The sequence below is a fragment of the Mesorhizobium sp. M0587 genome, assembly GCF_040320945.1.
GTDB lineage: Bacteria > Pseudomonadota > Alphaproteobacteria > Rhizobiales > Rhizobiaceae > Mesorhizobium.
On record NZ_JAMYQP010000022.1, the window covers coordinates 52,614 to 102,908 of the forward strand.

Genomic DNA, 50,295 nt, shown 5'->3' on the forward strand with positions numbered 1-50,295 from the left:
CGATGATCTCGACCGGCAGGTCGAGATCCCGGCAGAGTTGCCTGACGACGCAAAGCTGCTGGTAGTCTTTCTCGCCAAAGACCGCGCAGTCCGGCGTCGCCTGCAGGAAGAGCTTGGCCACCACCGTGGCGACCCCGTCGAAAAAGCTGGGGCGGAAGTCCGATTCGAGCCCGGCGGAAGGGCCGCCCACCGAGATCCGGGTGGCAAAGCCGGCGGGATACATCTCGCCTACCGTCGGCGTGAAGGCGAGGTCGGCCTTGGCCGTCGCCAGCTGGTCGAGATCCCTGGCGAGCCGGCGCGGGTACTTGTCGAGGTCTTCCGTTGGCGCGAATTGCGTCGGGTTGACGAAGATCGACACGACGCAGCGATCCGCGCTTTCGAGTGCGATCCTGACCAGCGACAGATGCCCGTCATGCAACGCGCCCATGGTCGGCACCATGGCGACGCGGAGGCCCTCGCGGCGCCAGCCGCGGACCTGCGTCCGAAGAGAGGCGACGCTATCGACGACGATCGGCCGGCTCATGCGTCATCCCTGCTGTTTGCGGCCGAAAAGACATGGCTGGGGCCAGGAAACGTCCGGCTTCGCACCTCCGATGCGTAACGTTCTGCGGCATGCGCGATCACGCTGCGCAGGTCGGCATATTCCTTGACGAATTTCGGCACACGGTCGACGGTCAAGCCCACCATGTCGTCGATGACCAGGATCTGGCCATCACAGTCGCCGCTGGCGCCGATGCCGATGGTTGGAATGGCGATGCGGCGGGTGATCTCGGCCGCGACCGCCTCGATGGTGCCTTCGATGACCACCGAGAACGCGCCGGCTTGTTCCACGGCGAGCGCATCGGCCAGAAGGGCCGCCACGTTCTCGTCCGTGCGGCCCTTGATCTTGTAGCCACCATCCTTCTCCACCGATTGCGGCAGCAGGCCGATATGTCCCATGACCGGAATGCCGGCCTCGGCGATCGCCGCGATCTGCCGCGCCATGTCGACGCCGCCCTCGATCTTGACCGCCTGGCAGCCGGTTTCGCCCATGATGCGCCGCGCCGAGGCAACGGCCTGCGTCGCCGAATCCTCATAGGTCCCGGCCGGCATGTCGACGACGACGCAGGCCCTGGCCGAGCCGCGCATCACCGCTTTCCCGTGCGCGATCATCATCTCGATCGAGGCGCCCAGCGTCGTCTCATGGCCGTGCAGGACCATGGCGACGCTGTCGCCGACCAGAAGCAGGTCGACATGCGGATCGAGCAAGCGGGCGACGGGATAGGTGTAGGCCGTGAGGCAGACCAGTGGCGTGCCGCCCTTGCGGCGGCGAATCAGATCGGCGCCGATGCGAATGTCGGTGGTCGGCAATTCCGTGGCCAATCGTCACCTCCGTCGGCCCGCAACCAAGTGGGGTGGACATGCTGAGCGGGCGCGCAGAGCTTTAGAAAGACCGCCAGGGGTTGGCAAGCACGCATCCTGCCACCCGGAAAGATCACAGGCTTGTGTCGAATTCCCGGCAAGCCATTTCAGCGCTTCCTCCGGCAAGACCCTTGCCTTCCCCGAGGCCTGACGCCATAAGCAGGAAACGGGCGCTGCCGGCGCGAGGGTTCTGAGATGAAGACTTTCCTTACGCAGTTTTTCACCTGGTGGAACAGCCAGACGCTGGGAACGCGCCTGCACACCTGGCGCCATGGCAAGAAGGTCGGCCAGGACGAGATGGGTAACGTCTACTACGAGGGCGGCGTCGATTCGGAAGGCCGTACGCGCCGCTGGGTCATCTACAGCAACTATTCGGAAGCTTCGGCCATCCCGCCCGGCTGGCACGGCTGGATCCACCACCGTGTCGATGCCGCGCCGCCAAGCGACGACTACCGGCCGCGCGACTGGCAGAAGCCGCACCAGCCAAATCTGACCGGCACGCCGGCAGCGTACCGCCCGAAGGGCTCGGTGTTGACCAATCAGCACCGCCCGCAGGTCACGGGCGATTACGACGCCTGGACGCCTGGGTCATAACGGCAAGGTGGGTGCCGGTCCTTTATCGCCACAATTGGTGTTTAGCTGCTTGCTGATCAGAAAACGGCGACTAGCCTTGGTCAATAGAATCACCCGGGCACGAACCACCGGTACCTTTGCATGAGCTTTTTCAGCCTGACATCGATGGGCGGCCTGACGTTGGCCGCCAGCCTTGCAGTCGGCACCGCGGCCTTTGCCGCTTCGCCGGAACCCGCCGCACCGGCACCGGCGGCACCCGGGGGATCGGAGCGCATCACCAATCCGGTTGCCGAGTTTGCCGGCATCGACAAGATCACCGGCCGCATCATCACCTTCGACGTCTATATCGACGAGACGGTGCAGTTCGGCGCTTTGCAGGTGACGCCGCGCGTCTGTTATTCGCGGCCGCAGAACGAGGAGCCGAAGACCGATTCCTTCGTCGAGGTCGACGAGATCACGCTCGACCGCAAGATCCGCCGCATCTTCACCGGCTGGATGTTCGCCGAAAGCCCTGGTCTCAACGCTGTCGAACATGCCGTCTATGACGTCTGGCTGAAAGAGTGCAAGCAGAAGTCCGACGTACCGGCGCCCGACGCCGCCAAGGCCGATGCTTCGAAGCCGGCCGCGGCCACGCCGGACGTTGCACAGCCCGATGCCACGGAACCGGATACCACCGGCGCCAACTGATCCCTGGAACCGCCATGGCCACCACGCGTCGAACATGCCGTCTATGACGTCTGGCTGAAAGAGTGCAAGCAGAAGTCCGACGTACCGGCGCCCGGCGCCGCCAAGGGTGACGCGACCAAAGCCGATGCTTCGAAACCGGCCGCGGCCACGCCGGACGTTGCACAGCCCGATGCCGCGGAACCGGATACGACCGACGCCAACTGATCTCCTGGAACCGCCATGGCCACCACGCGTTGGGGCCGGTGACGGCCGCGCATGGATGCGCCGGGAGGACAATCCGATGTCGGACAGCAAACGGATCACGGCCAACGAGGCGGAGTTGCTGGAAATCGAAAAAGGGTTCTGGACGGGTGACGCGGCCTACTACGCGGCCAATGCGGATACCGAATGCCTGGTGGCATTTCCGCAGCTGGCAAAAGCGATGGACAATGCCGATCTCGCCAGGACGGCGGCCCATCCCAACCGCTGGCGCGATCTCGACATCGAGCTCAAGGGAATAATCGAGCCGGGCAGCGACATCATCATGCTGACCTACGAGGCGCATGCGACGCGCGAGAATGGCGAGCCCTACGCGGCGCTTGTCAGCACCGGCTATGTTCATCGCGCTAATGGCTGGAAGATGATGTTCCATGCGCAGACGCCGATCGAGACCGCGGCCCGCAAGTGAGGCTGATCTCTAGGGGAAAAAAACCGCTTCACCCTTCAGCGCCTCGGCCAGCATCTTCTCATATTTGCCGCGCGGCACGTCGACGGCACCGAAGCGCTTGAGGTGCTCGGTGGTGAACTGTGTATCGAGCAGCGCGAAGCTGCGTGCCTTCAAGCGCTCGACGAGATGCACGAGGCAGATCTTCGACGCGTCCGTTTCGCGCGAAAACATGCTTTCGCCGAAAAATACCCGCCCCAACGATACGCCGTAGAGGCCGCCGACCAGCCGGTCCTGGCGCCAGGCTTCCACCGAATGGCAGTGGCCGATACGATGCAACTGCACATAGGCCTCCCGGATCGGCGCGTTGATCCAGGTCGAGCGCCGCTCTTCCCGCCGCTCCGCGCAAGCGTCGATCGTCGCCTCGAAATCGAAATCGAAACGGATGTCGAACAGGTTCCTGCGGATTGTCTTCTTCAGGCTTTTCGGCGTGTGAAAACCGTCGAGCGGAATGATGCCGCGCGTCTCCGGCCGCACCCAGAACACCTCTGGGTCACCGGCACTTTCGGCCATCGGGAACACGCCCGAGGCATAGGCCTTGAGCAAGAGGTCGGTGGGAATGCGATAGCCGGGCGCGTAGGGACGGGTCATCGCGCCTCCACGCTATTCGCCTTTGGCCAGGTATTTTTCCAGCCAGTGGATGTCGTAGTCGCCATTGGCGATGTCGGCATTGCCGACGAGATCGCGAAACAGCGGCAGCGTCGTCTTGATGCCGTCAACGACGAATTCGTCCAGCGCCCGGCGCAGCCGCATCATGCATTCGACGCGGTTGCGCCCATGCACGATGAGCTTGCCGATCAGGCTATCGTAGTAGGGCGGGATCTTATAGCCGGAATAGACCCCGGAATCGACACGGATGCCCAGACCGCCCGGCGTGTGGAAATGGCTGATCGTGCCGGGCGAGGGGGTGAAGGTGCGTGGATCCTCGGCATTGATGCGGCATTCGATGGCGTGGCCGTTGAACTTGATGTCTTCCTGCTTCACCGAAAGACCGCCGCCCGAGGCGACGCGGATTTGCTCGTGCACGAGGTCGATGCCGGTGATTGCTTCCGTCACCGGATGCTCGACCTGCAGGCGCGTGTTCATCTCGATGAAATAGAACTCGCCATTCTCGTACAGGAACTCGATCGTGCCGGCGCCGGAATAGCCGAGATCGGCAATGGCCTTGGCGCAGATGCCGCCGATGCGGGACCGCTCCTCGGCGTTGAGCGCCGGCGAATTGGCCTCTTCCCAGACCTTCTGGTGGCGCCGCTGCAGAGAACAGTCGCGCTCGCCGAAATGCACGCCGCGGCCAAAGCCGTCGCCGAACACCTGCACCTCGATATGGCGCGGCTTTTGAAGGTATTTCTCGATGTAAACGGCGTCGTCGCCGAAGGCGGCACCGGCTTCCGTGCGTGCCGTCTGCAGGGCGACTTCGAGGTCGGCTTCGGTGAGCGCCACCTTCATACCGCGTCCGCCGCCGCCGGCCGATGCCTTGATGATCACGGGATAGCCGATCTCGGCGGCGATACGCTTGGCTTCCTTTTCCTCGGTCACGGCACCGTCCGAGCCCGGCACCACCGGAATGCCGAGGCGCTTGGCCGTGCGCTTGGCCTCGATCTTGTCGCCCATGACGCGGATATGGTCGCCGGTCGGGCCGATGAAGGTGATGTTGTGCGCGGCCAGGATGTCGGCGAACTTGGCGTTTTCCGACAGGAAGCCGTAGCCCGGATGCACGGCGTCGGCGCCGGTGATTTCGCAGGCCGCGACGATCTGGTGGATGTTGAGATAGCTGTCGCGCGACGGCGGCGGCCCGATGCAGACGCTCTCGTCGGCGAGCCGCACATGCATGGCGTCCGCATCGGCGGTCGAATGAACCACCACCGTCTGGATGCCGAGTTCCTTGCAGGCTCGTAGCACCCGAAGCGCGATTTCGCCGCGATTGGCGATGAGGATCTTCTGGAACATCCGGTCGCTCTATTCGATCACGACGAGCGGCATGCCGTACTCGACCGGCTGCGCGTCCTCGAACAGGATCGCCGTCACCGTGCCGGCGCGCGGCGAGGGGATCTGGTTCATCGTCTTCATCGCCTCGATGATCAGCAGCGTCTGGCCTTCCTTGACCTTCTGGCCGACTTCGATGAATGCCTTGGCGTCCGGCGACGGCGCAAGGTAGGCGGTGCCGACCATCGGCGAGGCTACCGCGTTCTTCGAGACATCCACCGCTGCCGGGGCTGCGGCGACGGCAGGTTGGGCTGCTGCCGGCGCATAGGCGGCCTGCGGTGCCGCGATCGCGTGAACAGCCGGCGCCTGCCGCGACACGCGTACCTTCAGGTCGCCCAGTTCCACCTCGATCTCTGTGAGATTGGTGTCGTTCAGTATGCCCGCCAGATCGCGGATCAGCTGTTGGTCAACACCGGTCTTCTTTATCGACATTTTGGAGCCTTCTGTTTGTTGGCCGGTCATAGGCGTGCGGCCAACGCCTGCAGCGCCAGCGTGTAGCCGAGCGGCCCAAAACCACAGATCATGCCGATAGCGACCGGCGCGACCATGGAGACGTGGCGGAACGGTTCCCGGGCATGGATGTTGGAAAGATGAACTTCGGCGACCGGCAGCGGGGCGACGGCGCGGATGGCGTCATGGATGGCGATCGACGTATGGCTGTAGGCGCCCGGATTGATGACGATGCCGGCAGCCTTGTCGCCGGCCTCGTGGATCCAGTCGACAAGATCGCCCTCGTGGTTCGACTGGCGGAAATCGATCTCGAGCCCAAGCGCCGCGCCTGCCTGCTTGCAATCGTCGGCGATGGCGGCAAGCGTCTTGCCGCCATAGATGCCCGGCTCGCGCTTGCCGAGCGCGTTGAGATTGGGACCGTTCAGGACGAAAACCGTTTTCAAAAAATCAGAACCTTTCCCGGCGCCGACATCAAGCCGGCGCGCTGGGCCCTCTATAATGGGCATAGTCGCCCGCGGAAAGAGCGCAAGTGCGTTCTTTCACTGTCCACAACAGGCGGAAATGCGCCTGTGAAGGAAAGTCGCGGCTGATCAAAGCGCGGCTTTCGCCGCCTCGATCTTTTCGGCCAGCACCTCCTGCCCGAGCGCCCCGAACACCACGTCGTTGCCGACGACATAGGACGGCGTTCCGGTGATCGCTAGCTTGTTGGCAAGATCGAAGGTCTTGGAGAAGGCCTCGGAGATCGACGGATCCTTCATCTTCTCGCGCAGTGTCGTCTCGTCGGCGCCGAGCGAAAGCGCGACCTTGATCGCCGCCGCTTCGGTGGCGCGTCCCTGGCCGCCGAGCAAGGCATTGTGGAACTCGCCGTATTTTTCCGGCTTCATCATGTGGAACGCCATCGAAACGACGCTCGCCTTCTGCGAATCCGGTCCCAGGATCGGGAATTCCTTGAGCACGAAGCGCAGATCCGGATCCGACTTGGTCAGCGCGCGCATGTCTTCGATGGCGCGTTTGCAGAAGCCGCAATTGTAGTCGTAGAACTCGACGATGGTGACCTTGCCGTTCGGATTGCCGACGACGCCGTCGAAAGCGGAGTTGAAGATCTGCTCCTTGGCGTCCTTGATGACGCCCAGATGAGCGATGCGCTGCTCTTCCTTCTGCTTGGCCTCGAGCGCGTCCTGGACTTCGAGCAGCACTTCGGGGTTCTTCAGCAGATAGTCGCGGATGATCCCCTCGACTTCGCTGCGGTCGATCTTGGTGTCGGCCGCAGCCAGCTGGACGGGCTGCGCCGTGTCTGCCTTTGCGGTCTGCGGATTGCCGGCCACGAAACCGAAAGCCAGCATGGCAAGGGCTACAGCGATCCCCGTGGTGCCCAACAGCAGTGCCTTTTTCATCGTTTCGTTCCTTTTGCCTGTTTTCTTGCGTGTTTTCTGGCCCGGTAAGTCTGGCTTTGTCTCGGCGGGCGGCCGGAAGGTTCACTTAGGTCTTGCCTGACGGCTTGTAGTTTATGATGTCCTGGGCGCGAATCCAGCGCGGTTCGCCGCGTTTCATCTGCTGCTGCGCCCGCATGGCAAAGATTTTCGCATCCTTGTAGCTGCCGGAATAGAAATGAGCCTCGGCAGTGGCAAGCTCGGCACCGGGTATGTCGCCCAACTCGCCATAGGCCTGCGCCAGATAGCGGTATCCGACGGAATTTTCCTTGTCGCGTCCCAACCCGTTGTTGATCTGCACGATGGCTTTCTTCAGCGATTCGGGCGTACCGATCGCCATCAGCGCCTGGCCAAGGGAAACCGGCAGCAAGCCTGATCGCGCGGGATCGAGGCTGACCGCCTTGGCATAGGCGTCGGCGGCATCCTTGGGCTTGTTGGCCTTCATCAAAATATCGCCGCGCAATTCCTGGAAATAGGCGTTTCTGGGCTGCGCCTTGATCAGCGCGTTTGTCTTGGCCAGCGCGGCGGCGATATTGCCGTAAAGATAGGTCGACTGGGCGTCGCCATACTGCGCGGCGAGGCTGCCCTGCATCTTTCGCATCAGCCGCGACGCGGCGGCCTGGCCTTCCATATAGACGGCGATCTTGACCCGCACCATGTCATGACGTTGCTGCAGCGCCGGCGGATCGACCTTGTCGACGTCCGGGCTCTGTTTCACCAGTACTTCGAGGTTGGCGATGCGGTCCTGCGGCATCGGGTGGCTGATCCGGTAAGGATCGACCTGCGCTCCCGACAGCGACAGCGCGCTCTGGAAACGGTGGAACGTCTTCAGCATGCCCATGCCGGACTGGCCCGTGGCGTTGAGATATGTGATCGCGGAGCGATCGGCGGTCATCTCTTCGGTGCGCTGATAGGCCAGGATGCTGCGCTGCGCCATCTCGCCGCCGCCGGCCGCCACGCCCATGCCGGCGCCGGCAAGGCCGCGGCTGTTGGTGGTCGCACCGGCGACCATTGCCCCGGCGCCGAGCAAGGTGGCGATGATCGCCATCGTCTTGGCGCGTTCGAGCTGGTCGCGCAGTTTCTGCTGGTGGCCGCCGGCGATATGTCCGGCTTCGTGCGCGATGACGCCGATGATCTCATTGGGCGTCTCGGCCGTCATCAATGCCCCGGTGTTGATGAACAGCCGGCGTCCGGTGACGAAGGCGTTGAAGCTGGAATCGTTGACCAGCACGATGTCGATGCCGTCATTCGCCAGTCCGGCGGCCTTGAAGATCGGCCGTGCGTAGTCGCGCACCAGGGCCTCGATCTCGGCATCGCGTATTACCGGCACGCTCTGGGCGAAGGCGGTCACGGAACTTGCCACCGCGACGGCAAGGCCAAGCGAAAGCGTCGCGAAAACGCGCGCTATCCCGGCAATTGTCGATCTGGGTCGGCTCAACATGATGTGTCCACTGGTAGACGAGCGGGCGAAAGATGAAAAGTCGGCACCGGAAACTTCCTCAAACTTGTGATCCTCACATCAATCGGGCATTTGTGCGGCGCATGCGTCAGTGGCTGGCGCGGTCAATCGTCAGGAACGGGGTAAAATGGTCGTTTCGCTCTCACGTCGTGGCAATGTCGAGCCATTCCACGCCATGGATGTGCTGGCCGAGGCCAACCGGCTGAAGGCCGCGGGCGCGCCGGTGATTTCCATGGCGGTCGGCCAGCCGTCCGATCCGGCGCCCGCCCGGGTCCGCGCCGCGGCGGCCAAGGCCTTGCAGGACGGGCGCATAGGCTACACCGACGCGCTCGGCCTGGCTGGCTTGCGCCAGGCCATCGCCGGACATTACGCGGATCAATATGCGATCGATGTGCCATCCAGCCGGATCGCGGTGACCACCGGGTCGTCGGCCGCCTTCAACCTCGCCTTTCTGGCGATGTTCGATCCTGGCGACCGCGTCGCCATCGCCGCGCCCGGTTACCCCGCCTATCGCAACATCATGGCAGCGCTCGGCATCGATGTCGTCGAGATCGAGCTCGGCGACGCGGCTTACCTGCATGCCGGCCATCTGGAGACCGCGCATCGCGAGAAGCCGTTGAAGGGCGTCCTGTTCGCAAGCCCGGCCAACCCGACCGGTGCGGTGATACCGGCCGACGAACTGGCGGCGCTGGTGAAAACGGCGGAAGCGCTCGGTATCGCGGTGATCTCGGACGAGATCTATCATCGCTTGGCCTATGATGCCCCCGATACCACGGCACTCGCCTTCGGCGAGAGCGTGACGGTGATCAATTCCTTCTCGAAATACTATTGCATGACCGGATGGCGCATCGGCTGGATGGTGCTGCCCGAAGAGCTGGTGCGTCCGGTCGAGCGCATCGCCCAAAGCCTCTACATCTCGCCGCCGGAGCTGTCGCAGATCGCCGCGATCGAGGCCTTCAAGGCGACCGAGGAATTGGAAGCGGTGAAAGGCCGCTACGCATGGAATCGCAAGCTGTTGATGAAACGCCTGCCGGAACTCGGCTTTCCGATGGCGGCGCCCATGGATGGCGCATTCTATGCCTTCTGCGATGTCACCAGGCATACCAATGACAGCATGGCCTTCGCGCGAAAGATGCTGGCGCAGGCGCATGTCGCGGCGACGCCCGGCCGTGATTTCGACACCCAGGCCGGCCATCGCACGATGCGGTTCTCCTATGCCGGCAGCCACGACGAGATGGTCGAGGCGGTAGCGCGCATCGAACGCTGGTTAAGGTAGCGCCATGCCGGAGCTCGAGCAGGCGCTGGCCGAAGTCGCGGCCGAAATGGCCGAACGCACGGATCGCGGCGAGGTCGCTTCCTACATTCCGCAACTGGGCAAGGTCGATCCGAGGAAATTCGGCATCGCCGCCGTCACCAATGATGGCCGCGTGCTGGTGGCCGGCGACGCCGACCAGGCGTTTTCGATCCAGAGCATCTCGAAAGTGTTCACCTTGACGCTGGCGCTCGGCAATGTCGGCGACGCGCTATGGAACAGGGTCGGACGCGAGCCGTCGGGAAATCCATTCAACTCGATCGTGCAGCTCGAGCACGAGAACGGCATTCCGCGCAATCCGTTCATCAATGCCGGCGCCATCGTCATTTCCGATATCCTGCTTGCTGGCCATCAGCCGCGCGAGGCGATCGGCGAGATCCTGCGCTTCATCCAGTTCCTGGCCGACGACGAAACGATCATCATCGACCGCGATGTCGCGGCCTCCGAACGCGCCACCGGCTACCGCAATTTCGCGCTCGCCAACTACATGAAGTCCTTCGGCAATCTTCATCATGCGCCGGAGTTGGCGCTGGGCGTCTATTTCCACCACTGCGCCATAGCCATGAGCTGCCGGCAACTGGCGCTCGCCGGTCGCTTTCTCGCCAATGGCGGCAAGAACCCGGCGACCGGGCATTCCGTTGTGTCGACCGAGCGCGCGCGCCGCATCGGTGCGATGATGCTGACTTGCGGCCATTATGACGGCTCCGGCGACTTCGCCTTCCGCGTCGGCATTCCCGGCAAGAGCGGCGTCGGCGGCGGCATACTGGGCATCGTGCCGGGGGTGGCTTCGCTTGCCGTCTGGTCGCCTGGTCTCAACGCCAACGGCAATTCCAGGCTGGGTTCGATCGCGTTGGAAAAGCTGGCCAGGATGATGAATTGGTCGATCTTCGCGCCGTAGCGTTTCATGCTCTGGGCCAGATATGAAAATCCCGCGCCGGTCGATGCTGGCGCGGGAATTCTTTCGTCAAATAATCAGAACAAGGGGCTGAAAAGCTTAGAAAAAGCCCTTCCGTTGCCACCAGCCTGCGCGCTTCGGCTTTTCTTCGGCCTTGGTTTCCGCTTCTTCGGCTACTGTCGAAGACACCACCGGCACGACCGGCGCCTCGGCGGCCGCCGGCTTGCGCCGTGACGGACGGGCCTTCGGCGTCACTTCGACGACCGCGGCCGCTGCTTCGTCCCCAGCTGTCGCCGGAGCTTCGACGGATGCCTGCTTTGCGGCCTCGGCAACCGTCGCCTCGGCGACAGCTTCGGCAGTTGCCTTCTTTGGCTTGGCTGCACGACGCGGCTTCTTCGGCTTCTCGGTGCTCGGCACCTCGTCGCTGGCCGGAGTTGCCGGCTCTTCCATCGGGGCGGCGACTATCGGCTCGACCGATTCAGGCTCGCTTACGGAAGCATCGGCCGCGGAAGGCTCGGTCGCTTCGGCAGCGCCTGCCTCGGTTTCGCCTTCGGTTTCACCATCTTCGCGGCGGTTGCGCTTGCCGCCGCGCTTGCCGCGCCGGCGCTTCTTGCCCTGGCCTTCGTCCGAAGCCTCAGCCGTTTCAGAAGTTTCGGCAACACCAAGAGGAGCCTCGTCCGCTTCCGTGTCGCTATCGCCGGCCGAATCGGAGAACGCATCGGCGGGCGCGGAGACGGAAGTCCCGTCCATGGGCGCGCCATGCTCGCGGTCGCGATCCTTGCCGCCGCGCCGTCTACGCCGCTTGCGGCGCTTGCGGTCGCGGCCTTCGCCTTCTTCGCCGCTGGCAGGCCGCGACTGCTGTTGCTGCGGCTGCTGGCGTGGCTGTTCGGCTTGTGCCGGAGCATCTTCGTCTTCCGCCTCGACGACGATCTCGTCCTCGGGCTCTTCCGGCTCGACATAGGCCGGGAAGCTGCGTGCCTCGACAAAGCCTTCCGGCTTTTCAGCCAGCGCGCCGCGGAAGATCGCGTAGTGCTGCGCACCGACCGCATCGTCGGCCTCGACAGTGATCGTGAGCCCAAAGCGGCTTTCGAGTTCCACCAGCGTGCCGCGCTTGTGGTTGAGCACGTACAGCGCGGTCGCCGCCGGTGTCCGCACGGTGATGTGGCTGCGCGAATCCTTGAGCAGGAATTCCTCGATCGCTCGTACCACCATCAGCGCGACCGACGAATCGGAGCGCACATGGCCGGTGCCGCCGCAATGCGGGCAGGGCTTCATGGTTGATTCCAGCACGCTGGCGCGGATGCGCTGGCGCGACATTTCCATCAGGCCGAAATGCGAGATGCGGCCGACCTGGATGCGGGCACGATCGTTCTTGAGGTGGTCCTTCAGCCGCTTCTCGACGGAGCGGTTGTTGCGGTTCTCCTCCATGTCGATGAAGTCGATGACGATCAGGCCGGCGAGATCGCGCAACCGGAGCTGGCGTGCCACTTCCTCGGCCGCTTCCAGATTGGTGTGGAGCGCGGTGTCCTCGATCGAGTGCTCCTTGGTCGAGCGGCCCGAATTGACGTCGATGGCGACCAGCGCCTCGGTCTGGTTGATGATGATGTAGCCGCCGCTTTTCAGCGTCACCTGCGGCTGCAGCATGCGGTCGAGCTGCGCCTCGATGCCATTGCGCACGAAGATCGGCGTCGTGTCGCGGAACGGCTGGACCACCTTGGCATGGCTCGGCATCAGCATGCGCATGAAGTCCTTGGCCTCGCGATAGCCTTCCTCGCCGGAGACCAGGATCTCGTCGATATCCTTGTTGTAGAGGTCGCGCACCGATCGCTTGATCAGGCTGCCTTCCTCATAGACCAGGGCAGGGGCAGTGGACTGCAAGGTGAGACTGCGGACGTTTTCCCAAAGCCGCATCAAATATTCGTAATCGCGCTTGATCTCGGCCTTGGTGCGGCTCTCGCCGGCGGTGCGCAGGATGACGCCCATGCCTTGCGGCACTTCGAGATCGGCGACGACCTCCTTGAGGCGCTTGCGGTCCACCGCGCTGGTGATCTTGCGCGAAATGCCGCCGCCACGCGCCGTATTCGGCATCAGCACGGAATAACGGCCGGCAAGCGACAGATAGGTGGTGAGTGCCGCGCCCTTGTTGCCGCGCTCTTCCTTGACGACCTGCACCAGCAGGATCTGCCGGCGCTTGATCACTTCCTGGATCTTGTACTGGCGGCGCACCGGCTTGCGGCGATTGCGCACCTCTTCCAGCGCATCCTCGGCGCCGACCGATTCGACCTCGTGATCGTCCGGATGCGAGGATTGCACCTCTTCCAGCATGCCGCGATCATTGTCGCTGGACGTCGCTTCACCGGCCTGTTCCGCCTGCGGGGCGGCTTCGGAAATCACATCGGCATCGACCGAGGCGGCAATCGACGTCGGACCGCCTTCACGGGTTTCGCTCTCGTCGGTGGAACCTTCGTCATTTCCGGATGCATCGGCATGTTCCGAAGCGTCGGCCGCGTGCTCGATGGTCTCGGCGGCGAGAGGCGTGTTTTCGGCATCGGCATCATTGTCGTTGCCTTCGCCAGCAGCTTCGCTTGCCTCGCCGTCTTCGGCTGTGCCCGCGTCGCGCCGGTTTTCGCCGCGCTCGCGGCCTTTGCCGCCGCGCCGGCGTCCGCGCCGTCCCCGGTCACGGCTCTGGCGATCGTCGCCTTCGCCGTCCTCGTCCTCCTCGTCTTCGGCCTCCTGCGCTTCCGCGCGCAGCAATGCCTGACGGTCGGCGACCGGAATCTGGTAGTAATCGGGGTGTATTTCACTGAAGGCGAGAAAACCGTGACGGTTGCCGCCATATTCGACAAAAGCTGCCTGAAGGGAGGGTTCGACGCGCGTTACGCGGGCGAGGTAGATATTTCCTTTGAGCTGCTTCTTGTCCTGGGATTCAAAGTCGAATTCTTCGATACGGTTACCGCGTACGACGACAACGCGTGTTTCCTCCGGGTGGGAGGCGTCTATCAGCATTTTGTTGGGCATTATTTCGTTTCCCCCCGGCAGCCGTCAGCCGCAGCTGGCGGGGCAAAGCCCGCTGCTGTGTGTCTGGATGAGTGTGGGTGCCGGATAATTGAATGTCCGCCGGACGCTGCCTGCGCGTCATGGCGGTGCCGCCCGCAGCCATATTGGCGCGGTTTGATGCGGACCTTTCCATGATTGCGCTTGAAGCCATCGTCACCAGCAGAACCTTTGAACCAAAGCCCGGGCGAACCGGACCAGCTTGTTTGCTCATACAGAGCCGGCGCGGGAACAAACCCGGCCGTTTTCCTCACGCAGGCGATTCCCCCGCCACGGGAGCACACCTGCGAAATTCGTCGAGATCACCTGAAGCCTTCTCGCCTGAAGCGAGAGGAGCCGCCTTTCGTCTAACCCTGTAGCAGGAAGCTGCGGAGGAGGGCGGTTCCAGGATTGCAGTGATCCACTATCGCTTTTATGATTTGGCGGGGTGGAAGGCAACCCCGATTTCCGATGCCGGCAAAAAGCAGTTCCCTAGCGTAAGCACAGGTCCGGCCCTTGCATGAAAAGGCTTGGTTAACCTTCTCTGGATACCAATCGTTAATCGAGTTCGCGGCCTAACCGGCACTTCGACGAAACGACGGGGCGCCTGGCGCCCAACCGGGAGCGACTGGAAGAGAGATGGGACTGGCAGGCTTCACAGACAAGGGATGTCGTGTCGGCGGCCGGATTCTCGGTCCCTTCTGTCTCCTGCTGCTGGTTGCGCTCTCCTTCGCCTTTTTCTCGCCGGCCAATGCCGCCGATGCACCGCTCGTGGCAAAAGGCTACAAAATGGCGGGCGATGCGACCAAGATGCGCATCGTCATGGAGTTCGATCGCGAGCCGGACATCAAGTGGTTCCTGCTGCGCGGTCCCAATCGTCTTGTGATCGATCTTGCGAATACGCGGTTCGCCATCGGCGCCAAGGACCTGAAGCCGCGCGGCCTGGTCAAGAGCGTGCGCCTGGGTGATCTCGCCGAGGGCGTTTCGCGGCTGATTCTCACCGGCAAGGGGCCGTTTGCCGTCGCCAAGCTCGATGTGCTCAAGAATGAGGACGGAACCGGCTACCGCATTGCAATCGACATCTCGGCGGCCTCCGAGCGCGAGTTCGACGCCGCCCTTGCCAATCAGGCGCTGACCACGGGATCGACGGTTTCGGCCGACAAGGGCGAGCGGGTCGGCACCGGGCCGGTCTCCAATCCGGGCCACCGCTTCACCGTCGTCATCGATCCCGGCCATGGCGGCGTCGACGGCGGCGCCGAGGGCCTGAACGGCACCATCGAAAAGAACGTCACGCTCGGCTTCGCCACCGAGCTGCGCGACAAGCTCTCGGCCGTCGGCAAATACGATGTCTTCATGACGCGCACCTCCGATGAGTATTTGCGGCTGGACGACCGCGTGCGCATTGCCCGCCAGCATGAGGCAGACCTGCTCATTTCGATCCATGCCGACACCATCAGCGTCAAGGGCATCCGCGGCGCGACCGTCTACACCGTCTCCGACAAGGCTTCGGATCCCGAGGCGCAGGCGCTTGCCGACCGTGAAAACCTCTCCGACCAATTCGCCGGCATGGTGATCAAGGACGATAACAAGGAAGTGACCGACATCCTGATCGACCTGATCCGCCGCGAGACGCACACCTTCTCGATGAGTTTCGCCCACACTTTGGTCGGCCAACTGTCGACCAGCGTCGGCCTCATCAACAATCCGCAGCGCTCCGCGGGGTTCAAGGTGCTGAAAGCCCCTGACGTGCCGTCCGTGCTGGTCGAACTCGGCTATCTCTCGAATGCCAAGGACGAGGCGCAGCTGCTCGACGCCGATTGGCGCGGCAAGGCCGCACAAAGCATCACCAATGCCGTCGCCCTGTTTGCTTCGGCCCGTGCTGAAACGAGAACCGGAGGCTGACACGCCTGGCGGCGGCTGCAACCAGAGGCAGCGTTGCGCAACGACAACATCCGATGCTTTTATTTCCGGCTCGCGACCGCGAAACCCGGCCTTGCCGTATTTTGTCCACATGGCCACGACATGGGTTTTCGATTACGGATTGGGACCGGCTCGAAAGCTTGCGTGGAAGGCGGCTTCGTTTAGGAAATTCCCGAACCAAGGACTGGAGCGGGTATGATTCGTCTCATCGGCTATTTCTTCGGCATCGGCACGACGCTGGCCCTTCTGGTCGCGGCGGGCGTTGCGATTTACATCGGCCATCTGTCGAAGGACCTGCCCGACTACGAGGTGCTGGCCAAATACGAACCGCCGGTGACGACCCGCATTCACGCCTCGGACGGTTCGCTGATGGCCGAATATGCCCGTGAGCGGCGCCTGTACCTGCCGATCCAGGCTATCCCGGACCGCGTCAAGGCTGCCTTCCTGTCCGCGGAGGACAAGAACTTCTACAACCACCCCGGTATCGACGTGACCGGTCTTGGCCGCGCCGTCATCGTCAACCTGCAGAATTTAGGCTCGGGCAGGCGCCAGGTCGGCGCCTCGACCATCACCCAGCAGGTGGCAAAGAACTTTCTTTTGACCTCGGACCAGACTTACGAGCGCAAGATCAGGGAGATGATCCTGGCCTTCCGCATCGAGCAGGCCTATTCCAAGGATCGCATCCTCGAACTCTACCTCAATGAAATCTTCTTCGGCTTCGGCGCCTATGGCGTCGCCGGCGCCGCGCTAACCTATTTCGACAAATCGGTGAACGAGCTGACCGTGGCCGAGGCCGCGTACCTCGCCTCCTTGCCGAAGGGGCCGAACAACTACCATCCCTTCAAGCACGCGGACCGTGCCTTGGAGCGCCGCAACTGGGTTATCGACCAGATGGTCGATAATGGCTACGTCACGCGCGAGGAAGGCAACAACGCGAAGGCCGAACCGCTGGGCGTAACGCCGCGCCGCAACGGCAGCTATCTTTTCGCCGGCGAGTACTTCACCGAGGAAGTGCGTCGCCAGATCATCTCCCGTTACGGCGAGAACGCGCTTTACGAAGGCGGCCTGTCGGTTCGCACCACGCTTGATCCAAAGGTCCAGCTCATCGCCCGCAAGGCGATGCAGAACGGGCTGCTGAAATACGACACGCTGCGCGGCTATCGCGGACCGGTGACGTCAATCGACGTGTCCGGCGACTGGGGCGTTGCGCTGGGCAGCGTAAAGAGACTGGAAGACGTTCCCGAATGGTCGCTCGCCGTCGTGCTCGACTCGTCGGCGTCCGGTCTGTCGATCGGCCTGCAGCCGACACGCCAGATATCGGGCGACATCGTCAAGGAGCGTGTCGAAGGCACCGTCAGCAAGGAGGACATGGGCTTCGCCATGCGCCATGTGGTCGACGGCAAGACCGTCAAGGCCAAATCCCCGGCCGACGTGCTGAAACCCGGCGACGTCGTCTTCGTGCAGAAGAACGAAGGCTCCGACACTGCCTACAGCCTGCGCCAGGTTCCTGAGGTGGAAGGCGGCCTGATCGCCATGGATCCGCATACCGGCCGGGTGCTGGCCATGGTCGGCGGTTTTTCCTACGCCCAGTCCGAATTCAACCGCGCCACGCAGGCGATGCGCCAGCCTGGTTCTTCGTTCAAGCCGATCGTCTATTCGGCCGCGCTCGACAACGGCTATACGCCGGCTTCGGTGATCATGGATGGACCGATCACCATCCAGAGCGGCAACACGACCTGGACGCCGAAGAACTATGACGGCACGGTCGCCGGTCCGGCAACGCTGCGCTCCGGCATCGAGAAGTCGCGCAACCTGATGACGGTGCGGCTTGCCAATGACATGGGCATGAAGCTGGTCGTCGAATATGCCGAGCGTTTCGGCGTCTACGACCATCTGGCGCCATACCTGCCGATGGCGCTGGGCTCCGGCGAGACCACCGTCATGCGCATGGTTTCGGCCTATTCGATCATGGCCAATGGCGGAAAATCGATCAAGCCATCGCTGATCGACCGTATCCAGGATCGCTACGGGAAGACGGTGTTCAAGCAGGACGAGCGCGGCTGCGAAGGCTGCAACGCGCCTGAATGGAAGAACCAACCGGAACCGGAACTGGTCGACAATTCCGAGCAGGTGCTCGATCCGATGACCGCCTACCAGATCACCTCGATGATGGAAGGCGTCGTTCAGCGCGGCACTGGCGCCACCATCGGCGAACTCGGCCGCCACATCGCCGGCAAGACCGGCACCACCAATGATGAAAAGGACGCCTGGTTCATCGGCTACACGCCGAACCTCGTTGTCGGTCTCTACATGGGCTACGACACGCCGCGCGGCCTTGGCCATGGCGCCACTGGCGGCGGTCTCGCCGCCCCGATCTTCAAGGACTTCATGCGCGTGGCGCTGGACGGCACACCCAATGTCGACTTCAAGGTGCCGGACGGCATGAGTCTGATCGCCATCAATCGCAAGACCGGCATGCGTGCCAATTCCGGCGATGCCGGCACCATCATCGAGGCTTTCAAGCCGGGCACCGGTCCCGCCGACAGCTATTGGGTGATCGGCATGGGCGCCGATGGTTCCAATGCCTCCGGCGGCGCATTGTCGCCGCAAGCCAATCAGGCCATCCAGGACGGCGGCGGCGGCCTTTACTGACGCGTCCATATGCCAGCATCGGCCGGCCTCGCGCCGGCCATTTCGCTTTACACGCGGCGGCGCCGTCCCTATGTATCGCGCCGACCCAGGCGTCACTTCAGCAACAGGACAAAACACTAGGCCATGCGCGCGGAAACGCAGAATATTGTCGACGAGATCAGGCAGGCGATAACCCTGCTGAGGAGGCATCTTTGACTGGGATCAGGCCATAAAGCGGCTTGAATACCTGAATGTGCGAGCCGAGGACTCCAGCCTCTGGAACGAACCGCTGGAGGCGCAGAAACTGATGCGCGAGCGCCAGGGGCTCGAGGAAGGCATCGCGGCGGTCAAAGGCCTGACCCAGGCGCTGGAAGACAATATCGGCCTGATCGAACTCGGCGAAGAAGAAGGCGACCAAAGCGTGATCGCCGAGGCCGAAGCGGCGATCCGGTCGATGCAGGGCGAAGCGAAGGCCCGCCAGATCGAGACCTTGCTGTCGGGCGAGGCCGACGCCAACGACACCTATCTCGAAGTCCATGCCGGCGCCGGCGGCACCGAAAGCCAGGACTGGGCCTCGATGCTGCTGCGCATGTACACGCGTTGGGCCGAGCGCCGCCGCTTCAAGGTCGAGGTGCTGGAAGTGCATGACGGCGAAGAAGCCGGGATCAAATCCGCCACGCTGCTGATCAAGGGGCACAATGCCTATGGCTGGACGAAGACGGAATCGGGTGTTCACCGCCTGGTGCGCATTTCGCCTTACGACAGCAATGCGCGCCGGCACACGTCCTTCGCCAGCGTCTGGGTCTATCCGGTCATCGACGACACGATCGACATCGACGTTTCCGAATCCGACGTCCGCATCGACACCTATCGCTCGTCGGGGTCGGGCGGCCAGCACGTCAACACCACCGATTCGGCCGTGCGCATCACCCATATCGCCACCGGCATCGCGGTCGCCTGCCAGGCCGAGCGTTCGCAGCACAAGAACAAGGCCAAGGCCTGGGAGATGCTGCGCTCGCGCCTTTACGAGGAAGAGCTGAAGAAGCGCGAAGCCATCGCTAACGCGACCGAGGCATCGAAGAGCGACATCGGCTGGGGCCACCAGATCCGCTCCTACGTGTTGCAGCCCTATCAGCTGGTGAAGGATCTGCGCACCGGCGTCGAAAGCACCAGCCCGTCGAGCGTGCTGGACGGCGACCTCGACGACTTCATGGAAGCCTCGTTGTCGCAACGCATCGAAGGCGGCGCCGGCGAAGCGGTGGCGGACCTCGATTAAGACATGTTGATAATCCAGGTGAAGCCGGCCTGCCACTTTGGCTGGCCGCTTGGCCGGCTGACTGTTCGGCGCGACTCTTGCACCGACTCATAAATCGGCTCACCATCCTCCGCGGGAGGCGACAAAAGCATTTATGGCCGGTCGCGGCATATCTGCAAGCCGACGATCCGGCCGCTGGGAAGACACGTTCCGGGAACGGGCAAGCGAAACGCTTGAAACTCGTTTGAAAGGAACGTTCCCATGTCTGCCGCCAGTTCCAGATCGGCCTTCGCCGTTCAATCGGTTGGCCAGCTTCTTCGTCCTCTGTTCGCGGCCTGTGCGATCGCCTGCCTGACGGCGCCGGCCCTGGCGCATGACGCCAAGCCGACCGCGGCGAAGCCGCAAGGCTGGAGTTATCCGTTCGCCTGCTGCGCCAACTACGACTGCCGCGAGCTGTCGCAGACCTCGATCAGCCAGCGCCCGGAAGGTTATGTCATCAAGGGTACCGGCGAGGTGGTGGCTTACAGCGACAGACGGATCAAGGACTCTCCCGACGGTGAATTCCATTGGTGCGCGCACCAGGCCGGGCTCGATGCCGGCAAGACCATCTGCCTGTTCGTGCCGCCATCGTCCTATTGAGGCATGTCGCCCAAAGGCTTTGAGGCGACTTGCAGGGAAACATCGACTTAAGCGCGTCACATCGCTGCGTTTGGCGCGCCGCGCATCCGCTGGCCTGCTGTCCGCGGGCAAGAGGCTGCTGACGGACGGTTGTCAGCATCGCCTGTTTATGGTGCCTTGCCGCACGGGCGGTGGACAATGGAGAGGCGATGTTCATGACCATCAAGGGAAGCTGCCACTGCAAGGCGACGGCGTTCGAGGTTTCGCAGGCGCCGCAGACGGTGACACAATGCACCTGTTCGTTCTGCTCGAAACGCGGCTCGCTATGGGCCTATTACACCCCGTCGCAGTTCAAGCTCGTCACCCCGCTGAAAAACGTTTCGTTCTATCAATGGGGATCGAAAACGGTAAAGCACGGCTTCTGCGCCAACTGCGGCTGCGGCACGTTCACCGAAACACCGGACTGGTCGACCGGCGAGCCGGATTTCGACAATCCCAAGATCAGCGTCAATTCGCGCCTGTTCGACGATTTCGATCTCGACAAGATCGAAGTGGTGGTCATCGACGGCAAGAATCTCTGGTAGCCCCGCCGGGCGTCCAGCTGAACAATTGGCTTCGGGAAAAGCCGTGATAAGCGGTTTTCCCGTTCCGCTTTTCGCCGCAATTCATGGTACAAGTCGCCGGAAGGGCTGATTTGGCGCCATCGCAATGGCGTGACTTGGAGAGGGACCATCCTATGAAGAAGACCGTGCTCGTCGTCGTGGCGACGGCTTTGCTCGTGACCGCCTGCACCACCACCGACCCCTATACCGGTGACCAGAAGATCTCCAACACGGCCGCGGGTGCCGGTCTTGGTGCCCTGGCGGGTGCCAGCCTTGGCCTGCTTGCCGGCGGCAATGACCGCCGCAACGCGCTGATCGGGGCCGGCATCGGCGCGCTGGCCGGCGGCGCCATCGGCGCCACGATGGACCAGAACGAGGCGGAACTGCGCCGGCAGCTCGAAGGCACCGGTGTCAGCGTCACCCGCACCGGCGACCAGATCATCCTCAACATGCCGTCCGACATCACCTTCAATGTCGATCAGGACGCGGTGAAGCCCGGCTTCTACCAGGTGCTGAATTCGGTCGCTCTGGTGCTGAAGAAATTCAAGCAGACGACCGTCGACGTCTTCGGCCACACCGATTCGACCGGCGGCGAGCAGCACAATTTCGACCTGTCGCAGCGTCGCGCGCTGGCGGTCGCCAATTACCTGTCCGGCCAGGGCGTCGATCAGCGCCGCTTCGCCGTTACCGGTTTCGGCAAGACGCGGCCGATCGCGTCCAATGCCACGGCCGAGGGCCGCGCCCAGAACCGCCGCGTCGAAATCCAGCTGTCGCCGCTCACCTGATCCGTTCGGCAAGCGAATGCAAAACGGCCCCACACGGGGCCGTTTCTGTTTTGAGCGAAAGCTTTTTCAGATTGGCGTATCGGAGAATTAGCTACTTCTAAATAATAGCTTTCCCGCTGCCATGGAAAGGAATAGCGTCGTTACTGTTTCAGAGGAGATGAGGCGGTACAACTGGCCGCGCAATCAGCATTTTTCCGCCTCGGTCCTGCACGGCCAGATCAGAAAATCTGGGAGGAATGCATGACAAGAACAGCCAGCCTTGGGCGCTGCGGCGCCCTCGCTTTGACAAGCCTTGTAGGCGCATGGTTGGGCGTCGCCACGGCTTGGGCCGAGGACGCCAACAAGGCCGACATCGATGCCTTGAAAAAGTCGCTCGCCAAATATGAGGACTATACCGCCGCCGTCCGCGATCTCTATCTGTCGACAGTCGGCTGCGTCTACTACAGCGGCGAAAAGATATCGGGCGCGATGGACTATCCGAAAGGCGCCATGGGTATCCATTTCGTCAACGTCCCAAGTGTCGGCCAAAAACTCGATCCGACGCACCCCAATGTGCTCATCTACGAACCGACGAAAAAGGGCCTGACGCTGGTCGGGGCGGAATGGCTGGTGCCGCTGACGCCGGACATCAAAGAGCCGCCCAAGCTGTTCGGCCAAACCTTCATGGGCCCGATGGAGGGGCATTATCCGCTCATCCCGAGGGAGTTCGTCCACTACGATCTTCACGCTTGGCTGACGGACAATCCGAACGGCACGTTCAGTCCGACGAACCCGAATGTGAAATGCAACAAGGCCGAGTTTCCGATGCTGGAGAAACCGACCAAGATGATGCCCGGGCCGATGTAACAGCCTGCCGGCATCACGCTTTCGCGATGGCCGCGCGTCCAAAAGGATGCGCGGCGCTGTCGTATCAGCCCTTGCCGCCGATCTTCATGAAGGCCGGCATGTCGTCGCCGAAGCCGACAGTGCTGTCGTTGTCTTCCTGGCGGTGGCGGGCAGGGCGGTTGCTCTCGCGCTGCGGCCTGGTATCGCCGCGTTCCGGTGCGCGATCCGCCGAAGTCTTGCGCTCGATGTTCTCCGAGCGGATCGCCTCCTTGCGCGCGCGCCGCTCGACGACATCCGTCTCGCCCGATTCAGGTTGGTCGTCCTGTTTTGCGACGGCCGGGGCCGCGTCCTCGCTGGCACGGCGTTCGCCGCCTCGCTTGCGCTCGCCTCTGTCCTTGCGGTCGTCGTCCCTGCGGCCGGCGCGGCGCGGCGCGCCCTTGCCACGGCGCGGAGCATCGTCCTCGCCTTCGCTGGCGACCACGGTCGACAGGTCACCGTCATGCCATTCGATCTTGGTGCCGATCAGCCGCTCGATGGCGTCGATGTACTTGGTGTCGGATTTGGTCGCGATGGTGAAGGATTTGCCCGAGCGTCCGGCGCGGCCGGTACGGCCGATGCGGTGGACATAGTCCTCGGCATGGATCGGCACGTCATAGTTGAAGACGTGACTGACGTCTGGAATGTCCAAGCCGCGGGCGGCGACGTCGGAGGCGACCAGATAGCGAAGCTTGCCGTCGCGGAAATTGGCCAGCATCTGCATGCGCGCGCGCTGGTCCATGTCGCCATGCAGCGCACCGGCGTCGAAGTCATATTTCAACAGCGAGCGGAACAGCTCCGAGACTTCGACCTTGCGGTTGCAGAAGATGATGGCGTTCTTCAACTCCGCGTCTTCCGCCTTGATCAGATTGCGCAGCGTCTCGCGCTTGTCCCATGGCTTGGAGCCGGACTTGACCAGCCGCTGGATAATGTTGGTGGCTGCGGATGCGGCCTTCGAGACCTCGACGCGCACCGGCGCATGAAGGAATTTCTCGGTCAGCTTGGTGATTTCCGGCGGCATCGTGGCCGAGAAGAACAGCGTCTGCCGGGTGAACGGGATCATCTCGCAGATGCGTTCGATATCGGGGATGAAGCCCATGTCGAGCATGCGGTCGGCCTCGTCGATGACGAGGATTTCGACGCCGTTGAGCAGCAGCTTGCCGCGCTCGCGGTGGTCGAGCAGGCGGCCCGGCGTCGCGATCAGCACATCGGCGCCGCGTTCCAGCTTTTTGTCCTGTTCGTCGAACGACACGCCGCCGATCAGGAGCGCGATGTTGAGCTTGTGGTTCTTGCCGTATTTGACGAAATTCTCCTCGACCTGCGCCGCGAGTTCACGCGTCGGCTCGAGAATGAGGGTGCGCGGCATGCGGGCACGGGCGCGGCCCTTTTCCAGCCTCGTCAGCATCGGCAGGACGAACGAGGCCGTCTTGCCCGTGCCGGTCTGGGCGATGCCCAGCACATCCTTGCCGAGCAAGGCATGCGGGATGGCGCCAGCCTGGATCGGCGTCGGCTCGGTGTAGCCGGCATCGGTGACTGCGGAAAGGACCTTCGGCGACAGGCCTAGATCCGAAAAGGTCAACGCTTCTTGAGCGATCGTGGTGTCTGAGGACAAGTTTTGCTGTCTTTGGCTGTTCGGGGAAGCGCAACGTCATTCGTCGCGGCAAGCGCCACGCGCCTGCAAGATTGGCATTGCAACTAGGCGCAAGCCCGCGATTTGTCAACAGAAACGGGCGGGATTGGTGCGATTGTGAAGTCGTAACCTTAATCGCGATGCTTAATCCGGCCACTTGTTCGCGTGCCGGCTCAATAACGGAATTGTTCGGCCAGGATGCGTTCATTCCAGGAGTGGTTGGGATCGAACAGCAAGGTTGCCGTTGCTGTCGGCGATTCCCGCACCGTTACCGACGCCACGGCCTTGACTTCGGTGTGGTCGGCGGCGGCGTTCACGGGGCGCTTTTCCGCCTCCAGAATGTCGAAGCGCACGGTCGCCTTGTTCGAGAGCAGCGCGCCCCGCCAGCGGCGCGGGCGAAACGGACTGACCGGCGTCAGCGCCAGCAGCGGCGCGTCGAGGGGCAGGATCGGGCCGTGCGCGGAGAGATTGTAGGCGGTGGACCCGGCCGGCGTCGCGATCATCACGCCATCGCAGTTCAGCTCCTCGAGCCGTATCTGGTCGTCGATGCTGATGCGGATCTTGGCCGTCTGGTAGGATTGCCGCCATAGCGCGACTTCGTTGATTGCCAGCGCCGAAATCGTTTCGCCCTCCGAGGTGATGGCCGTCATCTCCAGCGGGCGGATCGTTTCAGCGACGGCCGCCGCTATGCGCTCGGCGAGGCCACCGGACCGGTATTCATTCATCAGGAACCCGATGGTGCCACGGTTCATGCCGTAGACCTTCTTTGCCGTTCCCATCGTGTCGCGCAAGGTCTGCAGCAGGAAGCCATCGCCGCCCAGCGCGACGACGACTTCGGCGTCGGCGACCGAACGCTGGCCATAGCGCGCAGAAAGGCTCTCCAGCGCCGCGTTGGCGTCTGCCGTGCCCGACGAGACGAAGGCGATGCTGCTGGCTGCTTTGCTCATGGCTCTCCGATGTCGGCCGATTGGCGGCGGCAGTGCTGGCCGCGCCGCCGGGGTAGCATGGGGCAGGCACATCTGCAAAGGGAGCCGCCGTCGCGGCCGACAAGTCGGGTCGCCACGGCGCTGCCCGGGCCGGCAGGTCGCGCTTCATGTCAAGGCACAGCCGAATGTGATGGTTAAGACCGGCCTTAAACTCTCGTAAAGCCGTATCGATCATGTTAGCCGGCATGGGTGGCGTGGGGCGCCCGCAGCACCGCTCTCCTTCGGGACGCGAAAAGCACGCTGTGGCCTTTTTGATGTGCGCGCATGATCCTTCGATTGCCGATCTTGATGTCAAGAGACATGCGCCAGCCGCACGGGGCCGACATATTGCCGGTAACACGTCTGATCATCGTTCTCGTCATGTTGGGAAGCTTCGCGCTCGTCTTCGCCGAACTGGTGCGCCAGTCCGAGGAAATGAGCGTCAGGCCGCAGCCCACGGCGTCACGCTGCGGCGATGCCGCCGGCACGCCTTGCCCGCAAAGGGCGCTGTAAGCCGCTAAATGCGCTGATGTCCGCGAGACGAGCATCGCAATGATGCTTGGCGTCCCCGGGCCCGCGGGTTCCTCCTCCAGCAGGGCGCAAGACGAGTTTGGTCGTTGCAATCGCGGCTCCTCGCGCATAGATGAACAGGCTTGGCGGCATGTGACTGGCCGGGTTTGGGAGGGGAGTTCGCATGCCACGCAGCGTCTTGGTTTCCGGGGGCTGCGGCTTCATTGGCTCACACCTCGTCGACCGCCTGCTGCGGCGCGATGATCTGGAAGAGCTAGTCGTCGTCGACAATCTATGGACCGGGTTGCGCGACAACATCGCCCATGTCGCCGACGCGCGTTTCAGCCTGCACATCGCCGACGCCGAAACCTTCACGGCCGGCCGGCATTTCGACGAGATCATACATCTGGCATCGCCGGCTTCGCCGGTTTGGTACATGCGTGAGCCGGCCCGCACGATCAGGGCCAACATAGGAGGCGCGCTCAACCTCCTGTCGCTGCTCAGGCCCGGCGGCCGTTTCTGCTTCGCCTCGACCTCGGAAGTTTATGGCGATCCCCTGGTGTCACCACAGCCGGAGAGCTATCGGGGGTCCGTGGACTGTACCGGGCCTAGGGCCTCATACGACGAAAGCAAGCGCTGCACCGAGGCGCTGCTGTTCGAGCAGCAGCGCGTTAGCGGGCTCGATGTTCGCGTCGTCAGGCTGTTCAACACCTATGGGCCGCGGACCCGTATCGACGACGGCCGCGCCGTCTCGAATTTTGTCAGCCAGGTGCTGACCACGGGAATCCTGACCGTCTACGGCGACGGTTTGCAATCGCGCAGCTGGGGCTATGTCGACGACATCGTCGATGGATTGGAACGTTTCTTCTGGCGCGACAGCATCTCGCACCGGGGCCCTCTGAATATCGGTAACAATCGCGAGGTGTCGGTTCTCGAGACCGCCAAATTCGTCTGTTCGCTTGTCCCGGGTAGTCGCATCGAGCATCATGCGCCTGTCCCGCAGGATCCGACGAACCGGTGCCCGGACCTGACCTTCGCAAGGCAGGTACTTCCCGGCTGGGAGGCGAGGACCAGCTATCAGGAGGGGATCGAACGCACCTTCGATTGGTTTCGGCGGCAGGTTGCGATTGCCGGTAGATCGGCGGCGATCGCTTGACGCAAGGAAATAGGCAATCTCCGGGTTCGAATCGTCACGCCGGTTGTGAAAGAAGATCGGGCTTGCCCGCGAAGCAGGGCCCAAGCACGGTTTCGAAGGCCTTCAAGGCCGCGCCGATCGCCTGGTGCATGTCCAGATACCGGTAGGTGCCCAGCCGGCCGCCGAGATGCAGGTTCTTTTCGCTGGCCGCCCGCTCGACATAACGGCGGTAGACCGCCTGATCCCGTCGCGTGTCGATGGGGTAATAGGGTTCGTCGAGGCGGCCCGCAAAACGTGAATACTCGCGGCCGATGAGCGTCTTGTCGCTTTTGTGCTGGCGCTCCGGGTTGAAATGCCGGAATTCGACCACGCGGGTATAGGGTACCGCTTCATCGGCGTAGTTCATGATCGCCGTGCCCTGATGGTCCGGCGTGTTCATGACCTCGAGGTCGATATCGATGGTTCGCCAGCCGAGTTCACCCTCGCAATAATCGAAATAGCGGTCGATCGGACCGGTATAGACGACCGGCAGATTTTTTGGCAGCAGGGCTTTTATGTCGAAGAAATCGACCCCGAGCCGGGTTTCGATGAGTTCATGCGCGAGCATCTTTTCGAAGATCGCCGTGTAGCCGTCGACAGGCTGGCCCTGGAAACGATCGTTGAAATAGCCGTCCTCGAACGTATAGCGGACCGGCAGCCGCGCGATTATCTGCGCCGGCAGTTCGCGTGGGTCAGTCTGCCACTGCTTGGCGGTGTAGCCCTTGATGAAGGCATCATAAAGCGGGCGCCCGACCAGGGAGATCGCCTTCTCCTCGAGATTGGCTGGCGCAAGCTCGCCAAGCTCCGCCGCCTGCTCTGCGATCATGCCGCGAGCCTCGTCCGGGCTCAGCCGCCTGCCGAAGAACTGGCAGATGGTGGCGAGGTTGATCGGCAGCGGATAGACCTTTTCGCGATAGGTCGAAAACGCGCGATGGCGATAGGCCGTGAACCCGGTGAAGCGCTGCAGATAATTCCAGACCTCTTCGTTGGAGGTATGGAACAAATGCGGCCCGTAGCGATGGACCTCGACACCGGTGACGGGATCCGGTTCGGTGTAGGCATTGCCGCCGATATGCCGGCGCCGGTCGATCACCAGCACGCGCCGGCCGAGCTGCGTGGCGATGCGCTCGGCGAGCGTCGCGCCGTAAAAACCCGCGCCGACGATGAGAATGTCGGCCCGGGCCAGCAGATTCGTGTCCATTCGGCCGTATCCATCCAGCGTTCAAGGTTTTTGTCTTATTCGCTGCCGTCAGTCATGATTCAAGTGAAAAGCGATATGCGTTTGAAAATATCAGGCAGGGTGGATGAAGATATTTTTTCGGACGGTATAATGCCTTTGCCTTAGCCTAGACGAATCTCCGAAATTCGACCATTAAGCTTGCCCACTATCGTTGACCAATCGGCTGAACAGAACGCGGCCATCGCAGGGTTGTACATCCATGAAACTTGTTGTTGTGACGCCGGCTGGGCGCGAGAAATACCTTCGACTGCTTAGCCACCACGTTCTGAAAAGCCCGGACGTGCACGAGTGGCACCTATGGGATAATTGCCGCAACGAAGCCGATCGCGCTTATCTGCAGCGACTGGCCGCTTCCGACCCTCGCTGCAAAATCAAGAGACTCTCCCATGCCAATGGCGGGTTCAATGTCATCGGGGACTTCTACCGTTTCTGCGATGACCCGGAAGCATTTTACCTGCGCCTCGACGACGACGTGGTTTTCGTCGAGGACGGCTTCTTTCCAAAATTCATGGCGAGAGTCATGGCGGAGAGGGGGTCGGCAATCTGGTATGCGCCCTTGATCATCAACAACGCGATCTGCAACTCGCTGATCAAGCAGCTTTCCAAGGTTCTCGTGGACGGTCCGCTTACCTGCCAGGCGTCGTGTGAATTCTCCTGGGCTCATGCCAGCTTTCCACAGGCGCTTCATCCGGTCTTTATCGAAGCCGTCCGAACCAGGCGGCTGGCTGACTTCCGCGTACCGGACCGGGAGATCAGGCTGTCGCGCTTTTCAATCAACGCAATCGGCTTTTTCGGATCGGATATCGTCAATCTGGGAGAGGATTTTCATCCGCCATCAGGCGATGAGGAAGAATGGCTGTCAACGACATTGCCCGCAAAGCTGGATCGTCCTGGCAAGATCTTCGGCGACCTCGTCGTCGCGCATTTCAGCTTCTATACACAGGAACGCCAATTGCTGCGGACCAATATCCTCGACGGCTACTATGAGGTCGCAGGTCTGGTCCCCCCTGTATACGAGAAGCCGCCGATCCGCTTGAGGGACCGGCTGAAGCAATGGAGGAGGGGCCGCAGGGCATCGACGCCACCCCGCTACACGATCTCGCTCCCAGCGGCCATTTCCGGCTGATACCCGGGCTCCGGTCCTTGCCGCGAGCCTGACGCTCGCTGCGCCACCACCCGCGGAGAGAAGACGGCTGCCATGCGGCCGGTCAGCGCCACATGCGCCGGACCGTGACGCGGCGGCGGCCAGCACCCGCGCCCCCAACCCTTGCACGAAGCCGCCTCATGGGCGGTCGAACTGCCGGCAGAAAGATATTGACTGTATATTTAGTCATAGTTACTCCTGTCGATGAGGACCAAAGTTGGCCAGCCGGCTTCCGCCGGTGAATGGCCACGAAACGACAGGGGAATATCTTGACCGGCATCCGGCCGGGCTTCGGCGCACCGTGAAGTCGAAGCGATCTCGACGGCCTTCCTCGTGCTGTCGGTATCGTCACGGCCGTCTGTTCGTCTGCAGGAAACGGACCAAGGCGGCGACGCCGCCGGTCCCAACAATGGGAGCACTAGCATGAACTGCAAACTGATCGCGGCGACCCTCGGGCTGTCGCTGCTCGCGGCTACGGGCGTCGCCCGAGCCGATGGCGAACTCAACATCTACAATTGGGGCAACTATACCAACCCGGACCTGATCAAGAAGTTCGAGGAGACCTACAAGGTCAAGGTCACCGTCACCGACTACGACTCCAATGACACCGCGCTGGCCAAGGTCCGCCAGGGTGCTTCCGGCTATGATATCGTCGTACCCTCGGCCAGCGTCATGCCGATCTGGATCAGCGAAGGCCTGCTGCTGGAGACCGACCCCAACACAATGGAGAATTTCAAGAACGTCGATCCGAGATGGGTCGACGTCCCCTTCGATCCGGGCCGCAAATACACTGTTCCATGGCAATGGGGGACGACCGGCATTTCGGTGAACAAGTCGGTCTATGCCGGCGACCCGAACACCTCCGCGATTTTCCTCGACCCGCCGCCGGAGCTCGTCGGCAAGATCAATGTCGTCCCCGAAATGGGAGACATCATGTTCCTCGCGATCGCCTATGAGGGCGGCAAATATTGCACCGACGACAAGGCAGTGCTGAAGAAGGTGCACGACAAGCTTACCGAGGCGAAGGCGAAATGGCTTTCGCTCGACTACGCGGCCGTCGACGGCCTCGGCAGGGGCGATATCGCCGCCGGCGTCAACTGGAACGGCATATCCCTGCGCGAGCGGCTGGAGAACGACAAGATCGTCTACGGATATCCAAAAGAGGGCTTTCCGATCTGGATGGATAACGTCGCCGTCCTCAAGGATGCCAAGAACGTCGAGAACGCCAAGCTTTTCCAGAATTTCATCATGGACCCGAAGAACGGCGCGCTGATCTCGGCCTTCGCGCGTTATTCGAACGGCATCAAGGGATCGGAAGCCTTCATGCCCGAGGACATGAAGAATGCGCCCGAGGTGAATATTCCGGCCGAGTATCTTGCCAAGGGCCAGTTGATGCAGGCCTGTCCACCGGACGTGCAGGCGCTCTACACGAAGATCTGGACCGATCTCCAGAAATAGGCTGATCCCTCCTTCTCCGCGCCGCGGCACGCGGCGCGGCCGTCTCCCATCCGACACATGCCAGAGGCGATCCAGCGATCGCAGGAGATTTCTCATGTCCGATCTCGACCTTTGCTACATGCCCGCCAGCGAGGCGTTGCGGCTGTTCAAGGCGAAGAAACTCTCGCCGGTCGAACTGATGCGGGCCACCATCCGCCGTGCCGAAGCCACCAGGTCGACCATCAACTGCTTCACCTTCACGCATTTCGAAGAGGCGATGGGGCTCGCTGCAAAGGCGGAGGCGAAATACGCCAAAGGCGCCAGGACCGGGGCGCTGGAGGGGCTGCCGATCGGCATCAAGGACGAGAGCTACATCAAGGGCAAGCCGACCTCGCACGGCTCGCTGCTGTCGAAGGATGCCATCGGAGGCCACACCTCGACGATGAACGAGCGCATCATCAAGTCCGGAGGCATCGTCCATGCTCGCACGGCAACGCCCGAATTCAGCTGCGCCGGCTACACCTGGTCGAGGCGATGGGGCGTCACGCGCAATCCCTGGAACCCGGACTTCACGCCGGGCGGTTCTTCGGGCGGATCGGCGGCGACGCTGGCTTCCGGCACATCGTCGATCGCTACCGGTTCGGATATCGCCGGTTCGATCCGCATTCCTGCCTCGGCTTGCGGTCTGGTCGGCTTCAAGCCGCCTTACGGCCGCAATCCCGACGAACCGCCGTTCAACCTCGACTTCTATTGCCACACCGGGCCGCTGGCGCGAAACGTCAGGGATGCGATCCTGCTCCAGAACGTCATGGCGGGACCGAGCCCGCTGGACATCGCCACGCTGCGCCCAAAACTGCGCCTGCCGCTCGACTACAAGCCGATCAAGGGCTGGAGGATTGCTTTCTCGATGGACCTCGGCTCTTTCGAGGTGGATGCCGACGTGCGCAGGAACACGCTTGCCGCCTGCGATGTGTTCCGCTCGCTTGGCGCCACGGTCGACGAGGTCGACCTGGGCTGGGGCGACGAAGTGCTCAAGGCCGGCATGGCTTATCTGGATCATCTCTTCGGCGCCTCGCTGTCGCAACTGCTCAAGCAGCACGGCAAGGACATGACCAGCTATGCCCGGCAATTCGCCGAGGACGGGCAGAAGTCCAAGGCCACGGATTTTGTCGCGACGCTGGAGGTGGCGGCCAGGATGTACCAGACGTTGGGGCCGCTGCTTGAGACGTACAATGTGTTGATCTGCCCGACGAATGCGATTGCCGCCGTGCCGGCGGAGTTCGACCAGACCAGGGACACGGTCGAGATCAACGGAAAGCGGGTCAACCCTTCGCTGGGCTGGGTGATGACGACCCCGTTCAACATGCTGAGCCGTTGCCCGGTTCTGTCCGTGCCTTCGGGGAGGGCGACGAACGGCGTGCCGACGGGTATCCAGATCGTCGGCCGTACCTACTGCGACGCCGACGTCTTCCGGGCCGGTCTGGCCTATGAAACGGCTCAGGGGCAATGGTATGGGAATGCCGGGACACGCCCGTCGCCCTGACCAATTTTGGGGATGAGCAGGCGTGCATATGCCAAGCAACTTGTGCGGCGGGATTTCCGCCGCGGGGTCCGAAAGGCCTGACGAAAATGGCGCAACGCAAGGCAGGGGCGGAGAAACGCGGGTCCGTGGCGACCAAGGGCAGGGCTTCGGCAAACGATGCCGCTCCCAGGGATCGTCGCAGGGAGCGCGGCGAAGCGAGCGTGCAGCGGATCATCGACGCCACCATCGAGCTCATCGCGGAGGAGGGACTGGCAAGCGTCACCATGCAGCGCATCGCCGAGCATGTCGGCTCGTCCAACGCGCTGGTCGTCTTTCATTTTCGCAGCAAGGAGAACCTTTTCCGGGCCGTGTTGCAGTATCTCAGCGATCAATATGACGAGCTGTGGGCCACCCTGGTTCGGGCGCCGGGCCTGTCGCCGGTCGAAAGGCTGCTGGGCGCGGTCGACTGCGCGCAGCGCTTCGCGCGGCAGCACCCGCAATGGGTTTCGGTTTTTGTCGTGTTCTCCAGCGATCGCAAGAGCATGCAGATCTACAATGAAATCGGTCTGCCCGGCGATCTCGCCTACACCGCCGAAGCGCGCGAACTGCTCACCGAGATCGCGCGCAGCGGCGGCTATGCCGACGTCGATCTATACACTCTGTCCGAAAGCCTGAACTATCTGGTCCATGGCGCCTGGTATTGGGACCACCTGAACCCTCCCGGCCGCGAATCCAACGTATTGCGCAAGACCATGCTGCTCCTGCTGCATCAGGCATTTCCGCGGCATTTCGAATTGATGCGCTAATTCGCCGTCAGCGCAGATGGCAGCCGGCCCGGCGTTTGTGCGCCAGGTACTCGTCGACAAGCTGGCGATAGCGCACCTTGCCGAAGCTCGGGAAATGACCGCCATGCACGACCGAGACATCGAGGTCGCGCATGGCGAGCAGCGTAGCCATGTAGTCCGGGATGTCCGAGTGGTAGACGTCGTCGATCAGCGGGCCGTCATAGATGATATCGCCGGATAGCAGCACGCCGGTTTTCTTCTCGTAGAGCGCAATGCCGCCGGGCGAATGGCCAGGCGTATGGATGACCTCGAAAGCACGGTCGCCGAGATCGACGACGTCGCCATGCGCGAGCAGGCGGTCGGCCGGCGCCGCCAGGATTTTGTAGCGTGCCGTGTCCCATCCCTGCGGCATGCCGTCGAACATCTCTTCGTTGGCATAGCGGTCCGCGACCGTCCATTCGTTGCGCGGATCGGCGAGGATTTCCGCCTCGGCGGCATGTACGCAGCGGTCGGGAAATTCGTGGTGGCAGCCGATATGGTCGAAATGCGTGTGGCTGGCGACGCAGGTCAGTTTGCGTTCGCTCACCAGGGACACGTGACGTTTGAGGCTGAAATGGCCGAGGCCGGTATCGAACAGAAGATCGCGATCGCGGCCGCGCACGTGCCACATGTTGCAGCGGAAGAACGGTTTAATCCATAGCTCATGGATCAAGGTCACGCCATCGCCCATGCGGATGGTTTCGTACCAGTCTGTAGCCTCGATGATCGGCAGGATGCCCATTTCAATCCGTCAACAGGATGATCTGGTCGGTATCGCACGAAATCGCGACAGTGTCGCCCGGCTGGACGGTGGCCGCGGCCGCGAGCTTGGCGATGAATTGCAGCGAGGGATCTTCGACGGAAACCGCGAGCACGCGCTTGAAGCTGCCCTGGAAAACGACGTCGCTCACCTCAGCCGTGCCGAGCTTGGCGCTGCCGGCGTCCGCGCCGAGAACAAGGTGCTCCGGCCGTATCGCCAGCGCAACGGCCGAACCGAGCGGCAACGCGCTGGGCAGCGACACCGATCCGGCCGGCGTCGCGACAATGCTTGTCTTGTCCCTGGCCTGCGTGACCGTGCCGGCAAGAATGGTGCTTTCGCCCATGAAGGTGGCGGAAAAGCGCGTCGCCGGTCTTGCATAGACACGCTCGGGCGGCCCTTCGTCCTCGATGCGGCCGTCATTCATCACCACGCAGTGGTCAGCCAGCGCCATCGCCTCCTCCTGATCGTGGGTGACATGGATGAAAGCGGTGCCGACGCGCTTCTGGATCGACTTCAACTCATCCTGCATCTGCCGGCGCAATTTGAGGTCGAGCGCGCCGAGCGGCTCGTCGAGCAGGAGCACCGCCGGCTCGATCACCAGCGCGCGCGCCAGCGCCACGCGCTGCCGCTGGCCGCCGGAGAGCTGGTGCGGCTTCTTGTCGAAGGATGTGGCCAACCCGACCAGCGCCAGCGCCTCGCGCGCCTTTGCCGCCCTGGTCGCGCCGTCGACGCCTTGCATGCGCAGGCCGAAGCCGACATTGGCCCCGACGCTCATATGCGGGAACAGCGCATAGTCCTGGAACACCGTCGTCGTCGGCCGCCTGGCCGGCGGCACGGCGGTGCAATCCTCGCCCCGGATGAAGACCTTGCCTTCGCTGGGCATGACGAAGCCGCCCAGGATGGAAAGCAGCGTCGTCTTGCCGGAGCCCGAGGGGCCAAGCAGGATCGTGTAGCTGCCCGGCTCGACCTTGAGCGAGACGTCTTTCAGCACCGCCAGCTGCCCGAAACGGTGCGAGACGTTGCGGATATCGACCAGGGGCGTGCTCATGCCGGCTTTCTCCGCAGCAATGTCAGTTCGAACAGCACGACCAGCACGATCGAGATGGCGAAGACCAGCGACCCGACGGCGTTGGTTTTCGGATTGAGGCCCGAGCGCAGCAGGTTCCAGATTTCGACCGGCAGCGTAGTGTCGAAGCGGGTCAGCAGGAAGGAGATCACGAACTCGTCCCAGGAAAATGTCATCGACAGGAAGAAACCGGCGAAAATAGCAGGCGCCATGACCGGGACGGTGATCAGCAGCAGCACCTTCCACTCCGGCGCGCCGAGGTCGCGCGCGGCGCGCTCGATGTTGATCTGGTGGTCGCCCATCTGGCTGTAGATGATGGCAAAGCACAGCGGCAGGTTGATCACGACGTGGCCGATGCCGGCGGCAAGCAGCGATTTCGGCACGCCGGCCCAGTTGAACAGCACCAAGAGTCCCATGCCGATGATGAGATAGCTGACCGTCAGCGGCAGCGTGATCAGCCCGCGCAGCAGGCCGGAGCCCGGCAGCACGAATCGACCGAAACCCCAGGCGGACAGGAAGCCGAGCGTGACGGCGGCAAGCGACGAGATGGACGCGACCAGCAGCGAGTTGGCCAGCGCCGAGGTCAGCCGCGTGTCGGAAAGCACGGCGTCGTACCAGCGCAGCGACGGCCCGGTGAACGGCGGGATCGGGAACGAGGTCGCCTGCAGCGAAAACAGCACCAGCACCACTACCGGCAGGAAGATGAATCCGTAGACGCCAAGCGCGTAGAGCCAGGAGGCGATGCGGACTATCCAGCGCATCTCAGGCCCGCTCGATCTTGAGCCAGCGGGCGCAAGCGAGATAGGCAATGGTGACCACCGCCATCAGGATGATCGACAATGCCGACGCCAGCGGAAAATCGCCGCGCCGGCCGATCTGCATCATCACCAGCTGCGGCATCAGAAGCTCGTTATTGCCGCCGAGGATCTGCGGCGTGATGTAGTCGCCGATGCACAGCACGAAGGTCAGGAAGGCGCCGACCATGATGCCGGGCAAGGTCAGCGGCAGGACGACATGCAAGAAGGTGCGCACCGGCCCGGCGCCGAGATCGGCGGCGGCCTTGCGATAGCTCGGGCTCAACTGCTTCAGATTGGCGAAGATCGTCAGCGTCAACAGCATGACAAAGAAATGCACGAAGCCGGTGACGGTGGCGAAACGCGTATTGGCGAGCTGCAGCGGCTCGGCGACGACGCCAAGGCCGGTCAGCGCGCGATTGACGACGCCGTTTTGCGCCAGCACCAGCAGCCAGGAATAGGAGCGCACGACATAGGAGGTCCAGAACGGCAGCACGGCCAGCATCAGCGCCAGCCGCTGCCAGCGTTCCGGCACCTGTTCGGCCAGGATCCAGGCGAAGGGATAGGCGAGCAGCACCGAAACCACGGTGACGATCGCCGTCACCTCCAGCGAGTTCACCATGGCCTGCCAATAGGAGGGGTTGGTGAAGAACTGGCTGTAGTTGGCTGATGTGAAGCCGCCGCCTTCATGCGCCGTCAGGCTGGAAAACCCCATGGCGATGAACGGCAGCACGAAGAACAGCAAGGTCCAGCCGAGCGCCGGCGTGACCAGCGCCCAGGGCAGGGCGCGGCCCGCCCGGGGCAGGGCACGGCCATTGTTTGCCGAGGTATTCATGAGCGGTATCAGCTCACTTCGCCTGCAGCATTTCGGTCCACATGTCCTGCATCTTCTTGTCGAGATCGGCATTCGGCGACGGATAGGCCTGGGCGCGGGCGAGGAAGCCCGGCTGCTCGTCGAAACGCAGGACCTTCTTCTGGTCGTCGGTCAGCGCCGCCTTGGTGTTCGCCGGCATGCCCCAGTAGCAGGACGAGGTGGCAAGCCGCGCCTGGCCCTCCGGGCTCATGATGTACTGGATGAATTTCAGCGCCACGTCCTTGTTCTTGGAGTCCTTGAACATGGCCAGCGACTGCGACCACAGCACCGCGCCCTCCTTTGGAATGGAGAAGTCCAGCGCCGGGTTTTCCTTGGCCAATCCCGCCGTCACCCATTCGCCGCCGCCGACCAGAATATCGACCTCGCCGGTTGCCAGCGCCGTCTGGCTGGCGGTGACTTCGCCGACCAGCTTAGCATTGGCCTTCATCTTGAGAAGTTCGTCCTTGAGGGCGGGCAGGTCGGCTTCGGTCAGCTCCGCCGTCTTCTTGCCGATGGCCAGCGCCGCCATGCCGATGACCGGCAGGTAATAATCGTAGATCGCGACCTTGCCCTTGTACTTGTCGCTGGTCAGCGACGCCATGGACTGCATGTCGGCCGGATCGACCTTGGTCTTGTTGAAGCCGATCGTGTTGTAGCCGAACTTTTCGGTGATGCCGTAGCGCTTGCCGCCGACCACGGTGGAGCCGTCCATCTTCACCTGCGGAAACAAATCGGCCAGCGGCAGCTTGTCTTCCGGCAGCGGCTCGAACAGGCCTTTCTCGACGCCGCGCGGTACGTCGATGCTATCGATCACCATCACGTCCCAATCGCCGGGCTGCGACTGCTCGACGATGGCGAGCCCGGCGCCGGTGCCCTCGAATTCCTTGACGTTGACCTTGACGTTGTTGGCCTCCTCGAAGGGTTGCAGCAGCGCCGGATCGGAATGATCGCACCAGATCAGCGCGTTGAGGTCGGCTGCCCCGGCGACGCTGCCCGTCGCGAGAAGCAGTGCCGTGGCGGCGCACGCCGCATGCAGATGGTTCTTCAGGGTGGAAAGCGGATTCCTGGATGCGGATTTGATGGACATCGAGTGTTCTCCCTTGCCTTTGTGGCTTCTTGCAAAAAATTGAACCAATTCTAAAATTGAGTCAATTCTGTTTTTATGGCAAGAGGCTGGGATGAGCGGATTGCGGGCAAGGCAAAAGGCGGACCGGCAGAGGCGCATCATCGAGGCGGCGGCCGAGCTTTTTCGCGATGCCGGCTATGAGGGCGCCAAGATCGAGGCCATCGCCGCCCAGGCCGAAGTCTCGGTCGGCACCATCTACAACTACTACCAGAACAAGGGTGATATCCTCGGCGCCATCGTCTCGCTGGAGGTCAACGAGGTGCTGAATGCAGGGCAGGGCGTCGTCGCCAGGCCGCCGGCCAATGTCGGCGATGCGCTGGACACGCTGGTCGGCATCTACATCGAGCACTCCCTGCACTATCTCAGCAAGGAGATGTGGCGGCAGGCGATGGCGATCTCGACGCAACTGCCCGACAGCCCGTTCGGCCAGGCCTACACCGCGCTCGACCGCGCGCTCACCGAACAGATCCGCGCCCTGATCGCAAGGTTGCAGGTGCTTGGCCTGGCGCGACAGGATATCGATGGGGCGGCACTCGGCGAACTGATCTTCAACAACATGAACATGATGTTCATCGAGTTCGTGAAGCGCGATGAGGCGAGGATCGCCGAACTGCGCGCGGCGATACGCCGGCAGAACCGGATTTTGGTGACGGCGATCACTGTGTGAGCCCAATCTTTTGGGGAACAGACAGGTGAAGCGAGCTTTAGAGTCCGGGTCGTCAACCGGGGCCCCGAACGCAGGTTGGCAAAAGGACTGACGACGGCCAACACCGGCGGTACCGCCAGCTTTTTGTGCCGGCGGCTTTTCACGATAGGAATTTTTTCTTGACAGGGTGAGTGCAGCTATGGTAGATATTTATCCATGGTGCAGATTTGCGCCAATGACCCGCCGCACAGGCGGGTTTTTCGTTTGATGCTTCTCAACCAACGCTCCGGAAGAACCCGTTAACCCGGGCTTCGTGGGTCGTCAGCAAGCCCTCTTGAGTCGCCGTCAAAACGTGCTACAACCTAAGGATGCATTAGGGGGGTAGTAAAATGGGATTTTCTATCTGGCATTGGGCAATAGTGTTGCTGCTGATCGGTGTGCCCGTCTTCGTCGCCATCCGATCCGCAAGCAAATCTTCACAGGCTCCGGCAGATCTGGTTGGGTTTGGGGGCTGGCTGATGCTGCTGGCGATCGGTCAGGCATTGTCACCGCTGCGCACGCTCGCCAGCTTGGGCAATTCGGTCGAAGGCTACCAACAGCTCATGATCCTGCCAAACGGGCCCTTGGCGGTATATGGCGAGGTTGCCCTCAACCTGCCGTTTCTGGCGCTTCAGTTGGTTGTTCTGGTTACGATGCTGCGACGAAGCCACCGCTTCCCGCGCTTGTTTCTATGCCAGTGGTTCGCGATTCCTCTCGTGTTCATCCTGGACACGGTGTGGACTTCAACAATCCTCGACGTCCCGGTGAACCAGGTGCTTGCCGGGAGTGCACTGGTAACGCCCCTGGTCTCGTTCGCGTTCACGGGGATATGGGCGGCATACGTCTATAATTCGGTGAGGGTGAGGAACACTTTCGCCAGGGCGAGCACATCAGGCCGGATCGTGAGCGCCTGACAGAGCGCTCGTGGCCGGCAATCCGCTTCGGAAACGTTGACCGTGAGGTTTTCGCCTCGCGTGGAATTTCGTGCGGAACTGGTGCCCCCGGACGGAATCGAACCGCCGACCTTCGGTTTACAAAACCGCTGCTCTACCAGCTGAGCTACAAGGGCACGGCGCTCCGGTTAGCATATTTGTTGCGCCAGTAAAGACAAAACTCCGTTTTCGATTCCCCACGACGGTTGATGAGCAGGCGGTGTCGTATCTGGACTTGACCTTACGCTGACCCGGAGCGGAAGCCTTGCCGTTTCGAGATCAGATGATACCGACGGTCGCGATCTCATTCGGCTAATTCAAGACGCCCCTGAACGTGCGCCTCAATGGCCCTCAGGAAATGGTCGGACGTCGATGTCCACCCGAATAGCACCTCTACGAGCGTGAGCGAGGCGTCATGATTGCTCCTTGAGGCGTCTCGCGCGATGGGCTCGCTGGTGCAATCTGTGAGCAGTATGCATTGAAAGTCCCTGAAAAAGGCATCTCGTATCGTCGACTCGACACAGACGCTGGTCGTGCATCCTGTCACGATGAGGTGCCTGATACCTGCGGTCCGCAGAACAGCATCGAGTTCGGTCTCGTAGAAACCGCTGAACCGGGTCTTGTAGAGGACGACATCGCCTGCTTTCGGCTTGAGGTCGTCGACGATATCTGTTCCCCAAGTGTCGCGGATCAGAATCCGGCTCTCGCTGCCATCCGGGGCTGTCATACTCTCTCCGACCCCAAAAATCTGGAGATGTCGCAACCGGTTCGGGGCGCCCGACGCCCCGAGGTCCGAGAGATCGGAACGATACCCCATCTTCAGATAGACGACGGGCACACTCACATCGCGGGCGGCGGCTATTACGCTTGCAGTAGGGCCGATCGCCCGTTGAATCCCGGAAATATCGATTCCGGCCCGGTCGAACATTCCACCTTTGGAGCCGAAGTCATTCTGCATGTCCACGACGAGAACAGCAGCCTGGGTAGGATCAATTGAAATCGGCTGAGGCTTTGCCTCAATGATGAGCGCCTGCATTTTACCTCCCACCAGCATGAGGTGCCGTCCATTGTGCGTGTCATGATGATCCGCCGCGCACTTCGCGTCAACAAAGGGGAGCTACAGCCCCGCTTGCGAACCCAATGGTGGCCTGAGAACGGCGGTCACGTTGATGAGGCTGCCGGGGAGGGGCATCCTGAAAACCGCCAGATTGCTACCTACATGTTGTCGAGATGCAATCGCTTCGGACTGGAGTGTCGCATGATCAGGCTCGTCATCATTCTGCCGATCGTCGTCATCGCCTGGATGCTGCTGGTGAAGCTCATCAGCGATGTCAAGAAGGCCAATGTCGACTGGACCGGCGTCGCCACCATCATCGGCTTCATCGCGCTCGCTTTCTGGCTTCGCCATGTCATGGGGATGGGGTGAGAGAGAGCGAATAGCGAGTAGCGAGTAGTGAGTAGCGAATAGTCAGGTAGCGAGGAGACGCGTTGGTTTTCCCCTATTCGCTACTCCCTATTCGCTACTCGCTCGTTTGCTCGTTTCCCGGCCGCTCCACAAAATCTCCAAACCTCTCGAACCTTTTTCCTGGCCGCAACGACAGATGATCAAGAGGCGGATGGATCGCCTCGGTCAACGAAGCAAGGAGATCGTCATGTTCAAGCGCACACTCGTTTCCGGCCTCATCGCCACCACGGCCGCCGCCGCCGCCCTGGTCGGCACCGTCCAGCCTTCCGCCGCTCATAGCCATCATCATCACGACCTTGGCATCGGCATCGCCGCCGGCGTCGGCGGGTTCGTCCTGGGCAGCCTGCTTGCCCAGCAGCAGCCGCGTACCGTCTATGTCGAGGAAGACGGCGGCTCCTGGCACGTCCGCCGCTGCTTCGATCGTTATTCGAGCTACGATCCGGACTCCGACACCTATATCGGCTACGATGGCTATCGCCATTACTGCCGGCTCTGAGGAGAGGGCGTTTCAATCAGCTGGAAAGAGGGGTGCCCCGCCGCCCCTTTTTCAGTGAACGGTCACTGGCGCAATTGCCCGGGGAACGACTATCAGGTCGCCCTGGTGCCGCCGATCATCCTGGTCACCTCGGCCGCGGCGCTGCGCACCATCGGCCCGATCTCGGCCAGCCGTTCCGGCGTCACCCGCACGGTCGGCCCCGACACCGAGACGCCGCCGATCGGTTCGCCGAATTCATTGAAGATGGCCGCGGCCACGCAGCGCATTCCGGGGTGCCGTTCCTCGTCGTCCACCGACCAGCCGCGCAGCTTGATGACAGCCAGGTCATGCGCGAGGGCAGGGATGTCGGACAGCGTCCTGTCGGTGAAGCGCTGCAGGCCGGCCTTGCGCAAAATGGTTCCAACGCGCTCCGGGTCGAGATGCGCCAGCACCGCCTTGCCGATGCCGGAAGCGTGGAAGGGACTGCGCGTGCCTGGCCGGAAGAAGGCGCGGATCGCCTGGTGCGTCTCGACCTGGCTGACGAACACGACGCAGTCGTCCTCGGCGACGCCGAGATTGGCGGTCTCGCCGGTCTTCTCCATCAGTTCCTGCATGACGATGCGGGCGCGGTCGACCAGCTTGCGGCGGCGCAGGAACGCCGCGCCCATGCGATAGGTCTCGACGCCGATCGACCACAGCTGGTCGCTGGTGTCGAATTCGACCATGCCGTGGTTTTCCAGCGTCGTCAGCATGCGGTAGGCGGTGGAGGCCGCAAGCCCGCTCTGCGCCGATATCTCGCTCAGCGACAGGCCACTGCCCTCAGCGACAATGGCCAGTATGCGCAAGGCGCGATCGAGCGATTGCACCGAATTGGCCTCTGACGGCCCGTTGAAAGCGCGCGGACGACCGCGCTGGCGTTTTTCGGTCGTTTCCATGGCGCCATTGTCGTCGAATTTGCCGGACAGGCAATGAAAAAGTTTTTCATCATATCGCACTCCAAGTTTCCTGGAAAACGGAAAACCGAACAAAATCAGCGCGTAGCCGTCGTTTTCTAGAAATGAAAAAATATTCTGGAAAAATTGAAAAATGCGCGAGGTGCTGGCATCCTCTGGCCATCCAATAATGACAACCCTGTGGAGGGCCGGAAAATGGCTGGGATGCGCGCTGTCGATGCCGCGGTTCTCGTTCTCGAAAAGGAAGGCATCTCCTGTGCTTTCGGCGTGCCAGGGGCGGCGATCAATCCGCTTTATTCGGCGCTGAAGACGAGGGGCACGATCCGTCATGTCCTTGCCCGTCACGTCGAGGGCGCCTCGCACATGGCCGAAGGCTACACCCGCGCCAAGGCGGGGAATATCGGGCTATGCATCGGAACCTCGGGTCCGGCCGGTACCGATATGATCACCGGGCTCTATTCGGCCGCGGCCGATTCCATTCCGATCCTCTGCATCACCGGTCAGGCGCCGCGCGCGCGGTTGAACAAGGAGGATTTCCAGGCCGTCGACATCGCCGCCATCGCCGCACCCGTCGCCAAATGGGCCGTCACCGTCATGGAACCCTATCTGGTGCCGATGGCGCTGCAGAAGGCTTTTCATCTCATGCGCTCGTCGCGGCCGGGTCCGGTGCTGATCGACCTGCCGGTCGACGTCCAACTGGCCGAGATCGAGTTCGACATCGACGCCTATGAGCCGCTTATCCCGTTCAAGCCGGCGATGACGCGCGCCCAGGCCGAAAAGGCACTGGCGATGCTCAACGCCGCCGAAAAGCCGCTGATCGTCGCCGGCGGCGGCATCGTCAATGCCGATGCGTCGGACCTGCTGATCGAATTCGCCGAAATTTCCGGCGTGCCGGTCATCCCGACACTGATGGGCTGGGGCGCGATCCCCGACGACCACCGGCTGATGGCCGGCATGTGCGGGTTGCAGACCTCGCACCGCTACGGCAATGCGACGATGCTCGAGGCCGATTTCGTGTTCGGCATCGGCAACCGCTGGGCCAACCGCCACACCGGCTCCGTGGATGTCTACACCAGGGGCAAGAAATTCATCCATGTCGACATCGAGCCGACGCAGATCGGCCGCGTCTTCGCGCCGGATCTCGGCGTCGTCTCGGATGCGGGTGCCGCGCTGAAGATGCTACTCGACGTCGCCACCGAGTGGAAGACGGCCGGAAAGCTGCGCGACTGGTCCGGCTGGGCGAAGGAATGCCAGGCGCGCAAGAAGACGATGAAGCGCAAGACGCATTTCGACCAGGTGCCGCTGAAGCCGCAGCGCGTCTACGAGGAGATGAACAAGGCGTTTGGCCGCGACGTCACCTATGTCACTACGATCGGCCTGTCGCAGATCGCCGGCGCGCAGTTCCTGCATGTCTACAAGCCGCGCAACTGGATCAATTGCGGCCAGGCCGGCCCGCTCGGCTGGACGTTGCCTGCCGCCCTCGGTGTGCGCGCCGCCGATCCCGACCGCACCATCGTGGCGCTGTCGGGCGACTATGATTTCCAGTTCATGATCGAGGAATTGGCGGTCGGCGCGCAGCACAAACTGCCCTATCTCCATGTCGTCGTGAACAATGCCTATCTCGGGCTGATCCGCCAGGCGCAGCGCGGTTTTTCGATGGATTTCGAGGTCAGCCTCGCTTTCGAGAACATCAACCGCGTCGGCGACCCCGAGGCCGGCTACGGCGTCGACCATGTCGCCGTCGCCGAGGCGATGGGCTGCAAGGCGGTGAGGGTGCGCAAGCCGGAAGAGTTCGCGGGCGCCTTCAAGGAAGCCCAGCGGCTGATGAAGGAACACCAGGTTCCGGTCGTGCTCGAATTCATCCTCGAGCGCGTCACCAACATCTCGATGGGCATCGAGATCGACAAGGTCACCGAATTCGAGGACCTTGCCGAACATCAGGAAGACGCGCCGACGGCCATCGTGATGCTGGATTGAGCCATGCTGATATTCAGGTGAGGCCGGCCTGCAAACGGCAGCTTCCTGCGCTTCCGGTGCTCACGTACAGAAAGTACGCTCCGCTCCGGTTCTCGGAAGCCACCATTTTCGGCTCGGCCTGACCTGAATCTCAACATGGCTTTGCATCTGGCAGAGAAGGAGAAAAAATGCCGCGTTTTTCAGCCAACCTTTCGATGCTCTTTGGCGAGCACGACTTCCTCGACCGTTTCGATGCCGCCGCCCGCGCCGGCTTCAAGGGCGTCGAATATATCGGGCCGTACGATCATGAGCCCGATGTCGTGGCTGCCCAGTTGAAGAAGAACGGCTTGACGCAGGTGCTGTTCAACCTGCCGGCAGGCGATTGGGGCAAGGGCGAGCGCGGCATCGCCGCACTGCCGGACCGCGTGCCGGAATTCCGCCAGGGCATCGCCAAGGCGATCGCCTACGCCCAGGCGCTCGGCTGCGAGCAGGTCAATTGCCTGGCCGGCATCGCGCCGGCCGGCGCCGACCGCAAGGTGCTCGAGGATGTCTTCGCCGAAAACCTCGCCTTCGCGGCGGAAAAGCTGGAGCAGGCCGGCGTCAGGCTGTTGATCGAGCCGATCAACACCCGCGATATCCCGGGCTTCTTCCTCAACTATTCCGACCAGGCACTTGGTCTCATCGACCGCGTCGGCTCGAAGAACCTGTTCCTGCAATACGACATCTATCACATGCAGATCATGGAGGGGGATCTCGCCCGTACCATCGAGGCAAACCTCAGCCGCATCGCGCATATCCAGCTTGCGGACAATCCCGGCCGTCATGAGCCGGGGACGGGCGAGATCAACTATCCCTTCCTCTACGAGCATATCGACCGCATCGGTTATTCCGGCTGGATTGGGGCGGAATATAAGCCGAAGGCGGGTACGGAAGCTGGGTTGGGGTGGTTTCGGAAATTGGCCAGGCAGGGGAGTGCTGCGGCTTAGTTGGCTCGAGGGTAGCAGTCTAGGTCGCGTTCCTTGGCGCCCCCCTCTGGCCTGCCGGCCATCTCCCCCACAGGTGGGGAGATTGGCAGCTTCGGCGCGCCGCTCACTCCTACGGCGTTAGAGATTGGCGAAGGCCGGGACGCATCCAATCTCCCCCCTCGTGGGGGAGATGGCCGGCAGGCCAGAGGGGGGCGCGCAGGAACGCCGCCTAACAAAAACGGAGAACCACAATGGAAACCATCGGCTTCATCGGCCTCGGCATCATGGGCGCGCCGATGGCGGGACATCTGCTGGACGCCGGCCACACGGTCATCGCCAGCGACCACCGCTCCAAGCCGCCGGCCGAACTCGTGGCCAAGGGACTGAAAACTGTCACCGGCCATGCCGCCGTGGCCAGTGCGGCGGGTATCATCATCACCATGGTGCCCGACACACCACAAGTCGCCGAGGTGCTGTTCGGCGAAAATGGCGTCGCCTCGGGGCTGACCAAGGGCAAATTGGTCATCGACATGAGCTCGATATCGCCGATCGAAACCAAAGCTTTCGCGAAAAAGATCAACGAACTCGGCTGCGACTACCTCGACGCGCCGGTCTCGGGCGGCGAAGTCGGCGCCAAGGCGGCGTCTCTCACCATCATGGTCGGCGGCGGGGAAAGCGCCTTCGAGCGTGCAAAACCCGTGTTCGAAAAGATCGGCAAGAACATCACACTGGTCGGGCCGAACGGCGTCGGCCAGACCACCAAGGTGGCCAACCAGATCGTCGTCGCGCTGACCATTGAAGCTGTCGCCGAAGCGCTTGTTTTCGCATCGAAAGCCGGCGCCGATCCGGCCAAGGTCAGGCAGGCGCTGATGGGCGGTCTGGCCGCCTCGCGCATCCTCGAGGTCCATGGCGAGCGCATGGTCAAGCGCACCTTCGCGCCGGGCTTCCGCATCGAACTGCACCAGAAGGATCTGAACCTGGCGCTAGAGGGGGCAAGGGCGCTCGGCGTCTTCCTGCCCAACACCTCGACCACCCAGCAACTGTTCAATTCCTGCGCCGCCAATGGCGGGGCGAAGGAGGATCACTCCGCGCTGGTCAGGGCGCTGGAGCGGATGGCGGGACATGAGGTAGGGCAGTAGGGCAGTAGGGCAGGCCCGTTCGGCGCCGCTTCTCGGAACATACTGCCTTATTGCCGTACTGCCCTACTGCCCCAGGAATTTCCTCGCCGCATAGAGGCTGACCGCCGCGGCATTCGACACGTTGAGCGAGCGGATGGCGCCGGGCATGTCGAGGCGGGCCAGTGTCGTCACCGTCTCGCGGGTCTTCTGGCGCAGGCCTTTGCCTTCGGCGCCCAGCACCAGGGCTATTCTGTCGCCGGCAAAGCTCGTTTCGAGTTCGGCCGGCCCGTCCGAATCGAGACCGATTGTCTGGAAGCCGGCGTCGTGCAGTTGGCCGAGCGCGTCCGCCAGGTTCTTCACCTCGATCTGGTCGATATGCTCCAGCGCGCCCGAGGCGGATTTCGCCAGCACGCCCGATTCCTGCGGGCTGTGGCGCGCCGTGGTGATCAGCGCGCCCGCGCCGAAAGCGACCGCCGAGCGCAGGATGGCGCCGACATTGTGCGGATCGGTGATCTGGTCGAGAACCAGCACCAGCTTCGTGTCGCCAAGCGCGTCGAGGCGCTTGGGCTTCAGCGGCTCGGCCTCGACCAGCACGCCTTGATGCACGGCATCCGAACCGGTGATCTTGTCGATGTCCTTGGGTTCGACCAGTTCCGCCTTGAAGGGCAGGGCGGCGAGATCGGCAATATCAAGGCGCTCGGCCGCGTTGCGCGTCACCAGCATTTTCCTGATCTTGCGGCGCGGATTGTCGAGCGCCGCCCGCACCGTGTGCAGGCCGTAGAGCCGTACCAGGCCGTCGGCGGCGTTCTCGCCGGGCGGCACGGGCTGGCGCGGGCGGAACGCTGGCGCGCCGCCGCTCTTCTCGTCGCGGTGCGCACGGCGCAGCTTGGCGTAATGGGTGTCTTTCGGAGTGCCGGTTTTGTTGCTCATGGCCGGCTTCTATAGCGGTCCGTCGCCGCTAGGGATATGGCCTGTCGCCGCAGCCGGCGAACAGAAACGAAAAACCCTGGCTGTGCGGTTGACACCCACTGGCCTTGCCGCCATAAGGCGCTTCGCTGATTTCGGAGAAGACATCCAACTCGGGTCCGGATTGGCGAGAATGCCTCGTTGCGTGGCTCCGGCGGCAGACTGGAGAGGTGCCCGAGTGGTTAAAGGGGACGGACTGTAAATCCGTTGGCTTAGCCTACGTTGGTTCGAATCCAACCCTCTCCACCACTGCCGGCCCGGAAGCCCTGAAACGAGAAAAGCATCGGATCGAAAAGTGCATGGCGCTTTTCGGATGAATCCGATACTTCAGTGCAAGGCGCGGGTATAGCTCAGTGGTAGAGCAGCAGCCTTCCAAGCTGAATATGCGGGTTCGATTCCCGCTACCCGCTCCAGAATTCAACCATACGACCGACGAACCGAAACGCTGCGCAAAGTGCGCAGCGCTCCAGTAATCGCTTCAGCTGTTGAACGCGGAGGCGACCTGGTGCTGCGGCGGCAGCTGGCCGTTCGGCGTCAGTCTGTCGACGATGCCGGGCAAGGCCGTCGACAACTGCTTGAGCAGTTCCTGCTCGTCCAGCCCGGTCCGTTGCGATATCTCGCGGATGATCTGCGGGCCGATCGCATTGCCGAGTTCGTTGGCGTTGATCGACTGGTTCTGCCCGGTACCGACCCATGAGTCGGCGACATTGCCGTGGCCGGCGGTCTTGAGCTTGTCGAGCAGGCCGCCCAATCCACCCAGCAGGCCGCCGTCGCCGGAATTGGCTTCTGTCGGAGCGGGCTCGGCCGGCACCGGAGCTTGCGGCTGATCCGGTTGTTCTGCACTTCTGCCGCTCAGCATCTTTCCAACCAGCAACGCACCGAGTGCGATCATCAGCGGTTTGGTGATGTTGCCGCCGGGAACGGCGTTGTCAAAAAGTCCCATAATGGATCCTCCATCGCAACCAAGCCCGCCCATCTTCAACAATGGCGCATCGGGGCGGAATTGCAAGCTGGCTTGAGCTTTTGACAATCCTATGAAAATGTCCGGCTGGCGGGGGGATGGAGAGGAAAAAATGTCAATCATCAGCTGGATCATACTCGGCGTCATCGCCGGTTTCCTGGGCAGCAAGATCGTCAACAAGAGCGGTCAGGGCATGATAATGGATATCGTGCTCGGCATCGTCGGCGCCATTGTCGGCGGCCTGATCTTCAGCGCCTTTGGGGCGTCGGGCGTCACCGGCCTGAACATCTACAGCCTTATCGTCTCCGTGATCGGGGCGGTGGTGGTGCTGTGGGCCTATCACCAGTTCAGCGGTAAGCGGACGATTTAGAGGTCCGAGGCAGGCCGCCGGACATCTCCCGATCCTTTTCAGGATCTCGCTGATCTGCGTGTCGAGCCCGGCGGCGAGCCTTTTGGCGATGATCGGCAGTGGCTTCTGAGCAGGCGCTTCGGGAGCGCCTCACCGCTGTTTTGATGGTTCCTACGCGACCACGGCCAGCCGGCGCTTGCGCTGGTCCAGCGATACGATGGCCAAGCCGCTGCCGACAACCAGCAGGATGCCGCAGACAGCCAGCGCATTGGGGAATTGCCCGAACACCAGCAGGCCCGAAATGACCGCCCAGACGGTGAAGCAATAGTAGAACGGCGCCACCGCGCTGGTCGGCCCGACGCGGTAGGCCATGAAGATGAAGAAATGGCCGAAGATGAGGAAAAACCCGGCGCCGGCCATCAGCAGCAGATGGCGTGTCTCGGGCATGACCCAGCGCTCCGAAACCAGATGCGCGGCACCGGCTCCGATCAGCACCACCACGATGGCGGAAATCGCCACGATCATGCCTGGCACATCGGGCGGGACCCGCCTCCCGGCGAGGTCGCGCGCGGCGGCCAGCGTCGCATTGCCAAGCGCCAGCAAGGCGTAGACCGAAATGCCTTGCATGGTCGGTTGCGCCACCATCAGCGCGCCGATGAACCCAAGCCCGATCAGCGCCATGCGCCGGCCGCCGATCCGCTCGCCGAACAATATCGAGGAACCGACCAGCATCAGCAGCGGCGTGATCTGCCCGAGCGCGGTGGAATCCGCGATCTGCATGTTGGCGAGCGCCACGACGTAACAGAGGATGGCGGCCAGTTCGAGCAGGTTCCGGCGCAGCACGCGTCTGTCGAAGATCAGCGGAATCTGCTTGCCGTAGCCCAGCGCGAACAACAGCGGAAAGCCCCACAGCGTTGCCGCGGCACCGCGCAGGAACAGCACTTCGTAGGACGGCAGGCCCGCCGTCGCGAGCTTCATCATCGTGTCGTTGACGAGATACGACCCGGTCGAGACGATCATGAACAGCGGGCCGCGGATTGAGGCTGGGATGAAATGCATCCGGTCAGGAGATCAGACCTCGATGACGACCGCAATGGGCCATCGGCTTCGATGAATTCAGACAGGATGGGCATGAATTGAGACAAGGATGGGCAAGCAAGCAGCACGATTCGGGCTTCACCCGGCCGGGTTTGTACCCATTTCATTTCGCCGCCCGCCTTCCCATATCAGCGCCACATCCCCGCAACCGGATCCTGGGTTCGGACCGAGTGAGACGGCACCCGGCCAAAAGACGCTTGTGTTTTTTGGCCTTTGTCGCTAATCGCCCCGCATTCGACTGAACTGAAGGTCAAGGCCGTCCAAGGAAAGAGACTATGGCAAAAGGTAAATTCGAGCGCACCAAGCCTCATGTGAACATCGGCACGATTGGTCACGTCGACCATGGCAAGACGTCGCTGACGGCGGCGATCACGAAGTATTTTGGCGAATACAAGCGCTATGACCAGATCGATGCGGCGCCGGAAGAGAAGGCGCGCGGCATCACGATCTCGACGGCGCATGTCGAATACGAGACGGCCAACCGCCACTACGCCCACGTCGACTGCCCCGGCCACGCCGACTATGTGAAGAACATGATCACTGGCGCCGCGCAGATGGACGGCGCGATCCTGGTCGTGTCGGCCGCCGACGGCCCGATGCCGCAGACCCGCGAGCACATCCTGCTTGCCCGTCAGGTCGGCGTGCCGTCGATCGTGGTGTTTTTGAACAAGGTCGACCAGGTCGACGACGCCGAGCTGCTCGAACTGGTCGAGCTCGAGGTTCGCGAGC

Annotated in this window: 49 protein-coding genes, 3 tRNA genes and 1 pseudogene (1 of these 53 cut by a window edge); 30 read left to right on the plus strand and 23 right to left on the minus strand. The window is 62.6% G+C overall.

The features are described from left to right. Both panC and panB read right to left on the minus strand, forming a co-directional pair. Positions 1–523, minus strand: the 5' portion of a protein-coding gene (panC, locus tag NKI49_RS19970; RefSeq protein ID WP_352601915.1) for a pantoate--beta-alanine ligase. Its footprint begins 329 nt before the window's first position; the window shows 523 of its 852 coding nt (coding positions 1–523); its start codon is at positions 521–523; its stop codon lies beyond the left edge, outside the window. Next, a complete protein-coding gene (gene panB / locus NKI49_RS19975) occupies positions 520–1,362 on the minus strand; it encodes a 3-methyl-2-oxobutanoate hydroxymethyltransferase (protein ID WP_352601913.1) in 843 nt (280 codons plus the stop codon). Before panB ends, panC begins: the two co-directional genes overlap by 4 nt. 234 nt (positions 1,363–1,596) lie before the next feature. Here panB and NKI49_RS19980 point away from each other — a divergent pair, with 234 nt between their 5' ends. The 4 genes and pseudogenes from NKI49_RS19980 (at position 1,597) to NKI49_RS19995 (ending at position 3,328) form a co-directional block, all read left to right on the plus strand. Then, positions 1,597–1,995, plus strand: a complete 399-nt coding sequence (locus NKI49_RS19980; protein WP_352601911.1) for an NADH:ubiquinone oxidoreductase subunit NDUFA12 — start codon at positions 1,597–1,599, stop codon at positions 1,993–1,995. 120 nt (positions 1,996–2,115) lie between these two features. Next, positions 2,116–2,661 carry a DUF2155 domain-containing protein gene (locus tag NKI49_RS19985; RefSeq protein ID WP_352601909.1) on the plus strand — a complete coding sequence of 182 codons (546 nt, stop codon included), beginning with the start codon at positions 2,116–2,118 and terminating at the stop codon, positions 2,659–2,661. A gap of 21 nt (positions 2,662–2,682) precedes the next feature. Beyond that, positions 2,683–2,865 (plus strand): annotated as a pseudogene (locus NKI49_RS19990) (DUF2155 domain-containing protein); the annotation flags it as partial. 76 nt (positions 2,866–2,941) lie between these two features. Beyond that, positions 2,942–3,328: a hypothetical protein gene (locus NKI49_RS19995; RefSeq protein WP_352601907.1), complete on the plus strand. Its 387-nt coding sequence runs from the start codon at positions 2,942–2,944 to the stop codon at positions 3,326–3,328. A 9-nt stretch (positions 3,329–3,337) separates the two neighbouring features. Here NKI49_RS19995 and aat read toward each other — a convergent pair whose 3' ends face one another. The 6 genes from aat to NKI49_RS20025 all read right to left on the minus strand — a co-directional run bounded on the left by aat (position 3,338) and on the right by NKI49_RS20025 (position 8,668). After that, the gene (gene aat, locus NKI49_RS20000; protein ID WP_352601905.1) at positions 3,338–3,955 is read right to left on the minus strand and encodes a leucyl/phenylalanyl-tRNA--protein transferase; all 618 of its coding nucleotides are present in this window, start codon (positions 3,953–3,955) and stop codon (positions 3,338–3,340) included. 12 nt (positions 3,956–3,967) lie between these two features. Further along, positions 3,968–5,311, minus strand: a complete 1,344-nt coding sequence (gene accC / locus NKI49_RS20005) for an acetyl-CoA carboxylase biotin carboxylase subunit (RefSeq protein WP_352601903.1) — start codon at positions 5,309–5,311, stop codon at positions 3,968–3,970. A gap of 9 nt (positions 5,312–5,320) precedes the next feature. After that, entirely contained in the window at positions 5,321–5,779 is a 459-nt protein-coding gene (accB, locus tag NKI49_RS20010; RefSeq protein ID WP_027028222.1) for an acetyl-CoA carboxylase biotin carboxyl carrier protein, read from the minus strand. 26 nt (positions 5,780–5,805) lie between these two features. Next, entirely contained in the window at positions 5,806–6,240 is a 435-nt protein-coding gene (gene aroQ, locus NKI49_RS20015) for a type II 3-dehydroquinate dehydratase (protein ID WP_352601900.1), read from the minus strand. A gap of 147 nt (positions 6,241–6,387) precedes the next feature. After that, positions 6,388–7,191 carry a DsbA family protein gene (locus NKI49_RS20020; RefSeq protein WP_352601898.1) on the minus strand — a complete coding sequence of 268 codons (804 nt, stop codon included), beginning with the start codon at positions 7,189–7,191 and terminating at the stop codon, positions 6,388–6,390. Between the two features lie 85 nt (positions 7,192–7,276). Continuing rightward, positions 7,277–8,668: a M48 family metalloprotease gene (locus NKI49_RS20025; RefSeq protein ID WP_352601896.1), complete on the minus strand. Its 1,392-nt coding sequence runs from the start codon at positions 8,666–8,668 to the stop codon at positions 7,277–7,279. A 145-nt stretch (positions 8,669–8,813) separates the two neighbouring features. On the opposite strand from NKI49_RS20025, the gene NKI49_RS20030 reads away from it, so the two are divergent. Both NKI49_RS20030 and NKI49_RS20035 read left to right on the plus strand, forming a co-directional pair. After that, the gene (locus NKI49_RS20030) at positions 8,814–9,962 is read left to right on the plus strand and encodes a pyridoxal phosphate-dependent aminotransferase (protein WP_352601894.1); all 1,149 of its coding nucleotides are present in this window, start codon (positions 8,814–8,816) and stop codon (positions 9,960–9,962) included. 4 nt (positions 9,963–9,966) lie between these two features. Beyond that, positions 9,967–10,896, plus strand: a complete 930-nt coding sequence (locus NKI49_RS20035; protein ID WP_352601892.1) for a glutaminase — start codon at positions 9,967–9,969, stop codon at positions 10,894–10,896. A gap of 96 nt (positions 10,897–10,992) precedes the next feature. Here the strand turns inward: NKI49_RS20035 and NKI49_RS20040 are convergent, their stop codons facing one another. Next, entirely contained in the window at positions 10,993–13,911 is a 2,919-nt protein-coding gene (locus NKI49_RS20040; RefSeq protein ID WP_352695734.1) for an Rne/Rng family ribonuclease, read from the minus strand. Between the two features lie 654 nt (positions 13,912–14,565). Here NKI49_RS20040 and NKI49_RS20045 point away from each other — a divergent pair. From NKI49_RS20045 to NKI49_RS20075, 7 genes are all read left to right on the plus strand, one after another. Beyond that, entirely contained in the window at positions 14,566–15,828 is a 1,263-nt protein-coding gene (locus tag NKI49_RS20045) for an N-acetylmuramoyl-L-alanine amidase (RefSeq protein ID WP_352601888.1), read from the plus strand. A 213-nt stretch (positions 15,829–16,041) separates the two neighbouring features. After that, entirely contained in the window at positions 16,042–18,498 is a 2,457-nt protein-coding gene (locus tag NKI49_RS20050; protein WP_352601886.1) for a penicillin-binding protein 1A, read from the plus strand. A 123-nt stretch (positions 18,499–18,621) separates the two neighbouring features. After that, a protein-coding gene (gene prfB / locus NKI49_RS20055) for a peptide chain release factor 2 (RefSeq protein WP_155915073.1) occupies positions 18,622–19,753 on the plus strand; the annotation gives its coding sequence in 2 pieces (ribosomal slippage) (positions 18,622–18,687 and positions 18,689–19,753; 1,131 coding nt in all). A gap of 240 nt (positions 19,754–19,993) precedes the next feature. After that, entirely contained in the window at positions 19,994–20,371 is a 378-nt protein-coding gene (locus tag NKI49_RS20060; RefSeq protein WP_352601884.1) for a hypothetical protein, read from the plus strand. A gap of 194 nt (positions 20,372–20,565) precedes the next feature. After that, positions 20,566–20,934, plus strand: coding sequence for a GFA family protein (locus NKI49_RS20065; RefSeq protein WP_352602033.1), 369 nt, complete (start codon positions 20,566–20,568; stop codon positions 20,932–20,934). Between the two features lie 152 nt (positions 20,935–21,086). Beyond that, a complete protein-coding gene (locus tag NKI49_RS20070; protein WP_352601882.1) occupies positions 21,087–21,737 on the plus strand; it encodes a YiaD family glycine zipper/OmpA-like lipoprotein in 651 nt (216 codons plus the stop codon). 240 nt (positions 21,738–21,977) lie between these two features. After that, a complete protein-coding gene (locus tag NKI49_RS20075; RefSeq protein WP_352601880.1) occupies positions 21,978–22,583 on the plus strand; it encodes a hypothetical protein in 606 nt (201 codons plus the stop codon). A 64-nt stretch (positions 22,584–22,647) separates the two neighbouring features. On the opposite strand, the gene NKI49_RS20080 is transcribed toward NKI49_RS20075, so the two are convergent. Together NKI49_RS20080 and NKI49_RS20085 are read right to left on the minus strand one after the other, a co-directional pair. Next, on the minus strand, positions 22,648–24,210 hold the full coding sequence (locus tag NKI49_RS20080) for a DEAD/DEAH box helicase (protein ID WP_352601878.1): 1,563 nt from the start codon (positions 24,208–24,210) through the stop codon (positions 22,648–22,650). Positions 24,211–24,401: 191 nt separating this feature from the next. Then, entirely contained in the window at positions 24,402–25,175 is a 774-nt protein-coding gene (locus tag NKI49_RS20085) for an NAD kinase (protein WP_027028238.1), read from the minus strand. A 339-nt stretch (positions 25,176–25,514) separates the two neighbouring features. Here NKI49_RS20085 and NKI49_RS20090 point away from each other — a divergent pair, with 339 nt between their 5' ends. Together NKI49_RS20090 and NKI49_RS20095 are read left to right on the plus strand one after the other, a co-directional pair. Further along, positions 25,515–25,706 (plus strand): hypothetical protein, encoded by a 192-nt coding sequence (locus tag NKI49_RS20090; protein WP_352694349.1) that lies wholly within the window; start codon positions 25,515–25,517, stop codon positions 25,704–25,706. A gap of 181 nt (positions 25,707–25,887) precedes the next feature. Next, the gene (locus tag NKI49_RS20095) at positions 25,888–26,859 is read left to right on the plus strand and encodes an NAD-dependent epimerase/dehydratase family protein (RefSeq protein ID WP_352601873.1); all 972 of its coding nucleotides are present in this window, start codon (positions 25,888–25,890) and stop codon (positions 26,857–26,859) included. A 34-nt stretch (positions 26,860–26,893) separates the two neighbouring features. Here NKI49_RS20095 and glf read toward each other — a convergent pair whose 3' ends face one another. Next, positions 26,894–28,078: a UDP-galactopyranose mutase gene (gene glf, locus NKI49_RS20100; protein ID WP_352601871.1), complete on the minus strand. Its 1,185-nt coding sequence runs from the start codon at positions 28,076–28,078 to the stop codon at positions 26,894–26,896. 190 nt (positions 28,079–28,268) lie between these two features. Here glf and NKI49_RS20105 point away from each other — a divergent pair, with 190 nt between their 5' ends. The 4 genes from NKI49_RS20105 to NKI49_RS20120 all read left to right on the plus strand — a co-directional run bounded on the left by NKI49_RS20105 (position 28,269) and on the right by NKI49_RS20120 (position 33,026). After that, entirely contained in the window at positions 28,269–29,243 is a 975-nt protein-coding gene (locus NKI49_RS20105; protein WP_352601869.1) for a hypothetical protein, read from the plus strand. Positions 29,244–29,684: 441 nt separating this feature from the next. After that, a complete protein-coding gene (locus tag NKI49_RS20110) occupies positions 29,685–30,719 on the plus strand; it encodes an extracellular solute-binding protein (protein WP_352601866.1) in 1,035 nt (344 codons plus the stop codon). Between the two features lie 94 nt (positions 30,720–30,813). Continuing rightward, positions 30,814–32,241: an amidase gene (locus NKI49_RS20115; protein WP_352601865.1), complete on the plus strand. Its 1,428-nt coding sequence runs from the start codon at positions 30,814–30,816 to the stop codon at positions 32,239–32,241. Positions 32,242–32,327: 86 nt separating this feature from the next. Continuing rightward, positions 32,328–33,026, plus strand: coding sequence for a TetR/AcrR family transcriptional regulator (locus NKI49_RS20120; protein WP_352601864.1), 699 nt, complete (start codon positions 32,328–32,330; stop codon positions 33,024–33,026). 7 nt (positions 33,027–33,033) lie between these two features. Here NKI49_RS20120 and NKI49_RS20125 read toward each other — a convergent pair whose 3' ends face one another. From NKI49_RS20125 to NKI49_RS20145, 5 genes are read right to left on the minus strand one after another with little or no spacing between them, the layout of a single operon-like run. Beyond that, complete coding sequence (locus NKI49_RS20125) at positions 33,034–33,786, minus strand: MBL fold metallo-hydrolase (protein WP_352601862.1); 753 nt, start codon at positions 33,784–33,786, stop codon at positions 33,034–33,036. Position 33,787: 1 nt separating this feature from the next. Next, entirely contained in the window at positions 33,788–34,852 is a 1,065-nt protein-coding gene (locus NKI49_RS20130; RefSeq protein WP_352601860.1) for an ABC transporter ATP-binding protein, read from the minus strand. Then, positions 34,849–35,631, minus strand: coding sequence for an ABC transporter permease (locus tag NKI49_RS20135; RefSeq protein ID WP_352601858.1), 783 nt, complete (start codon positions 35,629–35,631; stop codon positions 34,849–34,851). Before NKI49_RS20135 ends, NKI49_RS20130 begins: the two co-directional genes overlap by 4 nt. A 1-nt stretch (position 35,632) precedes the next feature. Continuing rightward, a complete protein-coding gene (locus NKI49_RS20140; RefSeq protein WP_352601856.1) occupies positions 35,633–36,499 on the minus strand; it encodes an ABC transporter permease in 867 nt (288 codons plus the stop codon). A 13-nt stretch (positions 36,500–36,512) separates the two neighbouring features. Next, positions 36,513–37,604: a polyamine ABC transporter substrate-binding protein gene (locus NKI49_RS20145; protein ID WP_352601854.1), complete on the minus strand. Its 1,092-nt coding sequence runs from the start codon at positions 37,602–37,604 to the stop codon at positions 36,513–36,515. Positions 37,605–37,695: 91 nt separating this feature from the next. On the opposite strand from NKI49_RS20145, the gene NKI49_RS20150 reads away from it, so the two are divergent. Both NKI49_RS20150 and NKI49_RS20155 read left to right on the plus strand, forming a co-directional pair. Then, positions 37,696–38,310: a TetR/AcrR family transcriptional regulator gene (locus NKI49_RS20150; RefSeq protein WP_352601851.1), complete on the plus strand. Its 615-nt coding sequence runs from the start codon at positions 37,696–37,698 to the stop codon at positions 38,308–38,310. A gap of 368 nt (positions 38,311–38,678) precedes the next feature. Continuing rightward, positions 38,679–39,242 (plus strand): DUF2569 family protein, encoded by a 564-nt coding sequence (locus NKI49_RS20155; RefSeq protein WP_352601849.1) that lies wholly within the window; start codon positions 38,679–38,681, stop codon positions 39,240–39,242. Between the two features lie 79 nt (positions 39,243–39,321). Here NKI49_RS20155 and NKI49_RS20160 read toward each other — a convergent pair. Continuing rightward, a tRNA-Thr gene (locus NKI49_RS20160) sits at positions 39,322–39,397 on the minus strand. 167 nt (positions 39,398–39,564) lie between these two features. Continuing rightward, positions 39,565–40,296 carry a cysteine hydrolase family protein gene (locus NKI49_RS20165; RefSeq protein WP_352601847.1) on the minus strand — a complete coding sequence of 244 codons (732 nt, stop codon included), beginning with the start codon at positions 40,294–40,296 and terminating at the stop codon, positions 39,565–39,567. Positions 40,297–40,518: 222 nt separating this feature from the next. On the opposite strand from NKI49_RS20165, the gene NKI49_RS20170 reads away from it, so the two are divergent. Together NKI49_RS20170 and NKI49_RS20175 are read left to right on the plus strand one after the other, a co-directional pair. After that, positions 40,519–40,686: a hypothetical protein gene (locus NKI49_RS20170; RefSeq protein WP_352601845.1), complete on the plus strand. Its 168-nt coding sequence runs from the start codon at positions 40,519–40,521 to the stop codon at positions 40,684–40,686. 226 nt (positions 40,687–40,912) lie between these two features. Beyond that, positions 40,913–41,221, plus strand: coding sequence for a BA14K family protein (locus NKI49_RS20175; RefSeq protein ID WP_352601843.1), 309 nt, complete (start codon positions 40,913–40,915; stop codon positions 41,219–41,221). A 92-nt stretch (positions 41,222–41,313) separates the two neighbouring features. On the opposite strand, the gene bhcR is transcribed toward NKI49_RS20175, so the two are convergent. After that, on the minus strand, positions 41,314–42,135 hold the full coding sequence (bhcR, locus tag NKI49_RS20180; protein WP_352602031.1) for an HTH-type transcriptional regulator BhcR: 822 nt from the start codon (positions 42,133–42,135) through the stop codon (positions 41,314–41,316). Between the two features lie 213 nt (positions 42,136–42,348). On the opposite strand from bhcR, the gene gcl reads away from it, so the two are divergent. The 3 genes from gcl to NKI49_RS20195 all read left to right on the plus strand — a co-directional run bounded on the left by gcl (position 42,349) and on the right by NKI49_RS20195 (position 46,213). Then, positions 42,349–44,130, plus strand: coding sequence for a glyoxylate carboligase (gene gcl, locus NKI49_RS20185; RefSeq protein ID WP_352601841.1), 1,782 nt, complete (start codon positions 42,349–42,351; stop codon positions 44,128–44,130). A gap of 167 nt (positions 44,131–44,297) precedes the next feature. Then, positions 44,298–45,095, plus strand: coding sequence for a 2-oxo-tetronate isomerase (otnI, locus tag NKI49_RS20190; RefSeq protein WP_352601839.1), 798 nt, complete (start codon positions 44,298–44,300; stop codon positions 45,093–45,095). A 230-nt stretch (positions 45,096–45,325) separates the two neighbouring features. Further along, the gene (locus tag NKI49_RS20195) at positions 45,326–46,213 is read left to right on the plus strand and encodes a 2-hydroxy-3-oxopropionate reductase (protein WP_352601837.1); all 888 of its coding nucleotides are present in this window, start codon (positions 45,326–45,328) and stop codon (positions 46,211–46,213) included. Positions 46,214–46,276: 63 nt separating this feature from the next. On the opposite strand, the gene NKI49_RS20200 is transcribed toward NKI49_RS20195, so the two are convergent. Beyond that, a complete protein-coding gene (locus NKI49_RS20200; RefSeq protein WP_352601835.1) occupies positions 46,277–47,122 on the minus strand; it encodes a TrmH family RNA methyltransferase in 846 nt (281 codons plus the stop codon). A 200-nt stretch (positions 47,123–47,322) separates the two neighbouring features. On the opposite strand from NKI49_RS20200, the gene NKI49_RS20205 reads away from it, so the two are divergent. Both NKI49_RS20205 and NKI49_RS20210 read left to right on the plus strand, forming a co-directional pair. After that, a tRNA-Tyr gene (locus NKI49_RS20205) sits at positions 47,323–47,407 on the plus strand. Between the two features lie 90 nt (positions 47,408–47,497). Then, a tRNA-Gly gene (locus NKI49_RS20210) sits at positions 47,498–47,571 on the plus strand. Positions 47,572–47,636: 65 nt separating this feature from the next. On the opposite strand, the gene NKI49_RS20215 is transcribed toward NKI49_RS20210, so the two are convergent. Further along, complete coding sequence (locus tag NKI49_RS20215; RefSeq protein ID WP_352601833.1) at positions 47,637–48,101, minus strand: YidB family protein; 465 nt, start codon at positions 48,099–48,101, stop codon at positions 47,637–47,639. Positions 48,102–48,231: 130 nt separating this feature from the next. On the opposite strand from NKI49_RS20215, the gene NKI49_RS20220 reads away from it, so the two are divergent. Next, a complete protein-coding gene (locus tag NKI49_RS20220) occupies positions 48,232–48,489 on the plus strand; it encodes a GlsB/YeaQ/YmgE family stress response membrane protein (RefSeq protein ID WP_027028255.1) in 258 nt (85 codons plus the stop codon). A gap of 150 nt (positions 48,490–48,639) precedes the next feature. Here the strand turns inward: NKI49_RS20220 and NKI49_RS20225 are convergent, their stop codons facing one another. Continuing rightward, the gene (locus NKI49_RS20225) at positions 48,640–49,527 is read right to left on the minus strand and encodes a DMT family transporter (protein WP_352601831.1); all 888 of its coding nucleotides are present in this window, start codon (positions 49,525–49,527) and stop codon (positions 48,640–48,642) included. Positions 49,528–49,841: 314 nt separating this feature from the next. On the opposite strand from NKI49_RS20225, the gene NKI49_RS20230 reads away from it, so the two are divergent. Next, positions 49,842–50,295, plus strand: a 454-nt coding sequence (locus NKI49_RS20230) for a GTP-binding protein (protein WP_352695735.1), incomplete at its 3' end; no start/stop codon positions are given.

Excerpts from the sequence above, each read along its gene's own strand:
- NKI49_RS19980 (WP_352601911.1), top strand. The coding sequence starts at position 1,597 with ATGAAGACTTTCCTTACGCAGTTTTTCACCTGGTGGAACAGCCAGACG.
- NKI49_RS19985 (WP_352601909.1), top strand. The coding sequence starts at position 2,116 with ATGAGCTTTTTCAGCCTGACATCGATGGGCGGCCTGACGTTGGCCGCC.
- NKI49_RS19995 (WP_352601907.1), top strand. The coding sequence starts at position 2,942 with ATGTCGGACAGCAAACGGATCACGGCCAACGAGGCGGAGTTGCTGGAA.
- aat (WP_352601905.1), bottom strand. The coding sequence starts at position 3,955 with ATGACCCGTCCCTACGCGCCCGGCTATCGCATTCCCACCGACCTCTTG.
- accC (WP_352601903.1), bottom strand. The coding sequence starts at position 5,311 with ATGTTCCAGAAGATCCTCATCGCCAATCGCGGCGAAATCGCGCTTCGG.
- accB (WP_027028222.1), bottom strand. The coding sequence starts at position 5,779 with ATGTCGATAAAGAAGACCGGTGTTGACCAACAGCTGATCCGCGATCTG.
- NKI49_RS20020 (WP_352601898.1), bottom strand. The coding sequence starts at position 7,191 with ATGAAAAAGGCACTGCTGTTGGGCACCACGGGGATCGCTGTAGCCCTT.
- NKI49_RS20025 (WP_352601896.1), bottom strand. The coding sequence starts at position 8,668 with ATGTTGAGCCGACCCAGATCGACAATTGCCGGGATAGCGCGCGTTTTC.
- NKI49_RS20030 (WP_352601894.1), top strand. The coding sequence starts at position 8,814 with ATGGTCGTTTCGCTCTCACGTCGTGGCAATGTCGAGCCATTCCACGCC.
- NKI49_RS20035 (WP_352601892.1), top strand. The coding sequence starts at position 9,967 with ATGCCGGAGCTCGAGCAGGCGCTGGCCGAAGTCGCGGCCGAAATGGCC.
- NKI49_RS20040 (WP_352695734.1), bottom strand. The coding sequence starts at position 13,911 with ATGCCCAACAAAATGCTGATAGACGCCTCCCACCCGGAGGAAACACGC.
- NKI49_RS20045 (WP_352601888.1), top strand. The coding sequence starts at position 14,566 with ATGGGACTGGCAGGCTTCACAGACAAGGGATGTCGTGTCGGCGGCCGG.
- NKI49_RS20050 (WP_352601886.1), top strand. The coding sequence starts at position 16,042 with ATGATTCGTCTCATCGGCTATTTCTTCGGCATCGGCACGACGCTGGCC.
- NKI49_RS20060 (WP_352601884.1), top strand. The coding sequence starts at position 19,994 with ATGTCTGCCGCCAGTTCCAGATCGGCCTTCGCCGTTCAATCGGTTGGC.
- NKI49_RS20065 (WP_352602033.1), top strand. The coding sequence starts at position 20,566 with ATGACCATCAAGGGAAGCTGCCACTGCAAGGCGACGGCGTTCGAGGTT.
- NKI49_RS20070 (WP_352601882.1), top strand. The coding sequence starts at position 21,087 with ATGAAGAAGACCGTGCTCGTCGTCGTGGCGACGGCTTTGCTCGTGACC.
- NKI49_RS20075 (WP_352601880.1), top strand. The coding sequence starts at position 21,978 with ATGACAAGAACAGCCAGCCTTGGGCGCTGCGGCGCCCTCGCTTTGACA.
- NKI49_RS20085 (WP_027028238.1), bottom strand. The coding sequence starts at position 25,175 with ATGAGCAAAGCAGCCAGCAGCATCGCCTTCGTCTCGTCGGGCACGGCA.
- NKI49_RS20090 (WP_352694349.1), top strand. The coding sequence starts at position 25,515 with ATGCGCCAGCCGCACGGGGCCGACATATTGCCGGTAACACGTCTGATC.
- NKI49_RS20095 (WP_352601873.1), top strand. The coding sequence starts at position 25,888 with ATGCCACGCAGCGTCTTGGTTTCCGGGGGCTGCGGCTTCATTGGCTCA.
- glf (WP_352601871.1), bottom strand. The coding sequence starts at position 28,078 with ATGGACACGAATCTGCTGGCCCGGGCCGACATTCTCATCGTCGGCGCG.
- NKI49_RS20110 (WP_352601866.1), top strand. The coding sequence starts at position 29,685 with ATGAACTGCAAACTGATCGCGGCGACCCTCGGGCTGTCGCTGCTCGCG.
- NKI49_RS20115 (WP_352601865.1), top strand. The coding sequence starts at position 30,814 with ATGTCCGATCTCGACCTTTGCTACATGCCCGCCAGCGAGGCGTTGCGG.
- NKI49_RS20120 (WP_352601864.1), top strand. The coding sequence starts at position 32,328 with ATGGCGCAACGCAAGGCAGGGGCGGAGAAACGCGGGTCCGTGGCGACC.
- NKI49_RS20125 (WP_352601862.1), bottom strand. The coding sequence starts at position 33,786 with ATGGGCATCCTGCCGATCATCGAGGCTACAGACTGGTACGAAACCATC.
- NKI49_RS20130 (WP_352601860.1), bottom strand. The coding sequence starts at position 34,852 with ATGAGCACGCCCCTGGTCGATATCCGCAACGTCTCGCACCGTTTCGGG.
- NKI49_RS20135 (WP_352601858.1), bottom strand. The coding sequence starts at position 35,631 with ATGCGCTGGATAGTCCGCATCGCCTCCTGGCTCTACGCGCTTGGCGTC.
- NKI49_RS20140 (WP_352601856.1), bottom strand. The coding sequence starts at position 36,499 with ATGAATACCTCGGCAAACAATGGCCGTGCCCTGCCCCGGGCGGGCCGC.
- NKI49_RS20145 (WP_352601854.1), bottom strand. The coding sequence starts at position 37,604 with ATGTCCATCAAATCCGCATCCAGGAATCCGCTTTCCACCCTGAAGAAC.
- NKI49_RS20150 (WP_352601851.1), top strand. The coding sequence starts at position 37,696 with ATGAGCGGATTGCGGGCAAGGCAAAAGGCGGACCGGCAGAGGCGCATC.
- NKI49_RS20155 (WP_352601849.1), top strand. The coding sequence starts at position 38,679 with ATGGGATTTTCTATCTGGCATTGGGCAATAGTGTTGCTGCTGATCGGT.
- NKI49_RS20165 (WP_352601847.1), bottom strand. The coding sequence starts at position 40,296 with ATGCAGGCGCTCATCATTGAGGCAAAGCCTCAGCCGATTTCAATTGAT.
- NKI49_RS20170 (WP_352601845.1), top strand. The coding sequence starts at position 40,519 with ATGATCAGGCTCGTCATCATTCTGCCGATCGTCGTCATCGCCTGGATG.
- NKI49_RS20175 (WP_352601843.1), top strand. The coding sequence starts at position 40,913 with ATGTTCAAGCGCACACTCGTTTCCGGCCTCATCGCCACCACGGCCGCC.
- bhcR (WP_352602031.1), bottom strand. The coding sequence starts at position 42,135 with ATGGAAACGACCGAAAAACGCCAGCGCGGTCGTCCGCGCGCTTTCAAC.
- gcl (WP_352601841.1), top strand. The coding sequence starts at position 42,349 with ATGGCTGGGATGCGCGCTGTCGATGCCGCGGTTCTCGTTCTCGAAAAG.
- otnI (WP_352601839.1), top strand. The coding sequence starts at position 44,298 with ATGCCGCGTTTTTCAGCCAACCTTTCGATGCTCTTTGGCGAGCACGAC.
- NKI49_RS20195 (WP_352601837.1), top strand. The coding sequence starts at position 45,326 with ATGGAAACCATCGGCTTCATCGGCCTCGGCATCATGGGCGCGCCGATG.
- NKI49_RS20200 (WP_352601835.1), bottom strand. The coding sequence starts at position 47,122 with ATGAGCAACAAAACCGGCACTCCGAAAGACACCCATTACGCCAAGCTG.
- NKI49_RS20215 (WP_352601833.1), bottom strand. The coding sequence starts at position 48,101 with ATGGGACTTTTTGACAACGCCGTTCCCGGCGGCAACATCACCAAACCG.
- NKI49_RS20220 (WP_027028255.1), top strand. The coding sequence starts at position 48,232 with ATGTCAATCATCAGCTGGATCATACTCGGCGTCATCGCCGGTTTCCTG.
- NKI49_RS20225 (WP_352601831.1), bottom strand. The coding sequence starts at position 49,527 with ATGCATTTCATCCCAGCCTCAATCCGCGGCCCGCTGTTCATGATCGTC.